At 67.9% G+C, this 52956-nt stretch carries 49 protein-coding genes and 1 tRNA gene (1 of these 50 only partly in view); 15 read left to right on the top strand and 35 right to left on the bottom strand.

Annotated elements, in window-relative coordinates:
• Nucleotides 1-182 precede the first annotated feature (182 nt).
• From murD to CRO07_RS04365, 9 genes are all read right to left on the bottom strand, one after another.
• Entirely contained in the window at nt 183-1580 is a 1398-nt protein-coding gene (gene murD / locus CRO07_RS04410; protein WP_097029459.1) for a UDP-N-acetylmuramoyl-L-alanine--D-glutamate ligase, read from the bottom strand.
• A gap of 81 nt (nt 1581-1661) precedes the next feature.
• The gene (mraY, locus tag CRO07_RS04405; protein WP_097029458.1) at nt 1662-2744 is read right to left on the bottom strand and encodes a phospho-N-acetylmuramoyl-pentapeptide-transferase; all 1083 of its coding nucleotides are present in this window, start codon (nt 2742-2744) and stop codon (nt 1662-1664) included.
• Nucleotides 2745-4190: a UDP-N-acetylmuramoyl-tripeptide--D-alanyl-D-alanine ligase gene (locus tag CRO07_RS04400; protein WP_097029457.1), complete on the bottom strand. Its 1446-nt coding sequence runs from the start codon at nt 4188-4190 to the stop codon at nt 2745-2747. It abuts the gene before it with no gap.
• Nucleotides 4191-4346: 156 nt separating this feature from the next.
• Nucleotides 4347-5834 (bottom strand): UDP-N-acetylmuramoyl-L-alanyl-D-glutamate--2,6-diaminopimelate ligase, encoded by a 1488-nt coding sequence (locus tag CRO07_RS04395; protein WP_097029456.1) that lies wholly within the window; start codon nt 5832-5834, stop codon nt 4347-4349.
• A gap of 18 nt (nt 5835-5852) precedes the next feature.
• The gene (locus tag CRO07_RS04390) at nt 5853-7646 is read right to left on the bottom strand and encodes a peptidoglycan D,D-transpeptidase FtsI family protein (protein WP_097029455.1); all 1794 of its coding nucleotides are present in this window, start codon (nt 7644-7646) and stop codon (nt 5853-5855) included.
• Complete coding sequence (gene ftsL / locus CRO07_RS04385; RefSeq protein ID WP_097029454.1) at nt 7643-8002, bottom strand: cell division protein FtsL; 360 nt, start codon at nt 8000-8002, stop codon at nt 7643-7645. Before ftsL ends, CRO07_RS04390 begins: the two co-directional genes overlap by 4 nt.
• Nucleotides 8002-8997: a 16S rRNA (cytosine(1402)-N(4))-methyltransferase RsmH gene (gene rsmH, locus CRO07_RS04380; protein WP_097029453.1), complete on the bottom strand. Its 996-nt coding sequence runs from the start codon at nt 8995-8997 to the stop codon at nt 8002-8004. The genes ftsL and rsmH overlap by 1 nt, the downstream gene beginning before the upstream one ends.
• Before the next feature lie 3 nt (nt 8998-9000).
• A complete protein-coding gene (gene mraZ, locus CRO07_RS04375) occupies nt 9001-9513 on the bottom strand; it encodes a division/cell wall cluster transcriptional repressor MraZ (protein ID WP_097029452.1) in 513 nt (170 codons plus the stop codon).
• Nucleotides 9514-10211: 698 nt separating this feature from the next.
• Complete coding sequence (locus CRO07_RS04365) at nt 10212-11279, bottom strand: Mrp/NBP35 family ATP-binding protein (RefSeq protein WP_097029451.1); 1068 nt, start codon at nt 11277-11279, stop codon at nt 10212-10214.
• Nucleotides 11280-11553: 274 nt separating this feature from the next.
• Here CRO07_RS04365 and CRO07_RS04360 point away from each other — a divergent pair, with 274 nt between their 5' ends.
• Nucleotides 11554-11769: a DUF1127 domain-containing protein gene (locus CRO07_RS04360; protein ID WP_097029450.1), complete on the top strand. Its 216-nt coding sequence runs from the start codon at nt 11554-11556 to the stop codon at nt 11767-11769.
• 537 nt (nt 11770-12306) lie between these two features.
• Here the strand turns inward: CRO07_RS04360 and CRO07_RS04355 are convergent.
• Entirely contained in the window at nt 12307-14658 is a 2352-nt protein-coding gene (locus CRO07_RS04355; RefSeq protein ID WP_097029449.1) for an ATP-dependent helicase, read from the bottom strand.
• A 179-nt stretch (nt 14659-14837) separates the two neighbouring features.
• On the opposite strand from CRO07_RS04355, the gene CRO07_RS04350 reads away from it, so the two are divergent.
• The 5 genes from CRO07_RS04350 to CRO07_RS04330 all read left to right on the top strand — a co-directional run bounded on the left by CRO07_RS04350 (nt 14838) and on the right by CRO07_RS04330 (nt 21451).
• Nucleotides 14838-18302 carry a pyruvate carboxylase gene (locus tag CRO07_RS04350; RefSeq protein ID WP_097029448.1) on the top strand — a complete coding sequence of 1155 codons (3465 nt, stop codon included), beginning with the start codon at nt 14838-14840 and terminating at the stop codon, nt 18300-18302.
• Nucleotides 18303-18462: 160 nt separating this feature from the next.
• Nucleotides 18463-18537 (top strand) — tRNA-Gly (locus tag CRO07_RS04345).
• A gap of 223 nt (nt 18538-18760) precedes the next feature.
• Nucleotides 18761-19156, top strand: a complete 396-nt coding sequence (locus CRO07_RS04340; RefSeq protein WP_097029447.1) for a TadE/TadG family type IV pilus assembly protein — start codon at nt 18761-18763, stop codon at nt 19154-19156.
• 3 nt (nt 19157-19159) lie between these two features.
• The gene (locus tag CRO07_RS04335) at nt 19160-20464 is read left to right on the top strand and encodes a Tad domain-containing protein (protein WP_097029446.1); all 1305 of its coding nucleotides are present in this window, start codon (nt 19160-19162) and stop codon (nt 20462-20464) included.
• 486 nt (nt 20465-20950) lie between these two features.
• The gene (locus CRO07_RS04330; RefSeq protein ID WP_097029445.1) at nt 20951-21451 is read left to right on the top strand and encodes a DUF4405 domain-containing protein; all 501 of its coding nucleotides are present in this window, start codon (nt 20951-20953) and stop codon (nt 21449-21451) included.
• 90 nt (nt 21452-21541) lie between these two features.
• On the opposite strand, the gene CRO07_RS04325 is transcribed toward CRO07_RS04330, so the two are convergent.
• On the bottom strand, nt 21542-22801 hold the full coding sequence (locus tag CRO07_RS04325; RefSeq protein ID WP_097029444.1) for a glycerate kinase type-2 family protein: 1260 nt from the start codon (nt 22799-22801) through the stop codon (nt 21542-21544).
• Between the two features lie 87 nt (nt 22802-22888).
• Here CRO07_RS04325 and CRO07_RS04320 point away from each other — a divergent pair, with 87 nt between their 5' ends.
• Genes CRO07_RS04320 through CRO07_RS04310 form a run of 3 tightly spaced genes read left to right on the top strand, consistent with a single transcriptional unit; the run spans nt 22889 to nt 25295 of the window.
• Nucleotides 22889-23659 (top strand): LamB/YcsF family protein, encoded by a 771-nt coding sequence (locus CRO07_RS04320; RefSeq protein ID WP_097029443.1) that lies wholly within the window; start codon nt 22889-22891, stop codon nt 23657-23659.
• The gene (locus tag CRO07_RS04315; RefSeq protein ID WP_097029442.1) at nt 23656-24303 is read left to right on the top strand and encodes a 5-oxoprolinase subunit B family protein; all 648 of its coding nucleotides are present in this window, start codon (nt 23656-23658) and stop codon (nt 24301-24303) included. The genes CRO07_RS04320 and CRO07_RS04315 overlap by 4 nt, the downstream gene beginning before the upstream one ends.
• Nucleotides 24304-24311: 8 nt before the next feature.
• Nucleotides 24312-25295 carry a 5-oxoprolinase subunit C family protein gene (locus CRO07_RS04310; RefSeq protein WP_235840927.1) on the top strand — a complete coding sequence of 328 codons (984 nt, stop codon included), beginning with the start codon at nt 24312-24314 and terminating at the stop codon, nt 25293-25295.
• Here CRO07_RS04310 and CRO07_RS04305 read toward each other — a convergent pair.
• From CRO07_RS04305 to CRO07_RS04280, 6 genes are all read right to left on the bottom strand, one after another.
• Complete coding sequence (locus tag CRO07_RS04305; RefSeq protein ID WP_097029487.1) at nt 25292-26290, bottom strand: 2-hydroxyacid dehydrogenase; 999 nt, start codon at nt 26288-26290, stop codon at nt 25292-25294. The two genes, CRO07_RS04310 and CRO07_RS04305, sit on opposite strands and share 4 nt — an antisense overlap.
• Before the next feature lie 283 nt (nt 26291-26573).
• A complete protein-coding gene (locus CRO07_RS04300; RefSeq protein WP_097029440.1) occupies nt 26574-27581 on the bottom strand; it encodes a GGDEF domain-containing protein in 1008 nt (335 codons plus the stop codon).
• On the bottom strand, nt 27581-28168 hold the full coding sequence (locus CRO07_RS04295) for a heme NO-binding domain-containing protein (protein WP_097029439.1): 588 nt from the start codon (nt 28166-28168) through the stop codon (nt 27581-27583). The genes CRO07_RS04300 and CRO07_RS04295 overlap by 1 nt, the downstream gene beginning before the upstream one ends.
• 63 nt (nt 28169-28231) lie before the next feature.
• Nucleotides 28232-29953: a DUF4153 domain-containing protein gene (locus CRO07_RS04290; protein WP_097029438.1), complete on the bottom strand. Its 1722-nt coding sequence runs from the start codon at nt 29951-29953 to the stop codon at nt 28232-28234.
• Between the two features lie 206 nt (nt 29954-30159).
• On the bottom strand, nt 30160-30855 hold the full coding sequence (locus CRO07_RS04285; RefSeq protein WP_097029437.1) for an HAD family hydrolase: 696 nt from the start codon (nt 30853-30855) through the stop codon (nt 30160-30162).
• A gap of 59 nt (nt 30856-30914) precedes the next feature.
• Nucleotides 30915-31193, bottom strand: a complete 279-nt coding sequence (locus CRO07_RS04280; RefSeq protein WP_097029436.1) for a DUF3572 domain-containing protein — start codon at nt 31191-31193, stop codon at nt 30915-30917.
• Between the two features lie 119 nt (nt 31194-31312).
• Here CRO07_RS04280 and CRO07_RS04275 point away from each other — a divergent pair, with 119 nt between their 5' ends.
• Nucleotides 31313-32698 (top strand): diguanylate cyclase, encoded by a 1386-nt coding sequence (locus CRO07_RS04275; protein ID WP_097029435.1) that lies wholly within the window; start codon nt 31313-31315, stop codon nt 32696-32698.
• Between the two features lie 42 nt (nt 32699-32740).
• Here the strand turns inward: CRO07_RS04275 and CRO07_RS04270 are convergent, their stop codons facing one another.
• The 4 genes from CRO07_RS04270 to CRO07_RS18865 all read right to left on the bottom strand — a co-directional run bounded on the left by CRO07_RS04270 (nt 32741) and on the right by CRO07_RS18865 (nt 34929).
• Entirely contained in the window at nt 32741-33280 is a 540-nt protein-coding gene (locus CRO07_RS04270) for a periplasmic heavy metal sensor (protein ID WP_097029434.1), read from the bottom strand.
• Nucleotides 33281-33283: 3 nt separating this feature from the next.
• Nucleotides 33284-33655, bottom strand: coding sequence for a dihydroorotate dehydrogenase (locus tag CRO07_RS04265; protein WP_097029433.1), 372 nt, complete (start codon nt 33653-33655; stop codon nt 33284-33286).
• Between the two features lies 1 nt (nt 33656).
• The gene (locus CRO07_RS04260) at nt 33657-34250 is read right to left on the bottom strand and encodes an RNA polymerase sigma factor (protein WP_176504481.1); all 594 of its coding nucleotides are present in this window, start codon (nt 34248-34250) and stop codon (nt 33657-33659) included.
• A 91-nt stretch (nt 34251-34341) separates the two neighbouring features.
• Complete coding sequence (locus CRO07_RS18865) at nt 34342-34929, bottom strand: EF-hand domain-containing protein (RefSeq protein WP_235840926.1); 588 nt, start codon at nt 34927-34929, stop codon at nt 34342-34344.
• A gap of 203 nt (nt 34930-35132) precedes the next feature.
• Here CRO07_RS18865 and CRO07_RS04245 point away from each other — a divergent pair, with 203 nt between their 5' ends.
• Nucleotides 35133-35816 (top strand): NUDIX hydrolase, encoded by a 684-nt coding sequence (locus tag CRO07_RS04245; RefSeq protein ID WP_097029431.1) that lies wholly within the window; start codon nt 35133-35135, stop codon nt 35814-35816.
• Nucleotides 35817-35880: 64 nt separating this feature from the next.
• Here the strand turns inward: CRO07_RS04245 and CRO07_RS04240 are convergent, their stop codons facing one another.
• From CRO07_RS04240 to CRO07_RS04230, 3 genes are read right to left on the bottom strand one after another with little or no spacing between them, the layout of a single operon-like run.
• Nucleotides 35881-36396, bottom strand: coding sequence for a lipocalin family protein (locus CRO07_RS04240; RefSeq protein WP_097029430.1), 516 nt, complete (start codon nt 36394-36396; stop codon nt 35881-35883).
• Entirely contained in the window at nt 36384-36857 is a 474-nt protein-coding gene (locus tag CRO07_RS04235; protein WP_097029429.1) for a hypothetical protein, read from the bottom strand. Before CRO07_RS04235 ends, CRO07_RS04240 begins: the two co-directional genes overlap by 13 nt.
• Nucleotides 36858-36917: 60 nt before the next feature.
• A complete protein-coding gene (locus CRO07_RS04230; protein WP_097029428.1) occupies nt 36918-37958 on the bottom strand; it encodes an aldo/keto reductase in 1041 nt (346 codons plus the stop codon).
• A 161-nt stretch (nt 37959-38119) separates the two neighbouring features.
• On the opposite strand from CRO07_RS04230, the gene metG reads away from it, so the two are divergent.
• Nucleotides 38120-39838: a methionine--tRNA ligase gene (gene metG, locus CRO07_RS04225; RefSeq protein ID WP_097029427.1), complete on the top strand. Its 1719-nt coding sequence runs from the start codon at nt 38120-38122 to the stop codon at nt 39836-39838.
• 100 nt (nt 39839-39938) lie between these two features.
• Here the strand turns inward: metG and CRO07_RS04220 are convergent, their stop codons facing one another.
• Both CRO07_RS04220 and CRO07_RS04215 read right to left on the bottom strand, forming a co-directional pair.
• Entirely contained in the window at nt 39939-42437 is a 2499-nt protein-coding gene (locus CRO07_RS04220; protein ID WP_097029426.1) for a cation:proton antiporter, read from the bottom strand.
• A gap of 75 nt (nt 42438-42512) precedes the next feature.
• Nucleotides 42513-42830, bottom strand: coding sequence for a hypothetical protein (locus CRO07_RS04215; RefSeq protein ID WP_235840925.1), 318 nt, complete (start codon nt 42828-42830; stop codon nt 42513-42515).
• Nucleotides 42831-43119: 289 nt separating this feature from the next.
• On the opposite strand from CRO07_RS04215, the gene CRO07_RS19305 reads away from it, so the two are divergent.
• Nucleotides 43120-43254, top strand: coding sequence for a hypothetical protein (locus tag CRO07_RS19305; protein ID WP_268876225.1), 135 nt, complete (start codon nt 43120-43122; stop codon nt 43252-43254).
• A 4-nt stretch (nt 43255-43258) separates the two neighbouring features.
• Here the strand turns inward: CRO07_RS19305 and CRO07_RS04210 are convergent, their stop codons facing one another.
• On the bottom strand, nt 43259-44593 hold the full coding sequence (locus tag CRO07_RS04210) for a 4Fe-4S binding protein (RefSeq protein ID WP_097029424.1): 1335 nt from the start codon (nt 44591-44593) through the stop codon (nt 43259-43261).
• Nucleotides 44594-44716: 123 nt separating this feature from the next.
• Between CRO07_RS04210 and CRO07_RS04205 the strand changes: the two genes are divergently transcribed.
• Complete coding sequence (locus CRO07_RS04205) at nt 44717-46573, top strand: ABC transporter ATP-binding protein (RefSeq protein WP_097029423.1); 1857 nt, start codon at nt 44717-44719, stop codon at nt 46571-46573.
• Between the two features lie 56 nt (nt 46574-46629).
• Nucleotides 46630-47565 carry an adenosylcobinamide-phosphate synthase CbiB gene (cbiB, locus tag CRO07_RS04200; protein WP_097029422.1) on the top strand — a complete coding sequence of 312 codons (936 nt, stop codon included), beginning with the start codon at nt 46630-46632 and terminating at the stop codon, nt 47563-47565.
• Between the two features lie 90 nt (nt 47566-47655).
• Here cbiB and CRO07_RS04195 read toward each other — a convergent pair whose 3' ends face one another.
• The 8 genes in view from CRO07_RS04195 to sufB are tightly spaced (at most 11 nt apart) and all read right to left on the bottom strand, a layout consistent with a single transcriptional unit that may run on beyond the window.
• Nucleotides 47656-48876: a cysteine desulfurase gene (locus CRO07_RS04195; RefSeq protein ID WP_097029421.1), complete on the bottom strand. Its 1221-nt coding sequence runs from the start codon at nt 48874-48876 to the stop codon at nt 47656-47658.
• Between the two features lie 11 nt (nt 48877-48887).
• Nucleotides 48888-49466 (bottom strand): Yip1 family protein, encoded by a 579-nt coding sequence (locus CRO07_RS04190; RefSeq protein WP_097029420.1) that lies wholly within the window; start codon nt 49464-49466, stop codon nt 48888-48890.
• Nucleotides 49463-49942 carry a YIP1 family protein gene (locus CRO07_RS04185; protein ID WP_097029419.1) on the bottom strand — a complete coding sequence of 160 codons (480 nt, stop codon included), beginning with the start codon at nt 49940-49942 and terminating at the stop codon, nt 49463-49465. Before CRO07_RS04185 ends, CRO07_RS04190 begins: the two co-directional genes overlap by 4 nt.
• Nucleotides 49943-51226 carry a Fe-S cluster assembly protein SufD gene (gene sufD, locus CRO07_RS04180; RefSeq protein WP_097029418.1) on the bottom strand — a complete coding sequence of 428 codons (1284 nt, stop codon included), beginning with the start codon at nt 51224-51226 and terminating at the stop codon, nt 49943-49945. It lies immediately after the preceding gene.
• On the bottom strand, nt 51226-51984 hold the full coding sequence (gene sufC, locus CRO07_RS04175; RefSeq protein WP_097029417.1) for a Fe-S cluster assembly ATPase SufC: 759 nt from the start codon (nt 51982-51984) through the stop codon (nt 51226-51228). Before sufC ends, sufD begins: the two co-directional genes overlap by 1 nt.
• 9 nt (nt 51985-51993) lie before the next feature.
• Nucleotides 51994-52305, bottom strand: a complete 312-nt coding sequence (locus CRO07_RS04170) for a heavy metal-binding domain-containing protein (RefSeq protein WP_097029416.1) — start codon at nt 52303-52305, stop codon at nt 51994-51996.
• 10 nt (nt 52306-52315) lie between these two features.
• Entirely contained in the window at nt 52316-52495 is a 180-nt protein-coding gene (locus tag CRO07_RS04165) for a hypothetical protein (protein ID WP_097029415.1), read from the bottom strand.
• A 6-nt stretch (nt 52496-52501) separates the two neighbouring features.
• On the bottom strand, nt 52502-52956 hold the final stretch of the coding sequence (sufB, locus tag CRO07_RS04160) for a Fe-S cluster assembly protein SufB (protein ID WP_097029414.1). Its footprint extends 1075 nt past the window's final position; 455 of the gene's 1530 nt are visible here — the last part of the coding sequence; the start codon falls outside the window, past its right edge — the gene reads right to left on this strand; its stop codon occupies nt 52502-52504.

The raw sequence follows: 52956 nt of genomic DNA, 5'->3' as shown, positions 1-52956 counted from the left end.
TCACCACCTGCCTGACCTTGCGCAACGGATGCCGCGCGGGGATGCGAGCCTCAAGATCGACATAGCTGAACAGCGAACCGCTCGTCTCGTCCGTCCCCCGCATCTTTGCCCCCTACGTTACCGTGCCGAGGGTGAATCATGTTCCTCAAACCGGGCCAAGGGCCGACTTCTTCAGCAGCCTGCTAAAGCAGCGCCTTGACCCGGGCGGTGAAATCCTCGCCGCGTTTTTCAAAGTTCGGATACTGGTCGAAACTGGCGGCGGCCGGGGCCAGCAGCACGACCTCGCCCGGAAGGGCCTCGGCGGCGGCGCGGGTCACGGCGCGGTCCATCGTCTCGCAGATCTCATGCGGGGTGGCGCCGATCTGAAGCGCGAAGTCACGGGCGGAATGGCCGATCAGATAGGCCTTCACGACCGAGCCAAGGAAGGGCTGAAGCGCCGCGATCCCGCCATCCTTGCCCAGCCCCCCGGCGATCCAGCGGATTTTCGGGAAGGCCTGAAGCGCCTTGGCGGCGCTGTCGACATTGGTGGCCTTGGAATCGTTCACGAAGCGCACGCCGCCCTTTTCCCCCACAAGCTGGCTGCGGTGCGGCAGCCCGGCAAAGCTGGCCAGCGCCGCCTCGATCTGTTTCGGCGCCAGACCCAGCGTGCGCGCCGCCGCATAGGCCGCGCAGGCGTTCTGGTGGTTGTGCGCGCCGGGCAGCCCCTGCATCGGCCGCAGATCGATCGAGGCCATCTGCCGCCCCTTGCGCCATTCCGACAAAAAGCCCTTGCGCGCGAACACCGACCAGCCGAACCCGTCCAGCTTCTGCCCCGACGAGATGCGGATCACCCGGTCATCCTCGGGCGCCGAGGCGAGTTGTCCGGCCAGATAGCGGCCCTCGGGTTCGTCCACGCCGATCACGGCGCGGTCGGGGCCACCTTCAGCGAACAATCGGCGCTTGGCGGCGAAATAGCCGCCCATCCCGCCGTGACGGTCCAGATGGTCGGGCGACAGGTTGGTGAACACCGCCACATCCGGCGTCAGCGCACGGGCAAGGTCGGTCTGATACGACGACAGCTCCAGCACCACCACCTCGCCATCGCGGGCCGGATCAAGATCCAGCACACCGCGGCCGATGTTGCCGGCCATCTGCGTGGGCCGGCCACATTCCAGCAGGATATGGTGGATCAGCGCCGTGGTGGTGGATTTGCCGTTCGATCCGGTGACGCAGACCACGCGCGGCGCCTGATCGAACTTGTCCCATTGCGCGGTGGCAAAGCTGCGAAAGAACAGGCCGATGTCATTGTCGACCGGCACGCCGGCCGCCATCGCCCGCGCGATCACCGGATGCGGCGCGGGGAACAGATGCGGGATACCCGGGCTTGTCACCAGCAGCGAGACGCCCTCGAACGCGCGGTCGCGGGTCATGTCGGTCAGGGCAAAGCCCTGTTCTTCGGCGCGGCCGCGGGCTTCGGGGCTGTCGTCCCACAGCAGCGGCTCGGCGCCGCCGGCCTGCAACGCGCGGGCCGTGGCAAGGCCGGATCGGCCAAGGCCAAGAACGGCCACCTTGCGACCTTCAAGGCCACGGACGGGAATCATGGGCACGCTCTCCCTGCTGTGCGGGGCGAAGGATGGGGCGGCGCGCGGCGGGCTGCAAGCGCCTGCCCGCGCGCCTTGCAGTCAGCGCAGCTTCAGCGTCGACAGGCCGATCAGCGCAAGGATCAGCGCGATGATCCAGAACCGGATCACGATCTGCGGCTCGGCCCAGCCCTTCTTTTCGAAATGGTGGTGGATCGGGGCCATCAGAAACACCCGCCGGCCGGTGCGCTTGAAATACAGCACCTGAATGATGACCGACAGCGCCTCGACCACGAACAGGCCGCCGACGATGGCCAGAACGATCTCGTGCTTGGTGCAGACGGCGATCGCGCCCAGCGCGCCGCCCAGCGCCAGCGATCCGGTGTCGCCCATGAACACCGCCGCGGGCGGCGCATTATACCACAGGAACCCCAAGCCCCCGCCGACCAGCGCCGAGGCGAAGATCAGAAGCTCGCCCGTGCCGGGGACGAAATGAACGCCGAGATAGGTGGTCAGGTTGAAGTTGCCCACCACATAGGCGATCGCGCCCAGCGTCATGCCGGCGATCATCACCGGCATGATCGCCAGCCCGTCCAGCCCGTCGGTCAGGTTCACCGCATTGGCGGCGCCCACGATCACGATCATGGCGAAGGGCACGAAGAACCAGCCAAGGTTGACCAGCGCATCCTTGAAGAACGGCAGCGCCAGTTGCAGCGTCAGGTCGGGCGGATGCACCCATGCCGCCGCAGCCGCGGCCGCCGCCGCGATCAGCAGCCCGATCACAAAGCGCACCCGGCTTGAAACGCCCTTGGGGTTTTGCTTCTTCACCTTGGCGTAATCGTCGGCAAAGCCGATCAGCCCGAAGGCCACCGTGACCAGCAGGACGATCCAGACGTAAGGGTTGTCCAGCCGCGCCCACATCAGCGTCGCCACCAGCAGCGCCGACAGGATCAGCAGGCCCCCCATGGTCGGGGTGCCGGCCTTGGCGAAATGGCCGGCCGGGCCGTCGTCGCGGATCGGCTGACCCTTGCCCTGCTTGCGGCGCAGAAAGTCGATCAGCGGCCGGCCGAAGATGAAGCCGAAGATCAGCGCGGTAAAGAACGCGCCGCCCGCCCGAAAGGTCAGGTAGCGAAACAGGTTGAACACATCGCCGCCGTCAGAGAAGGCGGTCAGGAAATAGAGCATCTAGCGGGCTCCTTGGATCTTGGACGGGTCGGACTGGCCCAGTTTGCGCAGCGCGTCAACCACAAGGCTGACCTTGATCCCCTTCGAGCCCTTGACCAGCACGATGTCGCCGGCATCGACCAGAAACCGCGCCTTCGGCACCAGCTCGGCGGCGGTCTCGACCCATTCGCCGCGCTGCCGGCGCGGCAGCGCCTGATGCAGCGCCCGCATCCGGGGACCGACGCAATGGACGACCGCCACCCCCGCCAGCGCCGGCAGATCGGCAATGGCGCGGTGCAGTTCGGATTCGGTCGGGCCCAGTTCCAGCATGTCGCCAAGGATCGCGATGCGGCGGCCGGGGGCGATGCGGCCCACGTTGTCCGTGGGCACCATCGCGGCCAGCAGATCGAGGCTGGCCGCCATCGAGGCGGGATTGGCGTTGAAGGCATCGTCGATCAGATCGAAACCTGCGTCGTCGATCGGCTCCAGCTGGACACGTTCGCGGGTGCCGCGCCCGGCCGGCGGCGACCAGAGGCCAAGGTCGCAGGCCGCAATGGTCAGATCCAGACCCAGCGCCTCGGCGCAGGCCAGTGTGGCCAGCGCATTGGCCGCGAAATGCCGCCCCGGGGTCAGCACCTTGTAAAGCAGCGCGGCGCCGGCATGGGTGGCGCGGGCGATGGTCGCCTCGGGGGTGATCTGGACATCCGACAGTCGCCAGTCGGCGACGAGGGAGGCGCCGAAGGTCACGACCCGCGCGCCCGCCTGCCGCGCGCAATCAACAAGGATCGGCGTCACATCTAGATCGGCGGGCAGGATCGCAGTGCCTCGGGGTTCCAGCCCCGCGACGATGGCGGCCTTTTCGCGGGCGATGGCGGCAAGGCTGTCGAAGGCTTCAAGATGGGCCGGCGCCACGGTGGTCACCAGCGCGACATGGGGCCGGGCAAGCCGGGCCAGCGGCGCGATCTCGCCCGGGTGGTTCATGCCGATCTCGATCACCGCGAAATCGGTGTCGGCGGGCATGCGCGCCAGTGTCAGCGGCACGCCCCAGTGGTTGTTATAGGACGCCTCGGCGGCATGGACGCGGGCCTGCCCGCCCAGTGCCGCGCGCAGCATTTCCTTGGTCGAGGTCTTGCCGACCGAGCCTGTCACGGCGACGACCCGCGCCGTCGTCCGGGCACGGGCGGCCCGGCCGAGGGCTTCGAGCGCCACCAGCACGTCGGGCACGATCAGAAGCGGCGCGGTAGGGGCGACACCGTCGGGAATGCGCGAGACCAGCGCGGCGGCGGCGCCCTTCGCCAGCGCCTGTGCCACGAAATCATGGCCGTCGCGGGCATCGCGCAGCGCCACGAACAGATCGCCGGGGTGCAGGCTGCGGGTGTCGATCGAGACGCCGGTGGCCGCGAAGGCCGCGGTGGCGCGGCCGCCGGTGGCGGTCTCGGCCTCGGCGGAGGTCCAGAGTGGGGTCATGGATGGCCGACCTTGGTGCCGGTGGACCCGCCGGGGGGCCAGCCCCCCGGTCCCCCCGGGATATTTGTGCCAGAATGAAGGGGTGAAGGGCGGGTCATGTCGCCCGGCCCGGGCAGGAGCGGAAGGCGGCGGCCGGCCCGCGCAGGTGGGGCCGGGTCATATCAGGCCGTCCAGTGCGGCGGTGGCGATGCTGGCCTGTTCGGCATCGTCGAAGGGGAAGATGTCGCTGCCGACGATCTGGCCGCTTTCATGGCCTTTGCCCGCGATCAGGAGCGCGTCGCCCGGGGTGAGCGCGTCGACGCCGCGCAGGATCGCCTCGGCGCGGTCGGCAACTTCGTGGGCTTCGGGGCAGGCCGCGAGGATGGCCGCGCGGATTGCGGCCGGGTCTTCGGTGCGGGGGTTGTCGTCGGTGACGTAGAGCACATCGGCATGGTCGGCAGCCGCGCGGCCCATCAGCGGGCGTTTGGTCCGATCGCGGTCGCCGCCGGCGCCGAACACGACGACGATGCGGCCCATGACATGGGGGCGCAGCGCCTTGAGGGCAGTGGCGAGGGCGTCGGGGGTATGGGCGTAGTCGACGAAGACCGAGGCGCCGTTCCGGCGGGTGGCGACATGTTGCATCCGGCCGCGCACGCCTTCGAGGAAGGGCAGGTAGTGGAACACAAGCTCGGGCGTTTCGCCCGCGGCGATGACGAGGCCCGCCGCCACCGCCACGTTCGACGCCTGAAAGCCGCCGATCAGGCCGAGGCGGACCATGTGGATCTGGCCGTGCCAGCTGAAGCGCAGATCCTGGCCCGAGGCGTCGAAGCGTTGGGCCAGCAGGCGCAGGTCGGCATCGGGGTGGAATCCGGTGCCGATCACGGTCTGGCCGCGGTCGCGGGCAAGCGTGGCCAGTTCGGGGCCGCGGGGGTCGTCGAGGTTGATGACGGCGGTTCCGTCGTCGGGCAGCACGCGGGAGAACAGGCCCGCCTTGGCGGCGAAATAGGCGTCGAAGGTTTCGTGGTAGTCCAGGTGATCCTGGGTGAAGTTGGTGAAGGCCGCGGCCTTCAGGTGCACCCCGTCGAGCCGGCGCTGGTCGAGGCCGTGGGACGAGGCCTCCATCGCGGCATGGGTGATGCCGGCGGATGCGGCCTCGGCCAGGAGGCGGTGGAGGGTGATCGGTTCGGGCGTGGTATGGGCCGAGGGGGCGGTGAAGGCGCCCTCGATCCCGGTGGTGCCGATGTTGATCGCGGCATGGCCGATCAGGGTCCAGAGCTGGCGGGTGAAGGTGGCGACCGAGGTCTTGCCGTTGGTGCCCGTCACCGCGACCATCCGGGCCGGCTGACGGCCGAACCACAGCGCCGCCGCCCCGGCCAGCGCCTGCCGCGGGTCTTCGGCCAGCACAAGCGCCGCATCCGTGCCCGACAGCGCCCCGCGCGTCTCGGCCGCGCCGCGCGCATCGGTCAGGATCGCCGCGGCGCCGGCCTGAAGTGCGGCGGGCACGAAGGCTGCACCGTGGGTGTGGCTGCCGGGAAGGGCTGCGAACAGGAACCCGGGCCGGACCTGCCGGCTGTCCACCGCAAGGCCGGTGATCCTTGCGTCACGGGCCCCGGGGCCGGTGGCGGTCAGGCCGAGCGCCGAAAGTGTTGCTGCGCGCTCTGCCATGGCCCGCGGTCCTTTCCGTCAGTTGCGGACGGCTGTTACCGCATCGAGGGGGGCGGCTTCAACCGTGGGACGCAGGCCCAGAAGCGGCGCCGCGCGGCGGATCACTTCGGCGGCCACCGGGACGGCGGTATAGCCCGCGGTCCGCCGCGGTTCCGAACCCGATGTATCCAGCGGCTCGTCCAGCGTCACGATCAGAACATATTGCGGGTCCGAGGCCGGAAAGACCGAGGCGAAGGTGTTCACCACCTTGTCGCGGTAATAGCCGCCCTGCGGGTTCGGCTTGTCGGCGGTGCCGGTCTTGCCCGCCACCTCGTAGCCGGCCACATCGCCATAGCTGGCGGTGCCGCGCGTGACCACCTGACGCAGCATGTCGACGGCGGCATGGGCCACCTCGGCGCGCATCACGCGCTGGGCCTGCGGGGGGCCGTCGCGATGCAGCAGCGTGGGCTTGATCGCCATCCCGCCATTGGCGATCGCGCCATAGGCGGCGGCCAGATGCATCGGGCTTGCGGCAATGCCGTGGCCGTAAGAGGTGGTGATGGTGGTGATCTCGGGCCATTTCGCCGGCACCAGCGGGCGGGCATAGGGGGCCTCGACCATCTCGACCGGGGTGGGTTCGAAAAAGCCCAGCGCCTTCAGGAACGCCTGTTGCCGCAGGCCGCCGATCTGAAGCGCCAGCCGCGCCACCCCCACGTTCGAGGATTTCACGATCACGTCGGTCACCGACAGCATCGGGCCATAGTTGTGGTTCTTGAATTCCTTGATCAGGAAGCGGCCCCAGCGCATCGGCGCATTGGCGTCGACCTGCGTCTGGGGGTTCACCAGCCCGAGTTCCAGCGCCTGCGCCACGGCAAAGATCTTGAAGGTCGAGCCGAGTTCATAGACCCCCTGCACCGCGCGGTTGAACAGCGGGCTGTCGCCCGGATCGGCGTTCTTGGCCACCAGCGGCGCCGGGCGGTCGTTGGGATCGAAATCGGGCAGCGACACCAGCGAGAGGATCTCGCCGGTCTTGGCCTCCATCAGGATCGCCGCCGCGCCCTTGGCATTCATCATCTTCATGCCGGCGGCAAGGATCTCGGTGGTGGCGGCCTGAACCGTCAGATCGATCGACAGCTTCAGGGGTTCGCCCGCCATGGCCGGATCGCGCAGCCGCGCATCCAGTGCCTTTTCGATCCCGGCGGTGCCGATCACCTCGGCGGAATGCACGCCCTCGGCGCCGAAACTGGCCCCGCCCAGCACATGCGCCGCCAGCCGGCCGTTGGGATAAAGCCGCATCTCGCGCGGGCCGAACAACAGGCCCGGATCGCCGATGTCATGCACGGCCTGCATCTGTTCGGGCGACAGCTTCTTGCGCACCCACAGGAAGCGGCGACCGTCGGTAAACCGCTTGTGCAGATCCTCGGGGTCGAGGTCGGGGAAGATCCGGCCCAGTTCGGTGGCCACGCGCGCCGGATCGACCATGTCGCGGGGATGGGCGTAAAGCGAATGGGTCAGCAGGTTCGTGGCCAGGATGCGGCCGTTGCGGTCGGTGATGTCGGCGCGCTGGTTCAGGATCTCGGCGCCGGTTGCGGTGGCGCGCGGCTCGGATGGCTCGGTCGAGGCCAGAAGCCCCATCCGCGCGCCCACCACCGAAAACGCCACGAAAAACGCCACGCCCAACACCAGAAGCCGGCCCTCGGCGCGGTTGCGGGCCTTGTCGCGGATCTGTTCGTGACGCAGGCGGCGGTTCTCGCGCTCGATCGAATCGGGGTTCTCGCCCTTGACGCGGGCTTCCAGAATGCGGGCCAGCGGGCGCAGCGGCGTGCGGATCACAGCGGTTCCCCCACTTCGCCGGACACATCGCCCGGGCGCAGATCCTGCGGCTGGATCACCTGAAGCGGATCGGCCGGATAGGCGACCTGATCGGCGGCGCCGAATTGCGCGGCTTCCAGCGGCAACAGTCCCAGACGGTCAAAGTTGATCGCGGCCAGTTCGCGCAGCCGGTCGGGGCGGTTCAGATAGGCCCATTCGGCGCGCTGCACCGACAGCGATTCGCGCAGGGCCGCGATCTGGCGGTTCAGCGCCGACACATCCTTCAGCGCCTGCTGGGTGGCGTAATTCTCGCGGTAGGCCCAGAAGGCCAGCGCCATCACCGAAAGGAAGGTCAGGACATAAAGCACGGGGCGCATCAGCGACGTCCTTTCTTCGGGATCAGCGGAACCCCCAGCGCACGGGCATCGACGTGGCCTGCGGGCGCATCCGTGCGGATGCCCACGCGCAGCTTGGCCGAACGGGAACGGGGATTGTGGGCCAGTTCCGCCTCATCGGGCCCTTTCGCACGGCGCAAGGGCAGGGTGAAGCGGGGGGCTTCGGCCTGCGTTGCGGGGCCATGGCGGCTGCCCTGCCCTTCCCCGCCCGAGCGCAGTTGCAAAAACCGCTTCACGATCCGGTCTTCAAGGCTGTGGAAGGTGACGACCGCCAGCTTGCCACCCGGTTTCAGCGCGCGTTCGGCGGCCTCAAGCCCGGCGACCAGTTCGGAAAACTCGGCGTTGACCGCGATGCGGATCGCCTGAAAGCTGCGGGTCGCGGGATGGGCCTGACCGGGTTTCGGCCGCGGCAGGCAGCGGGCGACGATCTCGGCCAGTTCCAGCGTGCGGGTGATCGGCCCAGCCGCCCGTGCGGCGACAATGGCCCGTGCGATCCGCCGCGAGGCGCGTTCCTCGCCGTAGTGGAACAGGATGTCGGCCAGGTCTTCCTCGGACGCGGTATTGACCAGATCGGCGGCGCTGTCGCCCGACTGGCTCATCCGCATGTCCAGGGGGCCGTCCTTCTGGAACGAGAACCCGCGCTCGGGCAGATCAAGCTGCATCGACGAGACGCCCAGATCCAGCACCACCCCATCGAGCGGCCCGCCCGCGTGCTGATCCAGCCCGGAGAAGGTTCCCGCCACAAGGCGCAGCCGGTCGCCATAGGCCCCGGCCCAGCCGGCCGCCATCTGAAGTGCCAACGGATCGCGATCGACGCCGATCACCTGCGCGGCCCCGGCCTCAAGCAGGCCGCGGCTGTAGCCGCCCGCGCCAAAGGTGCCATCCAGCCAGACGCCGGAAACCGGCGCCACCGCATCCAGAAGCGGCCCCAGCAGCACCGGGACATGGGGCTGGCGATCGGGCGCGTCGGGGATCACGGCTCAGTCCCCCGCGCCCGGCAGCAGCGACAGCATGTCGGCGCCCGGCGGCAGCAGGTCGTCCTCGTCCGCCTCGGCCGCGAGTGCGGCGGCGTAGGTCTCGGATTTCCAGATCTGGAACTTGTTCAGCGTGCCGGCGAACACCGCCTCAAGCCCGGCCTTCATCTCGTCGGGGGTGATGCCCAGCTTGTCGCGGCCCTTCTGCGGCAGCACGATCCGGCCGTCCTCGTCCACTTCCATGTTCAGGGCCAGCGTGATCATGTTGCGTTCAAGGTAGCGGCGGCTTTTCGACCCGGCCGGAAGCAGCGCGATCTGATCCTCGATCTTCGCCATTTCGGTCATGGTGTAGCATTCAAGATACTGGCGGTCGCCGCCGTAGACCAGAACAAAGCTGGATTTGCCGCCTGCGAACTTGGGGTCGCCCGCCTCGATCACGCGCCGGAACGAGGCCGGCACGGAGACCCGCGCCTTCGCGTCAACCTTCTGATTGAACTCGCCTCTGAACGCCTCGGCCACGGCCCTTCGGCTCCTTCACCGTTCTGTCCGCACAGGGCAAATCGCCCTGAAACGAAAGCGGCGGATCGAGCGGCTGCCACTGCCCGATCCGCCGTGCTGTCCCATCGCTGGGTGTCCAACTGCGCACACACTCCTGGGGGGATGTCTGCTCGTATGCGCGCCGGATCTATCGTTCGGGATGAAAGCGGGTGCCTGTATGAAGCCTGCTTTTTCGCCTGTTCGGGGTCTTTGGTCGCCCCTGTTCGTCGGCCCGTTCTCATCTCGTGGCCTAGGGATGCCATGGGATTTGATGGGACGCAATGGGTAGATAAGGGCAACCACCAAAGCCGGGCCGGGCTGCGCCGCGGGCGCATTCGTTAACAAGAGGATTCTGACCGGCCGCATCCGCAATATCTCGGGAAAGAGACCGAAGATGCTCTCTAGATATGGTATGAATTATTAACAAACTGGCGTTCCATGCAATCCCAAGACCACCCGCAGACGCGGCCAATTTGTCACAGGTAAGCGGGAAAAGTGGCAGTAGCATTCGCCAAGGATCCCGGCGTGAACGCGCAGAATCGCCGTAGTGCGAGGCCAGTGATTCGGCGGATGGCCGCGCGAATGCGGCCATCCCATGATTTCCCAGCCCCGCGACCCATGGTTTCCCACCGCCTTTCGGCGGGACCGCGCGGCCCGTTCCATGAAATCCCGGCGCGGGTTCAGGCCATGCCGTCCGCGACAAGGCGGCGGGCAAGCGCGGCATAGGCATCGGCCAGCGGCCCTTCGGCCGCGGCGACGGGCCGGCCGGCATCGCCGCCCTCGCGCACCGCCAGATCCAGCGGCAGTTCGGCCAGCAACGGCACACCCAGCCTCTCGGCCTCGCGCGCCACGCCGCCATGGCCGAAGATATGCGCCTCGTGGCCGCAGTTGGGGCAGACATAGACCGACATGTTCTCGACCAGCCCCAGCACCGGGGTGCCCAGCTTGCGGAACATGTCGAGCGCCTTCTTCGCATCCAGCAGCGCCACATCCTGCGGGGTCGACACCACGATGGCGCCGGTCAGCTGCGTGCGCTGGCACAGCGTCAGCTGGATGTCGCCGGTGCCCGGCGGCAGATCCACGATCAGCACATCCAGCCGGCCCCAGTCCACCTGCCCGATCAACTGCTGAAGCGCGCCCATCAGCATCGGGCCGCGCCAGATCACCGCCTCATCGTCTTTCAGCATCAGCCCGATCGACATCATGGTGACGCCATGCGCCTCGACCGGCAGGATGGTCTTGCCATCGGGCGAGGCCGGGCGGCGGTTCACCCCCATCATCCGCGGCTGCGAGGGGCCGTAGATGTCGGCATCCAGCAGACCCACCCGCCGCCCCTGACGCGCCAGCGCCACCGCAAGATTGGACGACACGGTGGACTTGCCCACCCCGCCCTTGCCCGATCCCACGGCGATGATGCGGTCGATCCCCGCCACCTTCTGCGGCCCGGCGGGCTGCGGCGTCGGATGCTGCCCGATCTTCAGCGACGGCGCCTTGGCCGCCGGCCCGTGCGCGGTCGTCACCGCCTGCACCGACACCACCCCCGGCAGGGCCAGCAGCGCGCGTTCGGCCATCGCGCGAAGCGGCTCGACCGCACGGGCCATTTCAGGGCTTTCGGCCTCGATCACGAAGCGCACCGCGCCGCCCTCGACCACCAGCGCACGAATCAGATCGCGCGAGACAAGAGTGCCCCCGTCCGGCAAAGAGATGCGGTCCAGCACCGCCAGAACGGATTCACGAGCCACCGTCATATCGCCTTCTCCTTCGCCCATGACGGGCTTTACGTTGCGGCGCCCGCACGAAAGGGCAAGCCCTTGTTTCATTCCAGCCGAAAGCGGCGGCGATGCACCTGCACAAACGTCAAAAAGTTCTCAACCGAGCCATGCATATGCCGCATGGCAGCAATGCCGATGTGGCGCATTGTGCAGTTGCAGCAAATGCCCCATGTTTGCCCTAACAGCGCGGCGGCATCGTCACGGGACGAAGGTGGTTCGAGCGAACTGGGTGAAGTTGGGACACTACGAAATGGCTTACGCAAACACCACCCGCATGGCGAACGCCGGTCTTGGCGACCGGCTGACCGGCCTTGTGGCTTCGGTGAAGCAGGCGCTGGCGCAGCGCCGGGTCTACCGCGACACGGTGCGGGAACTGAACGGGTTGACCACCCGCGAACTGGCCGATCTTGGCATCCACCGCTCGATGATCACCCGCGTCGCGATGGAAGCCGCCTACGGCAAATGATGGTTTTCCTGCTGGGCCTCACCTCCTCCCGGGGTCCATGGCAGTAACGGCGGCACTTCTCCTCCTCCCTGGTGTCGCCGTCCTTTCTTCGAAAGCGAAAGCTTTCATCAAGGTTTGAGGCGCAAGCTTCAGAAAATGTTCGAAAGGCCCCTCCTCCTCCCTGGGCCAATCGGAACCGCAGCGGCCCCCTCCTCCTCCCTGGGGTCGCTGCATCCGTTTCGGGGCACTGTGCCCCATCCAGGCTTCGGCGCTGCACCTCCTCCCGCGGTGCCGATGACCAGAGCGGCGGCCCCCTCCTCCTCCCTGGGGTCGCCGCATCCGTTTCGGGGTCCTGTGCCCTATCCAGGCTTCGGCGCTGCACCTCCTCCCGCGGTGCCGATGACCAGAGCGGCGGCCCCTTCCTCCTCCCTGGGGTCGCCGCGCCTTTTCTGACCGGCTGCTCCCTCTCCGGTCATACGCAAACGGCGGCGCCGGTCTCCCGGGCGCCGCCGTTTCCTTTTCGGGCAAGCCGTCTGTCAGGTCGCGATCAGCCGCGCATCAGAACGGAATGTCGTCAGCCTGTTGCGCGGGCACGACAAACCCCGCCACCACCTTCTTTGCGCCGGCCTTGTCAAAGGCCACATCCAGCTTGTCGCCCTCAATCCCTTGCACGGTGCCATAGCCGAATTTCTGGTGGAACACCCGGCAGCCCAGGGTAAAGGCCGAGACCGCCTGAAGATCGATGGTCACATGCCGGCCTTCGCGCGGCTGGCTGACGGGCCGCGATGCGCCGCGATCCTGCATCCGCTTCCAGCCCGGCGAGCTGTAGACATCCGCCCGCATCGCCTTGGCTTCCAACGAGGACGCCATCCCCGCCGCGCCATAGCCGCCGCCATAAAGGCCGGGCGGCGTCAGCACCTCGACATGCGCCGCGGGCAGTTCGTCGATGAAACGCGACGGCAACTGGCTTTGCCACTGGCCATAGACCCGGCGGTTGGCGGCAAAGGAAATGGTGCAGACCTGTTCCGCCCGGGTGATGCCGACATAGGCCAACCGGCGTTCCTCTTCGACACCGCGCTGCCCGCTTTCATCCATCGAGCGTTGCGAGGGGAACAGCCCGTCCTCCCACCCCGGCAGGAATACCACTGGAAATTCAAGTCCCTTGGCCGCGTGAAGGGTCATGATCGTGACCTTTTCGGCGGCTTCCTCGGTCTCGTTGTCCATGATCAGGGCGACGTGTTCCAGGAACCCTTGCAGATTCTCGAACTGTTCCAGCGCCTTGACCAGTTCCTTCAGGTTTTCCAGCCGGCCGGGCGCCTCGGGCGTCTTGTCGGCCTGCCACATCGCGGTGTAGCCGGATTCGTCCAGAATCTGCTCGGCCAGCCGGATATGGTCGTGGTCGCGCTGAAGCGTGATCGCGTGCCAGCGGTCGATCCCGTCAACAAAGGCGCGCAACTGCCCCGCGCCCTTGCCGCCAATGCCGCCGCGCGCCAGCAGGCCCCGCGCGCCTTCCAGCAGGGACAGGCCATGGCTGCGCGCCTCGCGCTGAATCTCTTGCTGGGCCTTGTCGCCAAGGCCGCGCTTGGGCTGGTTCACCACCCTCTCGAAGGCAAGATCGTCCTCGGGGCTGACGGCCAGACGGAAATAGGCCATCGCATCGCGAATCTCCAACCGCTCGTAGAAGCGGGGGCCGCCGATGACACGATAGGGCAGGCCGATGGTCAGAAAGCGGTCCTCGAAGGCGCGCATCTGGTGGCTGGCACGGACAAGGATCGCCATGTCGTCCAGCCCGAAGAGGCGCAGATCGCCGCGGCCACGCTGGAAGCCTTCGACCTCGTCACCGATCCAGCGGGCTTCCTCCTCGCCGTCCCAATGGCCGATCAGGCGGACCTTTTCGCCCTCTTGCCGCTCGGTCCACAGCGTCTTGCCCAGCCGCCCGGCATTGGCCGCGATCACCCCCGACGCCGCCGCAAGGATATGCGGGGTCGAGCGGTAGTTCTGTTCCAGCCGGATCACCTGCGCGCCGGGAAAGTCCTTTTCGAACCGCAGGATATTGCCCACCTCGGCGCCGCGCCAACCATAGATCGACTGGTCGTCGTCACCCACGCAGCAGATGTTGCGATGCGCCTGCGCCAGCAGCCGCAGCCACATGTATTGCGCGACGTTGGTGTCCTGATATTCGTCCACCAGAATGTAAGGCAGCCAGTTCTGATACTGCGCCAGCACATCCGGGTGGGCCTGAAAGATCGTCAGCACATGCAGCAGAAGGTCACCGAAATCGGTGGCGTTCAACTCTCGCAGGCGGTGCTGGTATTGCTCGTAAAGCTCGGTTCCGCGGTTGTTGTAGGCCCCCGCCTCGGAGGCCGGAACCTTCGCCGGCGTCCAGGCGCGGTTCTTCCAGTTGTCGATCAGCCCGGCCAGCATCCGCGCCGGCCAGCGTTTTTCGTCGATGTTCGCGGCCACGATCAACTGCTTCAGCAGGCGCAACTGGTCGTCGGTGTCCAGAATCGTGAAGTTCGACTTCAGCCCCACCAGTTCGGCGTGCCGGCGCAGGATCTTCACGCTGATCGAATGGAAGGTGCCCATCCAGGGCATCCCCTCGACCTGCCCCAGCATCCGGGCCACACGGTCCTTCATCTCGCGCGCGGCCTTGTTGGTGAAGGTCACGGCGAGGATCTGGTTCGGCCGGGCCTTTCCCGAATCGAGAAGATGCACGATCCGCGCGGTCAGCGCCTTGGTCTTGCCGGTGCCGGCGCCGGCCAGCATCAGCACCGGCCCATCCAGCGCCATCACCGCCGCGCGCTGTGCGGGGTTCAGGTCGTCCAGATAGGGCTGCGGCCGCGCGGCCATGGCGCGGCGGGAAAGCGGCACCGCCGCCTCGAAGGCATCGTTCTCGTCAAACCGGGTCATGGTGGCAGTTTAGCCTGCCCGCCGCGGAAGTAAAAGAATTGTTCCGCGATTGTTCACGGGAAGGCATCCGTTCGCGCCGGATCGGTCAGAAAATCTTTCCAGATGGCGCAGTGTGCTATTGCGCCGCACCGCGGCACCACTAAAGTTCGCGCGACACCGCGCAGACCCAGAGGAAAACCATGGCCGAATTCCGCAAGATCCTGATTGCCAACCGCGGAGAGATCGCCATCCGGGTGATGCGCGCGGCCAACGAGATGGGCAAGAAGACGGTCGCCGTCTATGCCGAGGAAGACAAGCTGTCGCTGCACCGCTTCAAGGCCGACGAGGCCTACCGGATCGGCGAGGGGCTGTCGCCGGTCGGCGCCTACCTGAGCATCCCCGAGATCATCCGCGTGGCGAAGATGTCGGGCGCCGATGCGATCCATCCGGGCTATGGCCTTCTGTCGGAAAACCCCGATTTCGTCGAGGCTTGCGATGCGGCGGGCATTGCATTCATCGGCCCGCGGGCCGAGACGATGCGCGCCCTTGGCGACAAGGCCAGCGCGCGGCGGGTGGCGATGGCGGCGGGCGTGCCGGTGATTCCCGCCACCGAAGTCCTTGGCGACGACATGGACGAGGTGAAGCGTCAGGCGGCCGAGGTCGGCTATCCCTTGATGCTGAAAGCCTCTTGGGGGGGTGGCGGGCGCGGGATGCGGCCGATCCCTTCGGAAGCCGAACTGGCCGACAAGGTGCGCGAGGGCCGCCGCGAAGCCGAGGCCGCCTTTGGCAACGGCGAGGGCTATCTTGAGAAGATGATTCTCCGCGCCCGCCATGTCGAGGTGCAGATCCTTGGCGACAAGCAGGGCAACATCTACCACCTCTATGAGCGCGACTGCACCGTGCAGCGCCGGAACCAGAAGGTGGTCGAGCGCGCGCCCGCCCCCTATCTGACCGACGACCAGCGCGCCGAGGTCTGCGAACTGGGCCGCCGGATCTGCGCCCATGTGAACTATGAATGCGCGGGCACCGTCGAATTCCTGATGGATATGGACAGCCAGCAGTTCTACTTCATCGAGGTGAACCCCCGCGTGCAGGTCGAACATACCGTCACCGAGGAAGTGACCGGCATCGACATCGTGCAGGCCCAGATCCGCATCGCGGAAGGGGCGACACTGGCCGAGGCGACCGGCGTCGCGCGGCAGGAAGACATCACCCTGTCCGGCCACGCCCTGCAATGCCGGGTGACGACCGAAGACCCGCAGAACAACTTCATCCCCGATTATGGCCGCCTGACCGCCTATCGCAGCGCGACCGGGATGGGCATCCGGCTGGATGGCGGCACCGCCTATGCCGGGGGCGTCATCACCCGCTATTACGATTCGCTTCTGGTGAAGGTGACCGCCTGGGCGCAGACGCCGGAAAAGGCGATCTCGCGCATGGACCGCGCGCTGCGCGAGTTCCGCATCCGGGGTGTGGCCACCAACATCGCCTTTGTCGAGAACCTGCTGAAACACCCCAGCTTCCTCGACTACAGCTACACCACCAAGTTCATCGACACGACGCCCGAACTGTTCAACTTCAAGCCGCGCCGCGACCGGGCGACGAAAATCCTGACCTATATCGCCGACATCACCGTGAACGGGCATCCCGAAACCGCAGGACGCCCGCGCCCGCCCGCCGACCTGCGCGATCCCAAGGCGCCCGAGCCAAAGGGCGCCCCCGCCCCCGGCACCCGCACCCTGCTGGAGGAAAAGGGCCCGCAGGCGGTGGCCGACTGGATGGCCGCGCAGACCCGCGTGCTGATGACCGACACGACGATGCGGGACGGGCATCAAAGCCTGCTGGCCACCCGGATGCGCTCGATCGACATGATCAAGGTGACGCCGGCCTATGCCGCGAACCTGCCCGGCCTGTTCAGCGTCGAATGCTGGGGCGGCGCGACCTTCGACGTGGCCTACCGCTTCCTTCAGGAATGCCCGTGGCAGCGCCTGCGCGACATCCGCGAACGGCTGCCGAACGTGATGACGCAGATGCTGCTGCGCGCCTCGAACGGGGTGGGTTACACCAACTACCCCGACAATGTGGTGCAGGAATTCGTCCGTCAGGCGGCCGAGACCGGGGTGGACGTGTTCCGCGTCTTCGACAGCCTGAACTGGGTCGAGAACATGCGCGTCGCCATGGATGCGGTGATCGAGGCGGACAAGCTTTGCGAAGGCACGATCTGCTATACCGGCGACCTGCTCGACCCCGACCGGGCCAAGTATGATCTGGGCTATTATGTCAGCATGGGCAAGCAGTTGCGCGATGCAGGCGCGCATGTGCTGGGGTTGAAGGACATGGCGGGGCTTCTGAAACCCGCCGCCGCCCGCGTGTTGATCCGCGCGCTGAAGGATGAGGTCGGCCTGCCGATCCACTTCCACACCCACGACACCAGCGGCATTGCCGGCGCCACGGTGCTGGCCGCTTGCGATGCGGGCGTGGATGCGGTGGATGCGGCGATGGATGCCTTTTCGGGCGGCACGTCGCAGCCCTGCCTCGGCTCGATCGTCGAGGCGCTGCGCCACACCGACCGCGACACCGGCCTTGATATCGAGGCGATCCGCGAAATCTCGGGCTATTGGGAACAGGTGCGTCACCACTACTGCGCCTTCGAATCCGGTCTTCAGGCCCCCGCCTCCGAGGTCTACCTGCACGAGATGCCCGGCGGGCAGTTCACCAACCTCAAGGCGCAGGCGCGCTCGATGGGGCTTGAGGAACGCTGGCCCGAGGTCGCCCATGCCTATGCCGATGCGAACCGGATGTTCGGGGATATCGTGAAGGTCACGCCCTCGTCCAAGGTGGTGGGCGACATGGCGCTGATGATGGTGGCACAGGGTCTGACCCGCGAACAGGTCGAAGATCCGGCGGTGGAAGTCAGCTTCCCCGACTCGGTCATGGACATGCTGAAGGGCAACCTTGGACAGCCCCACGGCGGCTGGCCCGAACCGATCCTGAAAAAGGTGCTGAAGGGCGAGGCGCCCCCGACCACCCGCCCCGGCGCCCATCTGCTGCCCGTCGACATCGAGGCCGCCCGCGCCAAGCTGGTGTCCGAGATCAAGCAGGGCGACGACGACCCGCAGGATCACGCCATCGATGCCGAGGATCTGAACGGCTATCTGATGTATCCCAAGGTCTTCACCGACTATCGCGCGCGTCATAAGATCTATGGCCCGGTCCGCACCCTGCCCACGCGGACCTTCTTCTACGGGATGCACCCGGCCGAGGAAATCTCGGCCGAGATCGACCCCGGCAAGACGCTGGAAATCCGGCTGCAAGCCGTGGGCGAGACCTCGGACGAGGGCGACGCCAAGGTGTTCTTCGAACTGAACGGCCAGCCCCGCGTGATCCGGGTGCCGAACCGCGCGGTCAAGGCCAAGACCGCCGTCCGGCCCAAGGCGCATGACGGCAACCCCGCCCATGTCGGCGCGCCGATGCCGGGATCGGTCGCGGCGGTCGCGGTGACGGTGGGCCAGAAGGTGAAACCCGGCGACCTGCTTCTGACCATCGAGGCGATGAAGATGGAAACCGGCCTGCACGCCGACCGCGCCGCCACCGTGAAAGCGGTGCATGTGGCCCCGGGCGCCCAGATCGAAGCCAAGGATCTGCTGATCGAACTCGAGGAGTGATCCCCCTTCCCCGCCGAAGGGGGGCACCACCTGCCGGAAAAGTCCCGCCATCCGGCCCCGCGCGACCCCGTCCCTGGTGTCGCGCTTTTTTTTGACGAATGCGCGATTTCCCTCTTGCAGCCGGTCGCGGGTCTTTATACATCACCGCTCACCCAAGGACGCGGGCGTAGCTCAGGGGTAGAGCATTACCTTGCCAAGGTAAGGGTCGTGAGTTCGAATCTCATCGCCCGCTCCAATTAAACCGGCCTTATCAGCCGGTTGGATGCAGGGACCGCTTCGGCGGTCCTTTTGCGCTTCAGGGCGGCATCGGCTGCCATGGGCGCAGATGCAGCGGCCAGCCAGCAGCGCAAGGCGCAGGCGGGCAGCGCCCTGCCGCAATCTTGCCAGGATGCCGACCCACAAAAACCACATTCAACCTGCGGAATAACCGGCACCATTCCTGCGGTAGGAATATCCCCATGGTCCGCTCGCGGTTCTTGCGTTTTCTAAGGAACGATACCGGCGCCGCCACCGTCGAGGCGGTGCTGTGGATGCCCACATTCGTCTTTCTGCTGGTTCTGGTCGCGGATACCGCGATCATCTTCACCTCGCAGGCGCAGGTGATGCGGATCATCCAGGACGCGAACCGCGCGCTTTCGGTCGGGCGGTTCCGCACCATCGAACAGACCGAGTCCTTCATCGCCTCGCAACTGACGCGCTACGGCGGCAGCACGACGGTCGAAACCAGCGTGACCGAAGGGCTGATCGTCAGCCGCGTGACGCTGCCGGTGGCCAACCTTTCGGCCACACCGATGCTGGACATGTTTGACGGCCTGACACTGACGATCTCATCCGAACATCTGTCCGAGGCGTGACCGATGGCCCTTCGCGCCCTGATCCATGACGAAAGCGGCGGGATGACGGCCTTTGGCCTGTTCACCTTCACCTCGGCGATGATGATCGGCGGGCTGGCGATCGACGTTCAGCACGCCATCGCCGCCCGCACCCAGTTACAGGCCGCCACCGACAGCGCGGTTCATGCCGCCCTGCTGACGCGCGACGTGACAGCCGCCGCCCCCGATGCCGCCGCCACAGCCAAGGCCCGCGCCATCGAGGTGTTGCAGGGCATGCTGCCGGCCGCGCAGTTCGGCAATGTCGTCACCGTCGATTCCATCACCTTCGGCACATGGGATCGCACCACCGCCACCTTCACCCCCGACGCATCATCCTCATCGGCGGTGGAACTGGTGGCCAGCCGGAACGAGACCGCGATGAACCCGGTCAAGACCTACCTGCTCGGCCTTGTGGGGGTGGATTACTGGAACCTTCAGGCGACAGCCGTGGCCGAAACCTACCACCCCACCTGTTTCCGCGAAGGCTTCGTCGCCGAGGATGTGGTGGATATTCAAAGCAACAACACCTTTACCAACGGCTTCTGCATCCATTCGAACGAACATGTGTCGCTGAACAACAACAACACGTTCGAGGCGGGAACCATCGTCTCGATGCCGGATCTGACCGCGCTGGACCTGCCGGCCTCGGGGTTTGACAAGAACGCCGGCCTGAAAGACGCGCTGCGCACCGGATCGTATCACATCCGGGTGCTGAAACAGATCGACGCGATCATCGCGGGCCTGCGTGCCTTCGACCCGCGCTATCTGCCGCCCTATATCGCGCCCGACCTGATCGAGACGCTGACATCGGACAAGCTGACCCCGGCCGATTTCAAGCCCAACCGGCTGCATGTCTACACCTGCGCCCCGAACAAGGGCCTGAAGATCAGCGGCGGCACCCTGTCCAAAATCGCGCTGGTCACCAATTGCGAAATCACCTTCGTGAACATCGCGCTGGAAGATGCGGTCATCGCCACCACCCACACCGGCGCCAGCTCGATGCACCACAACAGCGCCATGCGGATCGGCCGCAACGATGGCTGCGCCGAGGGCGGCGGCGCGCAGCTTCTGTCGATGGGTGGGATGGATTTTGCCGGCAACCTTGAAATCTACGGCAGCCAGCTTCTGGCCGCCGGCGACATCCAGTTTGCCGCCAACGCCGACGGAATCGAGGGCGCCTCGCTGGTGGCAGGCGGCCGGATCGACGGCACCAGCAACATGGCGATGGGCTTCTGTGGCACCGGCATGGATGCCAACTTTCAGGCAAACTATTTCCGGCTGGTGCAGTAGGCGGGGCCGCACCCGACCGGGAACGGCCAGACCGTGCCACATCGGATCATGGTCCCACAGGTCGGCCATCGTGCCCACCTGTGGCGCCCGCATGGCCCTTGCCGTTCCGGATGCCCCGCGTCTGCGGCTTGGGGAAACCCGCGAAATCGACGGGGCCTTCGGCGCCCCGGCAGCGTCGACTTCGCCCGCCTGCGGATCGGCCCTGACAAAGCCGCGATGCGCGGCGCGCGGATCGTCCGGCAGGCGCCGCCGCGGCTGTCGCCCGGAACAGCGCCTGCGACCAAGGGGCCATCGGGGATCTTCGCCGCGCGGTCGGACCGGGCCGGATGACCCGCAGCCTGTGGCGGGCTGTCGCAGATGCGCGACGATCCGCGAAAGGGCGACGGTTCCGCAGATCTGCCCCGTAGAAATCCCAGAGACTCGCCACGGGCCGCTGTGACCCGGGTGACAGACAGCCCTTCCGGGCCAATTGTGCAGGAGCTTGCCATGTCCTCTGTTCTGGGACGCTACGCCACGCCGTTCATCACCGGCCTTTTCATCGTTTCGCTGATCTCGGGGATCGCACTGTTCTTTCATATCGGCCCCAGCGGCTTTCATGGCATGCATGAATGGCTGAGCATGTTGCTGATCCTGCCGTTCGCCCTTCACCTGTGGAAGAACTGGCGCCCATTCCTGACCCATTTCAAACGCGCGCCGATGGGGATCGCGCTGGCGGTCTCGGTCCTGATATCGCTGCCGTTCCTGCTGCCGTCCGGCCAGCAAGGCGCCGGTGGCCCGCCGCCCTTTGCGTTTTCGCACATGATCCTTGCCAATCCCGCGTCGGACGTGGCGCCGCTGCTGGGCATGACACCGCAGGATCTTGTGGCCCGCCTGACCGCCGCCGGCATCGCGATCGAGACCCCCTCGCAGCCGATCCGCGAGGCCATCGCCGCCTCTGGCAAGCCCGAGATGCAGGCCATCGCCGCCATCGTCCGCCCCGCCGACTGACGCGGAAGCCCGCGCCACAACGCCAGCCACATCCCGCCCGAAAGCGCCGCCCGGACAACCACCGGGCGGCGCTGTCATGGCCACCCTGGCCTAACGGCAAAGGATCGCGCGGAAATCGTTCACATTGGTGCCGGTCGGGCCGGTGACGAACAGATCGCCCAGCCGGGCAAAGGCGCCCCATGCATCATTTGCCGCCAAAAGCGCCGCCGGATCGGCCCCGCCCGCCCGCAGCCGCAGGGCGGTGTCGCCCCCGGCAAAGGCGCCGGCGTTGTCTTCCGATCCGTCGATCCCGTCGGTATCGGCCGCCAGCGCCGCAACCGGCAGCCCTTCGGCGGCAAGGGCGAAGGCCAGCAGAAACTCGGTGTTGCGCCCGCCCCGGCCCGGCCCGCGCACCGTGACCGTGGTCTCGCCGCCCGACAGCAGCACCACCGGGCGCGCAAAGGGACGGTCACGCAGCACCACCTCGCGCGCAAGGGCGGCATGAACGCGGCCCACCTCGCGCGCCTCGCCCTCGATCGCGTCGGACAGCAGTGCGGCGCGGATGCCCGCCGCCTCGGCCGCCCGCGCCGCCGCCTCAAGCGACAGCCGGGCCGAGGCGATGACACGAACCTCTTGCCCCGCAAAGACCGGGTCCGTGGGCGGCGGCGCGCGACCCTGATCGCCCGCAAGCCATGCCGCCACCCGCGGCGGCATGGCGATCTTCCAGGTCGCGGCCATCGCCCGCGCCGCCGCGCGCGTCACCGCCGCCGGCACGGTGGGCCCCGAGGCCACCTGCGCCGGATCGTCCCCCGGCACGTCCGAGACCACCAGCGACACCACCCCCGCCGGCGCGCAGGCCGCCGCCAGCCGCCCGCCCTTGATCCCGGAAACCTGGGCACGGATCGCATTCATCACCGAAATCGGCGCCCCCGAGGCCAGAAGCACCCGGTTCAGCGCCACCTCATCGGCCAGCGTCAGATCGCCCGGCGGCATCGGCAACAGCGCCGAGCCGCCGCCGCAGATCAGCGCCACCACCAGATCGTCCGGCGTCAGCCCCCGCACCGCCTGAAACAACGCGCCCGAGGCCGCCAGCCCCGCCGCGTCCGGCACCGGATGGGCGGCCTCGATCACCCGGATCTGCCGGCAGGGCGCACCATAGCCATAGCGCGTGACCACCACCCCCGAAAGCGGCCCGTCCCACAGATCCTCGAACGCGGCGGCCAGTTGGGCCGCGCCCTTGCCGCAGCCCACCACCACCACCCGCCCCTTCGGCCGCGGCGGCAGATGGGCCGCCAGCGCCAGCGCCGGGTCGGCGGCCGCAACCGCGGCGCGAAACAGATCGGTCAGAAGGCGGCGGTCATCAGGCGACATCGGCGGTCCTTTCGCCCGGATCGTGACGGCAAAGCCGCACACAGTCCAGCCCTTCACCCCGCCCCCGCGCTGGGGCATGATAGGGCCATGACCACGACGCAGCGCATCGACCTGAACGCCGATCTTGGCGAAAGTTACGGCCCCTGGCAGATGGGGGACGATGCGGCGATGCTGGCGCTGGTCAGCTCGGCCAATGTGGCCTGCGGCGGCCATGCAGGCGATCCCGACACGATGGCCGCGACGCTGGCGGCGGCGAAGGCGCGGGGCGTCACCATCGGCGCCCATCCCGGCTATCCCGATCGCGAAGGCTTTGGCCGTCGCGTGATCCCGATGGCCCCCGATCAGATCGCGCGGATGGTCGCCTGCCAGATCGGCAGCCTGCTGGGTGCCGCGGCGCTGGCGGGGGTGCGCGTCGCCTATGTCAAGCCGCATGGCGCGCTGGCCAATCTGGCCGCCGACAACGCCGACGTGGCCCGCGCCATCGCCCGGGCGGTGCGGGCGGTGTCGGGCGATCTGGCGGTGCTGGCGATCTCGGGGACCGCGCTGGAACCGGCCGCCGATGCCGCGGGCCTTGCGGTCTTTTCCGAGATATTCGCCGACCGCGCCTACCTGCCCGACGGCCGCCTTCAGCCGCGATCGCAGGCCGGGGCCGTGATCGATGATCCTGGGATGGCCGCGGCCCGCCTGCTGCGCTTCCTTGACTCTGGCCGGATGGAGGTGGCGGGCGGCGGCTCGATCCCCCTTGCCGCCCATTCGATCTGCGTGCATGGCGACAGCCCCCATGCCGTCGCCATGGCCAGCCGCATCCGCGGCACACTGACCGCCGCCGGCATCGCCCTCGCCCCCTTCGCGGCATGACCTTCCCCCGCTTCCGCCCCGTGGCCGAGCGTGCCTTGCTGGTCGAATTTGCCGAAACCCCCGACCCGGCCGCCGAAGCCGCCGTAGCGGCCCTTGACCGGGCGCTGGCCGCGGCACCCTTTGCCGGCTTTGCCGAGGCGGTGCCCGCCTATGTCAGCCTGCTTGTGGCCTTCGACCCGCTGACAACCGACCATGCCACAGCCGAGGCCGCCCTGCGCGCCCTGCTGACCCATCCGGCCGAAGCTGCCAGCCGCGCGCAGGTGCATGAGGTGCCGGTCTGCTATGACGGGCAGGATCTGCCCGAGGTCGCCGCCCGCACCGGCCTTGCCCCCAATGCGGTGATCGCCGCCCATCTTCAGGGCCGCTACCGCGTGGTGATGTATGGCTTCGCGCCCGGCTATGCCTATCTGGCCGGTGTGCCGGCAGCCCTGCACCTGCCGCGCAAACCCAGCGCCTTGCGCGATATTCCGGCGGGAAGCGTGTTGATCGCAGGGCCACAGTGCCTTGTATCGACACTGACGATGCCGACCGGCTGGTGGATCATAGGCCGCTCGCCGGTGCGCATCCTGACCGGCGATCCGGTGCACCCCTTCCTGTTCGACGCGGGCGACAGCGTGCGGTTCCGCCGCATCGGCACCCTATGATCGCCCGGTTGCGCATTGTTGACGCCGGGCCGCTGGCTTCGGTTCAGGACGGTGGACGGCCGGGCCTGATGCGCTTTGGCGTGCCGCAATCCGGGCCGATGGACCGGCTGGCCTTCGCGATGGCCAATGCGGCACTGGGCAACCCGGACGGCACCGCGGCGCTGGAAATCCCGCCCGCGGGGCTGGTGCTGGACTGTCTGTCGGGGGCGCTTTCGGTTGCGCTGGCGGGCGGCGGCTTCCGCGCCACCTGCGCGGGCGTGACCCGCGAAGGCGCCGGCGTCTTTCCCCTGCGCGCGGGCGACAGGCTGGCGCTGCGCCCGGGCGACTGGGGCAACTGGGCGGTGCTTGCGCTGGCCGGGCGGCTGGGGGTGCCGTCATGGCTGGGCTCGGCGGCGACGCATGCCGCCTCGGGGCTGGGGGCGGGGCTGTTACAGCCGGGGACAGAGCTTGAGGTCACCGACACCGCCCTGCGCCCCGAGCGGCACGGCCCGTTCGATCCCCCGCCCCGCCCTGACGGCCACCTGCGGGTGGTGATCGGTCCGCAACAGCGGTTTTTCGCACCCGAGGCCATGCAGGCGCTGCTGTCGCAGCCCTTCCGCGTCTCGGCCGCGCGCGACCGGATGGGGCAGCGACTGGACGGGCCGCGGCTGCTGCCCAATGCGCTGGACATGCCATCCGAGCCGGTGCTGCGCGGGTCGGTTCAGGTCTCGGGCGACGGGGTGGCGACGGTGCTGATGGCCGATCACCAGACGACCGGCGGCTATCCCAAGATCGCCACCGTGATCGGCCCCGATCTTGATGCGCTGGCCCAGATGCGCCCGGACGAGGTGCTGCATTTCACGGCGATCCGCCCCGATCAGGCCGTTCGGACCGCCCGAGCCATTCACGAAGCGCGAATGACACGGCTTGCCGCGCTGGCCGGGCCGCGCGATCTGGGCCAGCGACTGGCGCAGGCGAACCTGATCGGCGGTGTGGTGGATGCGCGCGGCTAACCCCGCGGCGGCAAGACCGGATGGACGACGCTGCCGGTTTCCTCAAATGCGGTGATGTTGGCGATGGTGGTGCAGGCGATCCCGTTCAGCGCCTCGCGGGTGAAAAAGGCCTGATGGCCGGTGATCACCACGTTCGGGAAGGTCAGCAGGCGGGCAAAGACATCGTCCTGAATGGCGGTCTGCGACAGATCCTCGAAAAACAGGTCGGCCTCTTCCTCGTAGACATCAAGACCCAGCGCGCCGATGGCGCCGCTTTTCAACCCGCGGATCACGGCGCTGGCATCGACCACCGCACCGCGACTGGTGTTCACGATCATCACCCCGCGCTTCATCTTTGCGATGGCCTCGTCATCGATCAGATGGTGCGTCTCGGGGGTCAGCGGGCATTGCAGGCTGATGATGTCGGCGGTGGCGAACAGCTCGTCCAGCGGCACATAGGTCACACCCATCGCGGTGCAGGCTTCGGACGGGAACGGATCGAAGGCGATCACCCGGCAGCCAAACCCCCGCATGATGCCGGCGAAGGTGCGCCCGATCAGGCCGGTGCCCACCACACCCACCGTCTTGCCGCAAAGATCGAAGCCCAGCAGCCCATCCAGCGCGAAATTGCCCTCGCGCACGCGGTTGAAAGCGCGGTGGATGTTGCGGTTCAGGGTCAGGATCAGCGCAACCGCATGTTCCGCAACCGCATGGGGCGAATAGGCCGGCACCCGGCCCACGGCAAGGCCAGCCGACTCGGCCGCGGTCAGATCGACATGGTTGAACCCGGCCGAGCGCAGCGCGATCAGCCGCGTGCCCGCCGCGGCCAGTTCCCGGATCACCGGCGCCGTCACCTGATCGTTCACGAAAGCGCAGACGCAGGCCGCCCCACCGGCAAAGCGCACCGTCTCTTCCGACAGGCGCGCCTCGATGAAGGCAAGCCGGTGCCGCCCGGCATTGGCCGCGGACAGGAACTGGCGGTCATGGGGTTTGGCACTGAAGATCGCAACGTCCAACATCGGCTCCTTCATCATCGTTACGCGAATGTCGCGCTTTGTTAACGCTAACGCGATGCTGCGGGGCGGCGTCAACCCCGAACGGCCACAATGACGGCATGGACGCCAGCCGATGGCGGCAACGCCTGCTGCGGGGCAACGAATCGCCGGATCGCGCATCCAGTCGGCCCGACGCGCATCGCCATGGCGCCCGGCCACCGCCCCATGCGGAACGGCAGCCGGTCCCGCATGGGGCGGCGGCCGGAATCATGGATGGCCAATGCAAGATTGCGCCGCGTGGCGGTCAAGCGCGTCGGACGCTGCTGCACCCCGGGTTCGCCAGCACGGCGATACCACGCCCAGCCCGCTTGGCAGCATAAAGCGCGCCATCGGCATCTGCCAGCATCGCGTCAAGCGCCGGCGCTTCGTAGAATACGGAAAGCGTCATGCCGATGCTGGCCGTGACGCGGCACAACTGCCCCTCGAACGGAACCGGCAGCGCCACACCCGAGATCATCCGCTCGGCCACCCGTCGCATTCGGGCGGGATCGGCAAGGCCGGGAAAGATCATCATGAATTCGTCGCCGCCGACCCGCGCCACCATGTCGCCGGCGCGCGTCTCGCGCAGCAGCACCCGGGCCACCGTTCGCAACACATGATCGCCTGCCGCATGGCCCAGCGTATCGTTCACCGCCTTGAAGTGATCGAGATCCAGATGCATCAGCCCGAACGGCTGGCGGACAGCGATCAGCGCCTCGGATGTCTGTTCGAACGCGCGGCGATTGCGCAGACTGGTCAGCGTATCGGTCAGGGCCTCATGCTCGGCTGCGCGACGGGCCTCTTCGAGGCGACGGTTCAGGCGATGCAGCTCGTCCGTCACCGCGGTCTTGGCCTCGACCAGATAAAGCAGCTCCACCGTCAGGTCGGTCGCGGCAAAATCGCCATCGGTCAGGCCGTGGCGGCGCACCGCGTCAAGCACGGAAATCCCGAAGGACAGGTTCAGCAGCAGCCCGCGGCCGTCATGCAGCGGGGTCGCGACACCCCGCAGGCTGGCGCCACCGCCATCGCGCAAGGCCAGATGCAGCCGCGTGCCGGTGCGATCGGCCAGCGCGGCCGGCGTCGCGATCCCGGCAGGGCGCCGGACCTCGAACAGGTCAAAGAACGGGCGGCCCAGAGGCGGCGCAGTCAGCAGCTTTCCCAGCGTCGGCCCGCAGCCCGAAATGCGGCCCTGCGGATCGACCCGGACATGCATCGGCATCAGAAGGTCAAGCCCCCCGGCGCCGATGTTGACGGGTTTGGCGACGCTGCCCATCAGGCCAGCCGCTCGGCCAGATCGAACGGGCGACCGGCGGCAAAGGCCGAATCCAGAAGCGCGATCGACACCACCTCGCCCTCGCGGCGGTGCCCGCGGTGGTCCAGCAGCACAAGCACCCCGTAATCGTCGGCCATGGCCCGCAGCAGGCCCACGGCGACATGGCCCATCCCTTCCATGGGCGAGGCGCAGACCAGCCGGAACCGATGCGGGCCAAGGCCGACCAGCTGAAGTTCGGGCAGGTCGAGTTCCGGCAGGGCCAGCCGGGCGCGATCGGGCAGATCGTCCAGGGAATAAAGAAAATCGGTAAAGGTGACGCCGCCGAAGCGCAGCAGGCGGCGCAGGGGTTCGGTCGTCGGATGCGAGACGAGATAGGTTCCCAGATCCTCAAGCAGGGCATCGCGCGGCTTGACAAGGCGGAAGCAGGCGGCGCGGATCACCGCTTCGGTCTGCGACAGGTCATAGGTCAGCATGGCTTCGAAACTGTCGAAGCCAAGCCGCGCGTCCCGGGCGACATCGGCCCATAGGTCGGCGCCATAGGTATCGCGCAGAAAGCACTGGATCGCCCTGTTCACCAAGCCATGCATCCCCGGACCCCTCCGATTCCCGAAGAAGCCTAGCGCCCGCCGATTAACAAAAGCAGAACAGCTTCAGGGCAGCAGCACGACCGACCCGCCCCCCAGCCGCAGCCGGTTCAGCGGCGCAGGCGTCACCTCGGGCACCTGGTCAAGGACCGCGGCCACCAGCGCCGCCGGATCGCCGGCAAGATCGGCGCCAAGGCCCCGCACGGCCAGCGTCTCAAGCCGCCCGTCGGGCAGCGCATAGCCGCGCGGATCAAGCCCGCCACGCCGGGTCAGCGTCAGCAGAAGCGCCTCGTCCCCCGGCTGCTCGGGCAGGAAATCGGCCACCAGCATGACGCAGCCGGGCCGCCCGTCCGGCAGCCGCACAAGGCAGCCGTCACGCCAGATCCGGCGTTCCGGCCCCGACAGGCGGGCAACGATGGCATCGCGGAAACCGGCCGCTTCAGGCGGGCGAACCGCGGTCAGGCGCGCGATCTCGGCCGCCAGATCGGCGGCTTCCTGTGCGGGGCCGGGGTCGGCCGCACCGGCAAGGCGGGCGGCCAGCGCCTCTTGTCCCGGCTGACCGGCGATCCGGCGCAATGCTGCCAGTGCCGCGGCCCCTTCGCGGCCCCAGCGCCCGATCGAGGTCACATCCAGATCTGCCACCGCCGTCCGCCCGTCCTGAAACCGCCGAAGCTGATCGCGCGCCGAGATCCGCGTGGCATCCAGCACCGGCGTCAGCCACAGGCCCGCAAGCGTCAGCGCCATAAAGGCCATACCGATATTGCCGCGCCGGATGCGCATCCGCCAGCCCCGCCCGCGCAGCACCGCCGCCGCATAGACCAGCCCGTAGCCCAGCGCCAGAACCGCCGCCAGCGCCCCCGCCAGACGGTCTGGCGTCCAGCCATACTGATCGACCCGCAGCCACAGCGCCCATGCCGCCAACACACCCGGCACAGGCAGGATCAGCGCCAGCGCCGGCGTGGCGCGACCCATCACCGGCCCCTGCGCGGCCTCGGCGTCGCTGCGATCGACCGCGATGCTGACCAGCGTCGCCCCAAGCGCGGCCATCGCGATCAGCGTCCCGGCGGCCGACATGCCGGAAAAGACCGTCTCCATCCCGCGCAGCGGCAACAGCAGGGTGAACAGCGCGATCACCAGCAACGCGGGCGGCAACAGCAGACGCAGCAGCCGCAGGATCAGGTCGGGCGCGATCAGCTCGACATGTTCCGACACCACCGCAAGACCCAGGCCGACCGCCAGCCCGCTGATCGCCCAGGGCACGGGACCGGACGAGACGACACGCTCGGCCGCGGCAATTCCGGCCAGCGCCAGCACTTCGGACGACAGCAGGACGAACGCCCAGACCACCAGCGCAAACAGAACCGCAGCCGCAGCCCGGACGGCAAGACCCCAGGCGGCAGTGAACAAGACCGGATAGTCAAGCCACCGCCCACCGGCCCGCGCGACCAGAAACGGCAGCGGCACCGTGGCCAACGCCAGTGTGGACAGCGCCACCCCCCGCATCATGAACAGGCTTTCGATCCGGTAGACACGCAGGCTGGCCAGCAGCACGAAACAGGCCACCATGACCGCCACACCCGCCGCACCAAGCGCAGCCCGCGCCAAAGGCAGCGGCCCCGCCAGCCCCAGCCAGCCGCCGAAAAAGACCGCGGCAAAACCGGTCGCGGCAAGTGCCAGCCACTCGGGCAGAAGGGGATGCGCCAGCAGGCCAGACAGCATATGCAGGCTGACCCCGGCAAGGCCGCCGATACTGGCCATCGTCAGCCGCTGAAGATTGTTCCGCTCCATGCCTGCACTCACCCGCCGCTGACGCCGACCCTGCCGGCGCCGGCGACGCTAACGTGAATGACCGGGCGGGACCAGATGCTGGCAGCCATGTCGCACAGACACCGCCCCCCGTCCGCCCCGAGGCACGCCGGCCCATGTCCGCGGCAGCGCCGGGCGCGGGGGTTCGATGCCCCCGCGGACGGCACACCCGCCCCGGCCCCGGCCTGTCAGGCGGCGGCCATCCCGTCGATCCAGTCCGCCAGCCCGCCGATATCGGGCAGGACTACATCGGCGAACCCCACCAGCTCATCGGCCAGCGCGATGCCGGTCAGCACCGCCACCGTCCGCATCCCCGCGGCCCGGCCCGCGATCAGGTCATGCGCCGAATCCCCCACCATCACCACCTGCGCAGGCTCCAGCCCCACGCGGTCGGCGAAGGCCAGCAGCATCCCCGGCTCGGGCTTGCCGCCATGGCCCGAATCCGCCCCCGCGATGAAATCGAACAGATCCGTCAGCCCGTGCCGGCCCAGATGCGCCCGCGCCGGCGCTTCGGAATCGTTGGTGGCCAGCCCGATCTTCAGACCCCGCGCCCGCAGGCTGCCCAGCAGCGGCACCAGAGGCACGGCTTCGGTCATTTCGGCATCCGCCGCCAGCCGGTTCATCTGGTCCACCAGATCGTCAATCTGCCGCCCCGGCAGATGCGGCAGCAGCCGTTCCGCGATTTCCCCCGCGGTCGAGGCGATCACCGGGCTTTCCGGCGAAAAGCTGCCGCTGTCCAGATCATAACCGATCTCTTCGCCCAGCCGCCGCGCCTGCGCCTCATCGCCTGCGATTTCGCGCAGCAGATGCGCCGACCACGCCCCCCAGCTGCGCCGAAAGTCGAACAGGGTGCCGTCCTTGTCGAAGATGATGCCGTGGATCATGCTGCGCCCTCCCCCTCGCGCAGTGAGAGTGGGCATCATGGCCCCCGATTGCAACGGCCTCATGTCCAGTGCAGCGGCGCACCGCCCGGAAGCGAGGCCCGCGCCTGCATCGGGGCGTCATACGGCAGCCCGGTATCGTCGCAAAATTCCATCACCCGCGCATCCTCGGCCATCAGAAAGTCCAGCACGCCGATCAGGAAGGCAGGTTTGGCCGCATCGCGGCGCACATCCTCGGGGGTGGCGCCAGTGCTGTGAAGAAATGCCTCGAACACCCCCTCTCGCGAGGCAAGCCAGCCCAGCGCCTGAAGGGCGAGCGTCTCGGCGGATTGTTGCCGCATGGGAACCCCCGAAAAAGTGTGTGTCTGAAATCGCGTCAGAGTTGAGCGATTTCCGAAAGGAAGTTTTAACCAAATCAGCAGCAGACTGAAGCCCGCAAGTTTACAGGAAACAACAAGGCATGGCCGGCAAGGTTCTCATCGCGGATGACGTTGCGACCAACCGCATCGTTCTAAAGGTCAAGCTCGGGGCGGCCTGCTACCGCCCGCTTCTGGCGGCGGACGGGGCCAGTTGCCTCGCCCTTGCCCGGGCAGAGGTGCCGGATCTGATCCTGCTTGACCTGATGCTGCCCGACATGTCCGGGATCGAGGTGCTGCACCGGCTGCGGTCGGACCCGCTGACGCACGAGATCCCGGTGGTGATCGTCTCGACCTCGAAAGACCCCGAGGTTCGCCTTCAGGCGCTGGATGCGGGTGCCGACGACTATCTGGCCAAGCCGATGGATGATCCGGTGCTGATGGCGCGGCTGCGCAGCCTGTTGCGGCTGAAGGACGGCACCGGCGAAATCGCGGTGCGGGGTGCGGCGCTGCGTGCGCTGGGTCTGGCCGAGGATGGCGAGGGCTTCGACGGCCCCGGCACCATCGCGCTGGTCGCCAGCCGGGCCGAAACCGCAATGCGCTGGCGCAAGGATCTTCAGCCGCTGATGGCGGATCGTCTGGTCTTCCTGACCCGAGAAGAGGCGCTGGACGAAACCGCCCCCCTTGCCGACATCTTTCTGGTCGAGGGCGATCTGGGCGGCCCGGGCGGCGGGCTGCGGCTGATGTCGGAACTGCGCAGCCGGGCGGGCACGCGCCATGCCGCGGTCTGCATCGTGCGTGGCGAGTTGCAGGGCGAAGCCGCGGCAATGGCCTTCGATCTGGGCGCCAACGATCTGCTGGGCACCGAGTTCGACCCGCGCGAAGCGCGGATCCGGCTGCGCAACCTGATGCTGCGCAAGCGTCGGGCCGACCGGCAGCGCGCAACGCTTCAGAACGGGTTGCGGCTGGCGGTGGTCGATCCGCTGACCGGGCTTTACAACCGCCGCTATGCCGGCGCCCATCTGGCGGCGGTGGCGGAGCGGACACAGACCACCGGCGGGCGTTTTGCGGTGATGGTGATCGACCTCGACCGCTTCAAGACGGTGAACGACCGCTGGGGCCATGGCGCGGGCGATGCGGTGCTGGTGGATGTGGCGCGCAGGCTGCATGCCAACCTGCGCCCGGGCGACCTGCTGGCGCGGATCGGCGGCGAGGAATTCCTTGTCGCCCTGCCCGATGTCCACCGCCCCGAGGAAGCACAGGCCATCGCCGAACGGCTGCGGCAGGCGATCGAGGAAAAGCCGGTGCCCTTGCCGGCCGGCGGCACGCTGGGGGTGACGGTCTCGATCGGGCTTGCCTTTTCGGGCAAGGGCGATCCCCGCCGGCTGGAGCCGGTGGCCGAGGTCATCAACCGCGCCGACAGTGCGCTGTTGATGGCGAAATCGGGCGGACGCAATCAGGTGACCATAGGCCAGTCGGCTGCCGCCTGACGCGGCGGCCGACTGTGGCGCACATGGCCTGCCGGGCCGGTTTCAGCCGCCCGGATGGCCGCCATGGCCACGATAGCCGCCCTCGCCGGGGCCGCCGTGGTGGCTGCGGCGGCTAAGGCTCTGTTCCAGCCGGTCGGCAAACGCGCGGCGGTCGTCGGGCGACATCGCCGCGATCCGCGCAGCAAGCAGGCGCGATCCAAGCGCGGCCGCCTCGGCCCCCCGGGTCCGCTGGCGGTCAAGCATCGCCTGCAATCCGGCCTGATCGAACGGCTCGGCCCGCAAGGCCGCCAGCGTTTGCGCGAAATCCTGCTGCATCTCGCGCCGCATCGCGCGAAAATCGCCGCGGATCTCGAAGAACTCTTTGCGCATGGCGGCGCGGTCGGCGGGGCTTAGCGCCGCGGCGAAGGGGCCAAAGCCCAGATCGCGCACCGGCCCCGGCGGCTGGCCATCCGACTGAAGCCGCCAGATCGCCCCCCCGGCCATGCCCGCAACCGCAAGGTTCAGCGCCAGCGAAACCCCCAGCGCGATCTTCATCCACAGGGGCGAACGCGGCCCGACGGGCGGGGTGGAACTATCAGACATGGATCAACCCTCCACCGGCATGTCGAGACTTGCAAACAGCTCATACCCCGGCGCAAGGTCCATGCTGTCAAGTTGGGCGGTCGCATCGCCTCGCCACAGCGCCTCGGCCACCGGGGCGGGCTGCTGCATGCCGATCCAGACGCCCGCAACCGTTGCCGTGGCAAGACCGGCCAGAACCCCGCCGCCGCCGAACAGCACCAGCACCCAGGACCGACGCGGCAGCCGCGCGGGCCGGATCGGGGCGGACCGGATCGGGGCGGGCGGGGGCATCGCCGCTTCGGCGTCGCGCAGGATGCGCGCCATCAGATCGACCGAGGGCAGCGGGGCTGCGTGCCGTGCCTTGGCAAACAGATCATCCAGATCGGTGTCGCGCATCTCAGCCTTCCTCATATCCCAGTTCGGCGCGCTGCCCCGAAAGCAGCGCCGCCAAAGCCCGTTTTCCCCGCGCGGTCAGGCTTTCCACCGCTTCGACGCCCACCTGCATCACCTCGGCGATCTCGGGGTTCGACAGCCCTTCCAGATGCCGCAGCACCACCGCCTGACGTTGCCGGTCGGGCAAGGCCGCAAGCGCCGCATCCAGCGCCCGCATCCGGTCGCCCTCGATCAGCGCGGCCTCGACCCCCGGGGCGGCGTCGGCCACTTCGGGCGCGTCGTCCAGTGCGGTGGGCGACTGCCGGCGCCGCCCGCGAAGCCGGTCGGCGCACAGGTTGAACACCACCCGGTAAAGCCAGGTCGAAACCTTGGCCTCGCCCTGCCGCCAGTCGGGCGCGATCCGCCACAGCCGCAGCATCGCCTCTTGCGCGACATCCTCGGCCTCGGCCCGATCGGCCAGCATCCGCGCCGCCACCGCCAGAACCCGCGGCGTCAGGCGCAACGTCAGCGCCCGCGCCGCCAGCGGATCGCCGTTGGCGTAAAGCACGACAAGCGCCTCATCCGAGACATCTGAAAGGGCATCGAACGGCATTTCCATCCTGTCCCGGGCCTAGCGCAGAAGCACCGTCAGTGCAATTTCCGCGACCGGGGCGCGTCGTCTGGCCCCGGTCGCGGCAGCGCGCGGCAGATCAGTTCCAGAACCAGCCGCCGCCGTGGTGGCCATACCCCCGGCCCGGACCACGGCCGCGCGGGCCGGCGCGGTCGGCCTCGTCCTGCGACAGCGCCCCGTCACCATTGGCGTCCAGCCGGTTGAACATCATCGCAGGCCCCGGCCCCGCCGCCAGTTCCGAAACCGAAAGCTGGCCGTCGCCGTCGGCGTCAAGATGCGCGATCATCTGCTTGGCACGGGCCTCGATCCGCGGCGTCATCTGCGCCAGATGCAGCGTCTTCAACTCATCAAGAGACAGCAGGCCGTCGCCGTTGGCATCGGCATTGTCGACCCGCGCCGTGCGCGCGGCGTCAAGCTCGGCCCGGGTCACAGTGCCGTCCTTGTCGGTGTCAAGCGTGTCGAAATCGAACATCGGCCCCATGCCCTTGCCCATGCCGGCACCGGGGCCCATACCCATGCCCATGCCCATGCCGCCGCCCGGGCCCATACCCGCACCCGGCCCCATGCCCATACCCATGCCCGGCGCCTGTTGCGCCAGAACGGCCCCACCGACGGCAAGGACCAGACCCGCCGCAGTCGCCACACCAAGAATGTTCATGCGTTTCATCGTCGTCTCTCCTGCTTTGCGTCAGCGCCCGCTTGCTGTCCGCTTCTGACACTCAAACGCGCGGCCTTGTCGCTTCCGTCGCGGGCGGCGCGGAAAGATCGGGACCGCCACCGCCCGCCCGAGATCGGCCGCCGCGTCATCCTTGCCGCCGCGGTGCAAAGCCGCCATGGTGATCCGGCGCAAGGTCACGAGGGTCCAGGGATTTGCAAGCAGACGCACAGGCCGCCGATGACAAGACCCGCATCCGTCCCGCCGCCACGGTGATCCTGTTGCGCCAGCGCGCGGCAGGCCCCGAGGTGCTGATGGGAATGCGCGGCGCGGGCGCGGCCTTCATGCCGTCGAAATTCGTCTTTCCCGGCGGCGCGGTCGATCCCGGCGATGCCGCGGTGCCCTTGGCCCGCCTGCCTGCGCCGGCCTGCCAGAAGCGTCTGGATCAGGCCGAACCGGGCGCCCGCGCGCTGGCCGCCGCCGCGATCCGCGAACTGTGGGAGGAAACCGGCCTGCCGCTGGGCCTTCCCGGCGCATGGCAGGCGCCCGCCGACTGGCAGGGCTTTGCCGACCGCGGCCTTCAGCCCGACGCCTCGGGGCTGCGTTTCGTGTTCCGCGCCATCACCCCGCCCGGCCGTCCGCGCCGGTTCGACGCGCGCTTCTTTCTGGCCGATGCCGAGCGGGTGACCGGCGATATCGAGGATTTCTCGGGCGCCTGTGACGAGCTTTCGCACCTGCACTGGCTGCCCCTGTCCGAGGCCCGCCGGCTGGATCTACCCTTCATCACCGAGGTGGTTCTGGCCGAGGTCTCGGCACTTCTGCGCGGCGACAGCGACGGCACGGGCGTGCCGTTCTTCGACAATTCCGGCACCGTTCCGACCTTCCGCCGGCTGGGGTGATCCCTGCCTCATCCCCGACCCGATGGGCGATCCGCCCGACTGATCGGACAGCGGCGCCGCGCGTTCAGAACAGCGTCAGCCACCGCAGGTCATAGCCGTTCCAGTCCAGGATCTCGCGCGCGGCCGCCAGCCGGTCGGGCGGCAGCGCGCCGCCACGGTTCAGGATGAAGCCGAACCGCCCCGAGGGCGTGCCGATCGCCAGCGTGCGCACATCGGTATCGGCCCACAGCACCCACCACGGCTCGGTCGCGTTGGCGGGCAGCAAGCGGCCGGGGCCGGTGACGGCCAGCGGCCCCTGAAACGCGGTCTCTTTCCCGCCAAGGCACAGCCGCGCGGCAAGGCCAAGCCCCCCGCCACCCGGGCCGGCCACGATCCGCGCCCCGCCGGGGCGGCAGGCACCCGGCGCGGCAAAGGCCGCCACCTCTTGCCAGTCGCCCACCAGACGGGCCGGATCAAGCACCGCATTGGACCAGATCGGCGCTCCCGGGGTGCGAAAGACCGGCACCGTGCGCGGCGCGGGTTCAGGCGCGCAGGCGGCCAAGGCCAGCGCCAGCAGGGCCGCGCGCCTCAGCCCAGACACAGCGTCATCCGGCGGCCGAAATCGTCCAGAATGTCGTTGCACCCGACCAGCGGATCATAGGGCGCGCAGGTTTTCGACCGCGCCAGACATTCGCCCGAACACTCTGCCCCGCTGATGCAAGCCTTGCCGGCATCGCGCGGCACGCGCACGCAGGTGTAAAGCGACTTGACCGCGACATAGCTTCCGCCCTTCTTCTCGCAGGCGATCTGCCCGGCGGATTTCGGAACGGCGGACTCGGGGGCGGCGGCGGAAGCGGCCTCTGGCCGGGCGGGTGCCGGCTGTGCCGCGCGCGCAGTTTCGGGCGCGGGCGCCGCGGATGCCGGGGCATCCAGCGGGGTCACCGCGATCTCGGCGGTCGCCAGTCCCGCGGCCGCAGGGCCGGGCGTTTCAGGTTCGGCGCCAAGACCCAGCCGGCAGGCACCAAGGGCAAGGAAGGCAAGCAGAAGAAGCGGGCGGCGCATGGTCTGTCCTTGTGATCGCCCGACCAGATGGCGCGCGAAAGCCGCCCTCTGCAAGGGGGATCAGAACGGAGCGGGCCAGATGCGGTGCGCCTGCGCGATCTCGGCCAGCACCTCGGGCGACAGGCAGAGCCCGGCCGCGCCCAGATCGGTGCGCAACTGCCGCAGGTCGGTCGCGCCAAGGATCGGGATCACCGGGAAGGGGCGCTGCCGGCAGAAGGCCAGCGCCATCTGACAGGGATCAAGCCCATGGCGCGCGGCAATGCCCAGATAGCCTGCCACCGCCTCGAACACCGGGGGCGTGATGCGCCCACCCAGCGTCGGATTGACCTCGCGGCGCGATCCGTCGGGCGTCACGTCGCCGGCATATTTCCCCGACAGCAACCCCGCAGCCAGCGGCGAATAGGCCAGCAGCGGCATGTCCTCCAGCGCGCAAAGCTCGGCCCAGTCGGTGTCGAACTGCCGGCAGAGCAGCGAATATTCGTTCTGGATAGACGCCATCCGCGGCAAACCGTGCCGGTCGGCCAGCGACAGCCACTGCGCAGCCCCCCACACCGTTTCGTTCGACAGGCCAAAGTGGCGCACCTTGCCTTCGGCCACCAGCCGGCCAGCTTCTTCCAGCAGCGCCAGCATGTCGTCCAGCACCGCTTCGCGGTCCATGGGCGGGCGATAGTCCCACATCTTGCGGAAATGATACGATCCGCGGTTCGGCCAGTGGATCTGATACAGATCGACATGATCGGTGCGCAGACGGGCCAGCGAATCGTCCAGCGCACGGCGCAGCGCCGCGGGCGTGATCGGGGCGCCGTCGCGGACCGCGGCACTGCCCTCGCCGGTCACCTTGGTCGCCAGCACGATCCGGTCGCGCCCGCCGCGGGCGGCCAACCACTGGCCGATGATCGCCTCGGTCCGGCCGACGGTCTCGGCCGCGACCGGATTGACCGGATACATCTCGGCCGTGTCGATGAAATTCACCCCATGGTCCAGCGCCAGATCGATCTGGGCGTGGGCTTCGGCCGCATCGTTGCGGTTGCCCCAGGTCATGGTGCCAAGACAGAACTCGGACACGACAAGGCCGGTCCTGCCAAGAGGGATCAATCGCATCGCGGTCTCCTTTCCGGTTCAGCCTAGCGGGCGGCACGGGGATGGCAAGGCGCACCCCGCCTTTCCCACGCCATAAGGGGGCCATGCGGCGCAATCATCCTCTGGCCCTCGGGGCCGTCCGGCGCTAAACAACGCGCGGTCGGGACAAGGGATTTCTGGGCATGGCGCGGATACTGATCACTTCTGCGATCCCCTATATCAACGGGATCAAGCATCTGGGCAACCTCGTCGGCAGCCAGCTTCCGGCCGACCTTTACGCCCGCTACATGCGCGGACGCGGCCACGAGGTCATGTTCATCTGCGCCACCGACGAACACGGCACGCCGGCGGAACTGGCCGCCGCCAAGGCCGGCAAGCCGGTCGAGGTCTATTGCACCGAGATGCACGAAATCCAGAAGGACATCGCGGCCGGCTTCCGGCTGTCGTTCGACCATTTCGGCCGCTCGTCCAGCGCGCGGAACCACAAGCTGACCCAGCATTTCGCCGGGCGTCTGGCCGACAATGGCTTCATCGAGGAAGTCAGCGAGCGGCAGGTGTTCTCGGTCGCCGACAACCGCTTCCTGCCCGACCGCTACATCGAGGGCACCTGCCCGAATTGCGGCTATGACAAGGCCCGTGGCGACCAGTGCGAGAATTGCACCAAACAGCTTGATCCGACCGATCTGATCAACCCGCGTTCGGCGATTTCCGGCTCGACCGATCTGGAAGTGCGCGAGACCAAGCATCTTTACCTGCGTCAGCGGGCGCTGAAGGACGAGATTGAAGCCTGGATCGACAGCAAGACCGACTGGCCGGTGCTGACCACCTCGATCGCGAAAAAGTGGCTGCACGACGGCGACGGGCTTCAGGACCGCGGCATCACCCGCGACCTGCACTGGGGCGTTCCCGTCCGCAAGGGCGATGCCCCCTGGCCGGGGATGGAGAGCAAGGTCTTCTATGTCTGGTTCGACGCCCCCATCGAATATATCGCCTGCACCGCCGAATGGGCGGACGCCAACGGCAAGACGGATGCCGACTGGGAACGCTGGTGGCGCACCGACAAGGGCGCGGATGACGTGCGCTACGTTCAGTTCATGGGCAAGGACAACGTGCCCTTCCACACGCTGTCCTTCCCCGCGACCATCATGGGCTCTCGCGAGCCGTGGAAGCTGGTGGATTACATCAAGTCCTTCAACTACCTGAACTATGATGGCGGCCAGTTCTCGACCAGCCAGGGCCGCGGCGTGTTCATGGATCAGGCGCTGTCGATCCTGCCGGCCGATTACTGGCGCTGGTGGCTTCTGTCGCACGCGCCGGAAAACAGCGACAGCGAGTTCACATGGGAGAATTTCCAGGCGTCGGTGAACAAGGATCTGGCCGACGTTCTGGGCAACCTGATCAGCCGCGTGACCAAGTTCTGCCGCGCGAAATTCGGGGAAACCGTGCCCGAAGGCGGCACCCTGGGCGAGCGGGAACAGGCGCTGATCGCGGAATTGCAAGAGCGGCTTGCCGCCTATGAAGCCTGCATGGAAGCGATGGAGATCCGCAAGGCCGCGACCGAATTGCGCGCGATCTGGGTGGCGGGCAACGAATATCTGCAATCCGCCGCCCCCTGGACCGTGGTCAAGACCGAGCCGGAGCGGGCACAGGCGATGATCCGCCTTTCGCTGAACCTGATCCGGCTTTACGCGGTGATCTCGCGCCCGTTCATCCCGGATGCGGCGGCCTCGACCATGGCATCGCTGAACTGCGACGACTGGACCTGGCCCGGCGATGTCGCCGCGGCGCTGTCGGTGCTGCCCGCGGGCCACGCTTTCACCACGCCCGAGGTGTTGTTCCGCAAGATCACCGACGAGGAACGGGTGGACTGGCAGACCCGCTTTGCCGGCGTTCGCACCTGAACCACACCTTTGCCGCGCGCGGCAAAGGTTCCGCGCCACGTCAAAGGAATAGCCGTCACCGGGCCCGGTTCAGTCGGGCCCGGCCGTGCGGCGCCATACGCTACAGCGTGGACAGATCCAGCGTCACCCCGCGCCGGGCGGCGCTTTCCACGGTTGCGGCCTGAAGCGCCGCGTTACGGCGCAACAGTTCCTTGAATCGCACCTCGTCCAGACTGAGCAGCGTGCCGTGGCTGATCGCCGTCACCTGCGCGCGGCGCGGCTTGCGGGTCAGGATCGCCAGCTGGCCGAACATCTCGCCACGGCCCAGCCGCACCTTCTGCCCCGCCACATCCGATTCGACCGCCCCCGAGGCGATGAAGAACACCTTGCGCGGCGCATCACCCCGGCGCAGCAACACCTCGCCCGGGCGGACATAGACGGTCTGCAACAGATGTTCGAGCGCGCGACGCTGGTCTTCCTCCATGTCGCGGAACAGCGGGAACTGGCGAACCAGTTCGGATTTCTGCACCGCCAGATCCAGATGGGGCCGCACCTCGACGCGCCTGCGTTCATTGGCGATACGCTGAAGCAGGGTCATGTAAAGCTCTTGCCCGATCAGCCCGTCTCCGAGCAGCATCTCGTATTCGCGTTCTTCCAGCCGCAGCGCGGTGCGGCGGATGAAGGCACGCACCATCTCGTCGGAATAGCCCGGATATTGCAGCCGCAACGCTTCAAGCGCCTGAACCGTCTCTTCCTCGCGGCGTTTCAGCATCTCGTGCAGGATCTCGGCGACGCGGCGGCCGTGGATGCGCCGGATCTTGCCGTCGATCAGCCCATGCAGATCCGACAGGATCAACCGCTGGCTCAGCAGCATCTCGAACCGGTCGGCGGTCAGCCGGCTAAGCCAGCGGCTGATCTTCAGCCGATTGTGCGCCAGCACCGCCAACCGATGGCTGCGGCCAGTGCCCAGCGCCATGCGGCCGGCGGCGCGATAGCCGTCGCGACCCTGAAGCCGCGTGCGTTCGATCAGCCGGTCCACATCCACCAGCATGATCTGGACCAGCCGGGACGAGATCAACTGCTGACGGAAGGCGGCAAGGATCGCATCGCGCTCGCGCCCGGCCAGCGCCAGCAGGCCCAGCGTGATCCTGTCGCGGTCGTTGATGTCCTCGGCGCTGTCATCGGCCAGATCGACCGACCTTTCCAGCCGCTCGCCGAACCGCTTGGCTTCCGCGCGGACGATGGCGGGGTCCAGCTCGCGCTCGCGCACGGTTTGGGCCACTTCCTCGCGGACATTTTGCAGCGCGACCGCGATCACCTGATTGGACAGCGCCAGATCCAGCGGCGTCAGCCGCGCCAGACCCAGCCGCCGGATCACCCAGCGCAGCGTGGTGCCCTGCACCAGCAGCGTGAACAGCACGAAGCCGGTGGCAAGAATGCCGACCTCGCGCTTCACATGCGGCGGCACCATCGGGTTTTCCGTCACCGCCAGCGCCAGCGCCAGCGTGACCGCGCCACGCAGGCCGCCCCACAGGATGGCGACGCGGTAGGGCTGTTCCACCTTCGGCGACAGGTTCAGCCGCCCCAGCAGCGGCACCATCCCCCACAGCATCACCCAGCGCGCAACCACCGCGGCCAGCGTCACCACCCCGATCAGCACCAGATCCCAGTCGGTCGCCCGCCCGATCAGCCGCGGGATCAGAAGCGCGGCCAGAATGAAGATCAGCGACCCGGCCCAATGCGCCAGCATGGCCCAGATCTCGGACAGGCTGGCCCATGTCGCAGGGCTGAGCCGCCCGGGCCCGGCCACGTTCATGGTGATGCCCACCGTGACCACCGCAATCACACCCGACGCCTCAAGCCCTTGTTCGGCCAGCACAAAGGTCAGATAGGGCAGCGCAAGACTAAGCGAGATCTGCGCCGTAGGATAGGCCGCCAGCAGCGTCATCGCCCACAGCCCGATGCGCGCCATGACATAGCCCGCCGCCACCCCACCCCCGATCAGAAGCGGAAAGCTGACCAGCGCATCGCGCAGCGTGGGATCGGGAACCCCCGCCATGACGAAGGTCAGAAAGAAGCCGAACAGCGCGATGGCGGCGGCGTCGTTCAGCAGGCTTTCGCCCTCGACGATCCGCGTCAGCCGCTGCGGCGCCGCGATCGAGCGGAAGATGCTGACCACCGCCGAAGGGTCGGTGGTGGACACGATGGCCCCCAGCAGCAGGCAGGCCACCAGCGACATCGACGAAAACGGTTGCAGCGCAAAGCCGATGGCCAGCGTCGAGACCACAACCGCCACCACTGCCATCACAAGGATCGGCACCCAGTCGTCGATCATCCGCCGGATGTTCAGGCTCAGCGAGACCTGAAACAGCAGCGTCGGCAGAATCATGTAAAGAAAGACGCTGGAGCGGATCGGCAGGCCCAGGAGCTGTGTCACCTCGGGCGAAAAGCCATGGGCGACCTCGCTGTGCTGCAACCACAGCGCGCCGGTTCCGAGCGCCGCGCCGACCACGGCCAGCACGGCGGTAAACGGCATGCGCAAACGGGCCGCGATCGGCTCGCATGCGGCGATGACAATGAAAAGACAGGCCAGAGCGGAGACGAGAAGGATGATGGTCATGCGTCTCTGATAAGGGGTTTGCGACGTCGGGGAAACCCGCCGCCGCGCACGTCCGCTTGACCGAAGGGCCGCTTGTCAGTGGGCGATCTGGCCCGCGCGCTTGCCCAGTTTGTAAGCCCGCGCCTTGGTCTGCGGCGCATGCTCGACAAAGCCCTTTTCGACCAGCGAACGCAACGCGCGGTGGAAGGTCGGCGTGGCGATGGCGTTGCACAGCGTATGGCGCCGGATCGCATCGGACCGGACGATCGACTCTTCGGTCTCGCCCAGCAGTTTCACGGCGTAAAGAACGTCCAACTCATTCCGAGACAGATCGGCGATCCCGAGGTCATGTTCCAACCCCAGCAACAGTTCCCTCAATTGCGCAACGCTTTGGAAACGACGTGATGTCGTCATCCGGTCGTCCATCTTGCCCCCGTCCACCTTTACTTCCCCCTAACTGCATTAACAATCGACACAAATTGCCCATCTTTGAGCAGACTACCCGACCTTCGCAGGACGAGTGCAAGCGACCAAATGACGCAGTCTTGTCAACAAAGAGACAACTTGCGCGTAACTCCTGTGCACGAAGCTGCCGACAGGGCTTGTGGCGCCGCTGCTTCGTGCCACCCTTTCACCTTGACAGGCAAGGTGCCGACCCGCGTCCCGTGAACCGGCACGGGCCGGCGGTTCGGAAAGACAGGCGATGCAGGCACCAGACCCTTCCCCGACGCCCGGCGAGACGCCGACCCCGCCGCGCCTCCGCGCCGGCTGGTGGATCGTGCCGATGGTATTGGACGGGATCGCCGGCTGGGTGCTGATCCTGATCTGGATCTTCTGACGGTTCACGCCCACAGCAGCGCCCCCCATCCGGCCAGCGGCGGCGTCAGCGCCACGGCAAAGACGGCCAGCGCCGCCCGCCTCTGGCCAAGGACGCCATGTGCCAACCACAGCGCCCATAGCCCGCCCCCCAGCAGCAGCGCCGCCCAGACCGGCCCCGCCGACACCGCAAGCCCGCTGTCGGCCAGCTGCGCCACCGTGCGCCGGGTCAGCCCCGCGACGATCCCCGCCGCCGCCAGCGGCAGCACCGCCAGCGCCAGCCGGTGAAACAGCGCAACCCCGCCCCCCGCCAGCCGCGCCGAGGCCCAAAGCGGCAGCGCCACCGCCGCCGCCAGCGCCAGCGCGATCAGCGCCAGCGTCAGAAGCCCGGCACCCCCTGCCAGCAGCGTCACCGCCGGGGCATCGGGGCCGTGGCCGAACAGAAACCACGGCGCCACCGGCCCGCGCGCCGGATCCGGCCCCCACGGCACGGCCTGCCACCAGAACGCCGCCGAGCCGATGCCCAGCACCCCCACCAGCGCCATCAGACTGTCCCCGGCCGAGCCGCGGCCCCGCACGATCTCGGCGCCGGCGGCCCGCGCCTCAAGCCGAACGGCATCGCGGAATCCGGCGCAGCGGCCGCACATATGGCAGGGCGAGGCGCTATCCATCGTGCGCACGGGCACCATCGGCTCGCAGTTGAAACGCATGGTGCGGGTGCGCGCAGGCGGACAGGCATCCCACGCCCGACCATCCACCCGGTAATGCATCGGCGCCAGTTTCGACAGCAGCCCGAACATCCCGTTGACCGGGCACAGGAACCGGCACCAGACACGCTTTTCCTTACCGTAAAGCCAGCCCACCAGCAGCGCGCAGGCGCTGGAACCGCCAAGGATCAGCAGCGCCGCCCGCGGCTCGTCATAGATCGAAACCATCTGACCATAGACCGTCACGCCCGCGAACAGCGCAAACGGCCAGCCCGGCCATTTCATCCAGCGCGGGATCGCCCAGCCCTTGCCATGGCGCGAGGCGGCGGCCGTCAGCGCGCCCTCGGGGCACAAAAGGCCGCACCACAGCCGCCCGAACAGCACGACCGACACCAGAACCCCCGGCAGCCACAGGCCCCAGAACAGGAACTGCGCAAACCGCGTCAGATCGGTCAGGATCGTGGCCCCCGGCGCAGGCGCGGGCACCAGCGCCGGCACGATCAGCAGCGGCAGATAAACCGCCACCATCGCCCATTGCAGCCGCCCGATCAGCGACTGATGATCCCGCAACCACAGACCAAAGCGTTCAAGCCGGCTGACCGCAGGGGCGGCCACGGGACGGACATCGGAGAACTGGCGGGGCGCTTGCTGCATTGCACGCCTTCTAGGCCCCGCGCCGCCCCGGCCGAAAGGCCGCCCCACGCCCCGCGACGGTGCGCCGCAGGTTTGACTTCGGCGCCCAAAGCGGTCCAATCGGGGGCCAGCAAAGGTCAGCCCATGAGCCGCCACCCCCTTCCCGATCCGCCGCAAGGCTTCCGCGCCCGCTGGGCCGCACTGGGCAATGTGCCGCCGTTCCTGCGCATGGTCTGGCAGGCGGCGCCCGGCTTTCTGCTGCTGGGCCTGATCCTGCGGCTGATGCGGGCGCTGATCCCGGTTGCCGCGCTGTGGTTCGGCAAGCTGATCATCGACGAGGTGGTGCGGCTTTCGGCACTGACCCCGGCCGGCGACGCATGGGGCTGGATCGGCGCCGATGGCACCGAGCGGCTGATCTGGTTCATCGCGGCCGAGTTCGTCCTTGCGATCCTGTCGGACCTTCTGGGCCGGTCAAGCGGCCTTGTCGACACGCTGCTGTCGGAACGGCTGACCATGGCCTCGTCGGTGCGACTGATGGGCCATGCGGCAAGCCTTGATCTGGCCAGCTTCGAGGATGCCGGTTTTCAGGACCGGCTGGAACGTGCCCGCCGCCAGTCGGGCGGGCGGATGACGCTGACGGGGCAGATCCTGACCCAGATACAGGATGGGGTGACGGTGGTGGCCTTTGCCAGCGGGCTGGTGATCTACAACCCTTGGCTGATGGGCCTGCTGCTGCTGGCGCTGGTCCCGGCCTTTCTGGGCGAGGCGCATTTCAACGCGCGGAACTATGACCTCGACTTCCGCCGCACGCCTGAACGGCGGGAACTGGACTATCTCCGCGTCACCGCCGCCAGCGTCGACACAGCCAAGGAAATCAAGATCTTCGGCCTTGCACCCTTCCTGATCGGCCGCTACCGCGCGCTGTCGGACAGCTTTTACCGGGCGCGGCGGCGGATCGCGGCGGCCCGTGCGGTCTGGGGCACGCTGTTCAGCGCGCTGGGAACGGCGGGCTATTATCTGGCCTATCTGTGGATGGTGGGGGCCACGCTTTCGGGGCAGCTGTCCATCGGTGACCTGACCTTTCTTGCCGGCTCGTTCCTGCGGCTGCGCGGGCTGGCCGAGGGGCTTTTGCTGGGCTTTTCCGCCACCGCCGCGCAGGCGCTGTATCTGGACGACCTGTTCGGGTTCTTTCGCGAACAGCCCTCGATCCTGCCGCCTGCCAGCCCACGGCCCCTGCCCCGCCCGATCCAGACGGGCTTTCGCTTCGACGGTGTGGGCTTTCGCTATCCGGGTGCCGCGGAATGGGCGGTGCGCGACCTGTCCTTCACGCTGAAGGCGGGCGAGACGCTGGCGCTGGTGGGCGAGAACGGCGCCGGAAAGACCACGCTGGTCAAGCTGCTGGCCCGGCTTTACGACCCAGATGAGGGGCGGATCACACTGGACGGCCACGACCTGCGCGCGTTCGACCCACAGGCGTTGCGCGCCGCGATGGGGGTGATCTTTCAGGATTTCGTGCGCTACGCACTGACCGCGGGCGACAATATCGCCGTGGGTCGGATCGAGGCCCGCACCGACGCCGACCGCATATCCGAGGCCGCCCGCCGCAGTCTGGCCGACCGGATCGTGGATCGCCTGCCCGCGGGCTATGACCAGATGCTGGGCAAACGCTTTCACAATGGGGTCGAGCTTTCGGGCGGCGAATGGCAGAAGCTGGCGATCGCCCGCGCCTATATGCGCGACGCCGAGGTGCTGATCCTGGACGAGCCCACCGCCGCGCTGGATGCACGGTCCGAGTTCGAGGTGTTCCAGCGGTTCAAGGATTTGTCGGCGGGCCGGACGGCGGTGCTGATCTCGCATCGGTTTTCGTCGGTCAGGATGGCCGACCGCATCCTTGTGCTGGCCAATGGCCGGGTCGAGGCCAGCGGCACCCATGACGAACTGATCGCCCAACGCGGCCGCTATGCCGAGTTGTTCGAACTTCAGGCCGCCGGCTATCGCTGACGGCCCTTGCGGCAGGGCGGCGTTTGTCGGATCAGGCGACAAAAAGGGGGCGCGCGATGATGCTGGCCGGGGCGATGGTGGTGGCGATGGCGGCGGATGCCGCATGGGGCTGGCCCGACCGGCTTTACGCGCGGATCGGGCATCCGGTGGTCTGGATCGGCCGGCTGATCTCGGCGCTGGATGCGCGGCTGAACCACGGCACGGCCGAACAGCGGCGACGGGGCGGGGTGGTGACGCTGGTGCTGGTGGTGCTGGCGGCGGCGCTGCCGGCGTGGTGGCTGCAATCGCTGCTGCCGGGGGGGCTTTTGGGCGTGGTGCTGACCGGGCTGCTGGCCTGGCCCCTGGTGGCGCTGCGGTCGATGCACGATCATGTCGCCGCGGTTGCGGTGCCGCTGTCGGCGGGCGATCTGCCGGGCGCGCGGCGGGCGGTGTCGATGATCGTCGGCCGCGATCCGTCGCAACTGGACCCGGCCGGCGTGGCGCGGGCGGCGCTGGAAAGTCTGGCCGAGAACACATCCGACGGGATCGTGGCGCCGCTGTTCTGGGGCGCGCTGCTGGGCCTGCCGGGGATTGCGGCCTACAAGGCGATCAACACGCTGGATTCGATGATCGGCCACCGCACGCCCCGGCACGAGGACTTCGGACGCGCCTCGGCCTTGACCGACGATGTGGTGAACCTGATCCCGGCGCGGCTGACGGGGGCGCTGTTCGCGCTGGTTTCGGGGCGCGCGCGGGGGGCGCTGGCGGTGATGCGGCGCGACGCCCGCGCCCACCGCTCGCCCAATGCCGGCTGGCCCGAGGCGGCGATGGCGGGGGCGCTGGGGGTGCGGCTGTCCGGGCCGCGGATCTATGCCGACCGTCTGTCGAACGAGCCATGGCTGAACGGCGGCGCGCCCGACCCTGCGTCCGCCGATCTGCGGCAGGGCCTGCGGCTTTACCGCCGCGCGATGGCGGCACTGGCCGCGGGTCTTGTGGTGATCGCGATGGTCTGACCAGCCGGGCAATGGCGATGCCATGCCCGGCGCTGGACTGACTGCCCGCAGGCAGGCCGCTTCGGCGGCCCGGCCTGCGACAGGCCCGTTTCAGCCGAAAAGATCGTGACAAAGCTCCAGCGCCTCGATCAGGCGGTCCACTTCGTCGGTGGTGTTATACATGGCAAAGGACGCCCGGCAGGTCGCCCCCACCCCCAGCGTCTGCATCAGCGGCATCGCGCAATGGGTGCCGGCGCGCACCGCAACCCCCCTGCGGTCCAGCACCGTCGAGATGTCATGCGCATGGGCGCCGCCGCTCATCGTGAAGGAAAAGATCGCGCCCTTCCCGGCCGAATTGCCCTGCACGTTCAGCCAGTTCAGCCCCGCCAGCCGCGCCCGGGCATAATCGCGCAGGCTGCGTTCATGGGCGGCGACCGCCTCCATCCCCACGTTCATCATGTAATGCAGCGCCACGCCAAGGCCGATCTGCTGCACGATGCCGGGGGTTCCGGCCTCGAACCGCATGGGCGGCTTGGCATAGCTGACGGTGTCGCGCGTAACCTCGTGGATCATGTCGCCGCCGCCAATGAAGGGGCGCATTTCTTCCATGCGTTCGGACCGGATGTAGATCGCCCCCGAGCCCGAGGGACCGTAAAGCTTGTGTCCGGTGATGGCATAGAAATCGCAGCCGATGGCCGCGACATCGACCGGCATGTGAACCGCCCCCTGCGAGCCGTCGACCAGAACCGGCACGCCCTTTTCGCGCGCGCCGGCGCAGATCGCGGCCACATCGACGACGGTGCCCAGCACGTTCGACATATGGGTGACAGCCACCAGTTTCGTCCGCGGCCCGATGGCATCCAGAACGGCCTGCGGGTCAAGATCGCCGTTCGCGTCCACCTCGACCCATTTCAGCACCACGCCCTGACGTTCGCGCAGGAAGTGCCAGGGAACGATGTTGGCGTGATGCTCCATGATCGACAGCACGATCTCGTCGCCGGGCTGAAGCCGGGGCGCGGCCCAGCCATAGGACACCAGATTGATGCCTTCGGTCGCGCCGGTGGTGAACACGATCTCTTCGGGCGAGGGCGCGTTCAGAAAGGTGGCGATGGTGGCGCGCACGGCCTCGTATTTGTCGGTGGCCAGGTTCGACAGGTAGTGCAGCCCGCGGTGGACGTTCGCGTATTCGTGGGAATAGGCAAGGTTCATCGCGTCGATCACGACACGCGGCTTCTGCGCCGAGGCACCATTGTCCAGATAGACCAGCGGCTTGCCGTTCACCTCGCGCGAGAGAATGGGGAAATCCTGCCGGATGGCGTCGATGTCGAACATGGGATCGGTCCTCAGGCGCCCAGAACGGGCATCAGGATGGCAGCCAGAACAAAGGCCATGCCGAACATCACGACCAGAATCCCGCCCAGAACCGCAAGGGTAGAGCGGAAGCCGTGAAGCTCGGCCACGAAATGGCTGAGCAGCCAGAAAAACAGCATGATCCCCAGCACGCCAAGGATATCAGCCACAAACGGCAGCACCAGTTGGGCCACCAGTTGCAGAACCTCGACGCAGACAAGGATGAACTGAAGCCACGCGACCAGCACCATGGCATCGGCAAAGTTGCCCTTGCCGCCACGCCACTGGCCGACGCGATGGATCACCCCCGAGGCCACGACCAGCAAGGCCACCTGCAACGCGGCACTGGCCAGCGGGCTGGGCAAGTCGTCGCCCAGAAGGGCCTGCACCTCGGGCGGCAGCAGCGTCAGCCCGACCGAGGTGACCAAAGCCGCGGCAACCGCGCTGAACACCAGCACCAGCCAGCGCGCCTGAAGCGGCAGATCCATCATCAGCACCGCCCGCGCCCCCGCGCGCGGATCGCTGACGGTAAAGCGGGCCAGCCGCAGCAGATCACCCAGACCCGGGGTCATCGTTCGGCCTCGAACAGCATCAGGCCCCAGATCGCGACAAAGGCCCCCAGCACGACAAATCCCACCAGCAGCGAGGCCGGCCCCTCGCCGATGAAGCCGCCGATCAGCCCGTGGAACAACATCAGCGGCGTCACCGCCAGCAACGACAGAAACAGCGCCAGCCGCGCGCCGTAAAAGCTGCCCTTGCCGCCAAAGACGCGGGCGAACAGGTGGCTTGCCCCGGCAATCGCATAGCAGATCGGCGGCAGCAGAAAGACGGTTCCCATCAGTGCCCCGCTCAACCGCGCTTCCAGCGGTTGCGACGGGTCAAGATAGGCCGCCCGCGCCAGCATCGGCCATTGGGCGACAAAGATCAGCAGGCAGGCGCCCATCAGGATGGCAAGCGCCCGCCCCTCGTTCTCACCGGCATCGAGATGCCGCCGGATGACCAGACGGGGACGGCGATAGCTTTTGACGATGTCGATGGTAACTGCCATTCAATGCTCGTGACGCGCCAGCCAGGCTTCCAGCAACTGCTGGATATCCTCGGCGATTTCCTCGTTCTCGATTTCCTGAATGGCTTCGGCAAGGAAGGCAAGCACAAGCAGCGACTGTGCGGCCTTCAGCGGCACCCCGCGCGACCGCAGGTAGAACAGCGCCGTCTCGTCGATCGCCCCCGAGGTCGACCCGTGCGAGCATTTCACATCGTCGGCATAGATCTCGAGTTCCGGCTTGGCCAGAAACACCGAGTCGTCATCCAGCAGCAACGACTGGCTGATCTGGTAGCCATCGGTCTTCTGCGCGCCGGGTTTGACAAGGATCTTGCCCTGAAACACGCCGGTGGCACCGTTCTTCAGCACCTTCTTGAACACCTGCCGGCTTTCGCAAGCCTGTCCCTGATGCGTCACGAACACGGTATCGTCGTGGTGAAAGCGGCCGTCGCCCACCGCCGCACCGGCGACATGGGCCACCGCATCGTCGCCCACCAGCTCGATCACCGCCTCGTTGCGGGTCATCACACCGTTCGCGGTCAGGGTGAATGACTTGAACAGCCCCTTGCCCGCGACACGGGCAAAGATGTGGGTGCAAGCGCGGCGTTCGTGGTCAGGACCTTGCGCGCGGATATGGTGGAAACGGCCGCCTTCGGCCACATCCACCTCCATCACCTTGGTAAGGCGCGCGGCCGCCGGGCCGCTTTCCAGTATCGTCACCTCGGCACCCGGTTCAACCCGGATGCAGTGGTGCAGGATCGCGTCCGACGTCTCGGCACGGTGGATGTAGATCAGCGCCACCGGCTTCGGCACCGCGCCCGTGACCCGCAGCAACACGCCTTCGGTGGCAAAGGCGGTGCCCAGCGCCGCGAACGGCCGCTTCACCGGCACCTGCCCCCGCGCTTCCAGCACGCCATACAGATCGCGCGCCCAGTGGATATCGCTTTGCGCAGCGCCAAGCAGGCTGATCTCGACATGATCCAGCGCCAGCGGGTCCGAGGCCGCGGCATCGAACACGCCATCGACAAAGACCAGCTTCAGCCGGTCAATGCCCTCGAACACCGGGCGGTCGTCGCCATCGCCCGCCGTCGAGGCCGCCATCGCCTCGGGCGCGTTGAAACTGGCCGGGTCGGTGTAGCGCCAGTATTCGTCCCGCCGCCCCGGCACACCCATGGCCGTCAGCCGCGCCAGCGCGTCACCCCGCGCCGGCGCCTGCCAGCCCTCATTGGCGAAGGACAGGCCCGCAAGGCGGGCGGCCGTCCGGTCGTCCTTCGGCTTGGCCTCGGCCATCACACCGCCTCCGCATCAAGCAGGTCGGCATAGCCGTTCTTCTCGACCTCAAGCGCCAGTTCCGGCCCGCCGGTCTTCACGATGCGGCCGTTGGCCATGATATGCACCACGTCGGGCGTGATATGGTCCAGAAGCCGCTGATAGTGGGTGATGACCAGAAAGCTTCGGCCCGCATCGCGCAGCGCGTTCACGCCATCCGACACCAGCTTCAGCGCATCGACATCCAGCCCCGAGTCGGTCTCGTCCAGGATGCACATCTTCGGCTCAAGGATCGCCATCTGAAGGATCTCGTTGCGCTTCTTTTCACCGCCCGAGAAGCCCACGTTCACCGGGCGCTTCATCATGTCGGCGTCGATCTTCAGCGCCTTGGCCTTTTCGCGCACCAGCTTCAGGAAATCGCCGGCGCTGATCTCATCCTCGCCGCGGGCCTTGCGCTGCGCGTTCAGCGCGGTGCGCAGGAAGGTCATGTTGCCGACGCCCGGAATCTCGACCGGATACTGGAACGCCAGGAACAGACCGGCCGCGGCGCGTTCCTCGGGTTCCATCCCCAGCAGTTCGTGGCCGTCCATCGTGGCCGAACCATCCGTCACGACATAGCCGCCGCGCCCCGACAGCACATAGGACAGCGTCGACTTGCCCGACCCGTTCGGCCCCATGATGGCATGAACCTTTCCGGCCTCGACCGTCAGGTTGACACCCTTGAGGATCACCTTGTCCTCATCTTCCAGCTTCACATGCAGGTTCTTGATCTCGAGCATCTTTTTCCCTCAGGCAATGGTGACGGCGGTGCCGGAGGCCGACACCATCAGCATGTTGTTGATGACCTCGTAATCGAGATCGACGCCGACGACGGCATTGGCGCCCTTGGTGCGCGCCCGTTCCTCCATCTCGGCAAGCGCGGTTTCCCGCGCCTTCGCCAGTTCCGCCTCATAGGCGCCGGACCGCCCGCCAAGGATGTCCGTGATCCCCGCGAACAGGTCGCGGATGATGTTGGCGCCAAGGATCGCCTCGCCGGTCACGATGCCGTGGTAGGTGGCGATCTGGTAGCCTTCGATGTTGGGCGTGGTGGTGACGATCATGGCGTGCCCCTCAGATCGCGGCGATGGTGCGCGAGATGACCAGCGTGGCCACCGCCATGCCGCCCCCCGCCAGAAGCGCCATGGCCAGACGGCGCAGGCCCGCCATCTGCCCGGTGCGCCACCACAGGAACCAAAGGCCCATGGTCACGCCGGCGCCCACGATCAGCGCCTGTATCGCAAAGGGGGTCATTCCGCGTCACCCGACGCTTCCTTCAAGGCTGATCGCCACCAGCGCCTGCGCCTCCATGGCAGATTCCATCGGCAGCGCCTGAAGCACCTCTTTGCAGAAGCCGTTGACGACAAGGGCCACCGCCTCTTCCTCGTCCATGCCGCGCGACCGGCAGTAGAACAGCTGATCATCATCGACCTTCGAGGTCGTGGCCTCATGCTCGACCCGGGACGAGTTGTTCTTCACCTCGATATAGGGAACGGTATGGGCGCCGCACTTGTCCCCGATCAGCAGGCTGTCGCACTGGGTATAGTTGCGGCTGTCAGTGGCCTTGGGGTGCATCGAGACCAACCCGCGATAGGTGTTCTGCGCGCGGCCCGCCGAAATCCCCTTGGACACGATCCGCGACCGCGTTCTCTTGCCCAGATGGATCATCTTGGTGCCGGTATCGGCCTGCTGGGCATTGTTGGCGATGGCGATCG

Origin of the sequence: Cereibacter ovatus (assembly GCF_900207575.1) — a bacterium.
Taxonomy (GTDB): Bacteria; Pseudomonadota; Alphaproteobacteria; order Rhodobacterales; family Rhodobacteraceae; genus Cereibacter_A; species Cereibacter_A ovatus.
The sequence above is the reverse complement of the archived record's forward strand: the minus strand, read 5'-3'. Positions and strand labels throughout refer to the sequence as shown.

Coding starts and splice junctions, on each gene's coding strand:
- murD (WP_097029459.1), bottom strand. CDS start 1,580: ATGATTCCCGTCCGTGGCCTTGAAGGTCGCAAGGTGGCCGTTCTTGGC.
- mraY (WP_097029458.1), bottom strand. CDS start 2,744: ATGCTCTATTTCCTGACCGCCTTCTCTGACGGCGGCGATGTGTTCAAC.
- CRO07_RS04400 (WP_097029457.1), bottom strand. CDS start 4,190: ATGACCCCACTCTGGACCTCCGCCGAGGCCGAGACCGCCACCGGCGGC.
- CRO07_RS04395 (WP_097029456.1), bottom strand. CDS start 5,834: ATGGCAGAGCGCGCAGCAACACTTTCGGCGCTCGGCCTGACCGCCACC.
- ftsL (WP_097029454.1), bottom strand. CDS start 8,002: ATGCGCCCCGTGCTTTATGTCCTGACCTTCCTTTCGGTGATGGCGCTG.
- CRO07_RS04365 (WP_097029451.1), bottom strand. CDS start 11,279: ATGACGGTGGCTCGTGAATCCGTTCTGGCGGTGCTGGACCGCATCTCT.
- CRO07_RS04360 (WP_097029450.1), top strand. CDS start 11,554: ATGGCTTACGCAAACACCACCCGCATGGCGAACGCCGGTCTTGGCGAC.
- CRO07_RS04355 (WP_097029449.1), bottom strand. CDS start 14,658: ATGACCCGGTTTGACGAGAACGATGCCTTCGAGGCGGCGGTGCCGCTT.
- CRO07_RS04350 (WP_097029448.1), top strand. CDS start 14,838: ATGGCCGAATTCCGCAAGATCCTGATTGCCAACCGCGGAGAGATCGCC.
- CRO07_RS04340 (WP_097029447.1), top strand. CDS start 18,761: ATGGTCCGCTCGCGGTTCTTGCGTTTTCTAAGGAACGATACCGGCGCC.
- CRO07_RS04335 (WP_097029446.1), top strand. CDS start 19,160: ATGGCCCTTCGCGCCCTGATCCATGACGAAAGCGGCGGGATGACGGCC.
- CRO07_RS04330 (WP_097029445.1), top strand. CDS start 20,951: ATGTCCTCTGTTCTGGGACGCTACGCCACGCCGTTCATCACCGGCCTT.
- CRO07_RS04325 (WP_097029444.1), bottom strand. CDS start 22,801: ATGTCGCCTGATGACCGCCGCCTTCTGACCGATCTGTTTCGCGCCGCG.
- CRO07_RS04320 (WP_097029443.1), top strand. CDS start 22,889: ATGACCACGACGCAGCGCATCGACCTGAACGCCGATCTTGGCGAAAGT.
- CRO07_RS04315 (WP_097029442.1), top strand. CDS start 23,656: ATGACCTTCCCCCGCTTCCGCCCCGTGGCCGAGCGTGCCTTGCTGGTC.
- CRO07_RS04300 (WP_097029440.1), bottom strand. CDS start 27,581: ATGGGCAGCGTCGCCAAACCCGTCAACATCGGCGCCGGGGGGCTTGAC.
- CRO07_RS04295 (WP_097029439.1), bottom strand. CDS start 28,168: ATGCATGGCTTGGTGAACAGGGCGATCCAGTGCTTTCTGCGCGATACC.
- CRO07_RS04290 (WP_097029438.1), bottom strand. CDS start 29,953: ATGGAGCGGAACAATCTTCAGCGGCTGACGATGGCCAGTATCGGCGGC.
- CRO07_RS04285 (WP_097029437.1), bottom strand. CDS start 30,855: ATGATCCACGGCATCATCTTCGACAAGGACGGCACCCTGTTCGACTTT.
- CRO07_RS04280 (WP_097029436.1), bottom strand. CDS start 31,193: ATGCGGCAACAATCCGCCGAGACGCTCGCCCTTCAGGCGCTGGGCTGG.
- CRO07_RS04275 (WP_097029435.1), top strand. CDS start 31,313: ATGGCCGGCAAGGTTCTCATCGCGGATGACGTTGCGACCAACCGCATC.
- CRO07_RS04270 (WP_097029434.1), bottom strand. CDS start 33,280: ATGTCTGATAGTTCCACCCCGCCCGTCGGGCCGCGTTCGCCCCTGTGG.
- CRO07_RS04265 (WP_097029433.1), bottom strand. CDS start 33,655: ATGCGCGACACCGATCTGGATGATCTGTTTGCCAAGGCACGGCACGCA.
- CRO07_RS04260 (WP_176504481.1), bottom strand. CDS start 34,250: ATGGAAATGCCGTTCGATGCCCTTTCAGATGTCTCGGATGAGGCGCTT.
- CRO07_RS18865 (WP_235840926.1), bottom strand. CDS start 34,929: ATGAAACGCATGAACATTCTTGGTGTGGCGACTGCGGCGGGTCTGGTC.
- CRO07_RS04235 (WP_097029429.1), bottom strand. CDS start 36,857: ATGCGCCGCCCGCTTCTTCTGCTTGCCTTCCTTGCCCTTGGTGCCTGC.
- CRO07_RS04230 (WP_097029428.1), bottom strand. CDS start 37,958: ATGCGATTGATCCCTCTTGGCAGGACCGGCCTTGTCGTGTCCGAGTTC.
- metG (WP_097029427.1), top strand. CDS start 38,120: ATGGCGCGGATACTGATCACTTCTGCGATCCCCTATATCAACGGGATC.
- CRO07_RS04220 (WP_097029426.1), bottom strand. CDS start 42,437: ATGACCATCATCCTTCTCGTCTCCGCTCTGGCCTGTCTTTTCATTGTC.
- CRO07_RS04215 (WP_235840925.1), bottom strand. CDS start 42,830: ATGACGACATCACGTCGTTTCCAAAGCGTTGCGCAATTGAGGGAACTG.
- CRO07_RS19305 (WP_268876225.1), top strand. CDS start 43,120: ATGCAGGCACCAGACCCTTCCCCGACGCCCGGCGAGACGCCGACCCCG.
- CRO07_RS04210 (WP_097029424.1), bottom strand. CDS start 44,593: ATGCAGCAAGCGCCCCGCCAGTTCTCCGATGTCCGTCCCGTGGCCGCC.
- CRO07_RS04205 (WP_097029423.1), top strand. CDS start 44,717: ATGAGCCGCCACCCCCTTCCCGATCCGCCGCAAGGCTTCCGCGCCCGC.
- cbiB (WP_097029422.1), top strand. CDS start 46,630: ATGATGCTGGCCGGGGCGATGGTGGTGGCGATGGCGGCGGATGCCGCA.
- CRO07_RS04195 (WP_097029421.1), bottom strand. CDS start 48,876: ATGTTCGACATCGACGCCATCCGGCAGGATTTCCCCATTCTCTCGCGC.
- CRO07_RS04190 (WP_097029420.1), bottom strand. CDS start 49,466: ATGACCCCGGGTCTGGGTGATCTGCTGCGGCTGGCCCGCTTTACCGTC.
- CRO07_RS04185 (WP_097029419.1), bottom strand. CDS start 49,942: ATGGCAGTTACCATCGACATCGTCAAAAGCTATCGCCGTCCCCGTCTG.
- sufD (WP_097029418.1), bottom strand. CDS start 51,226: ATGGCCGAGGCCAAGCCGAAGGACGACCGGACGGCCGCCCGCCTTGCG.
- sufC (WP_097029417.1), bottom strand. CDS start 51,984: ATGCTCGAGATCAAGAACCTGCATGTGAAGCTGGAAGATGAGGACAAG.
- CRO07_RS04170 (WP_097029416.1), bottom strand. CDS start 52,305: ATGATCGTCACCACCACGCCCAACATCGAAGGCTACCAGATCGCCACC.
- CRO07_RS04165 (WP_097029415.1), bottom strand. CDS start 52,495: ATGACCCCCTTTGCGATACAGGCGCTGATCGTGGGCGCCGGCGTGACC.